At 48.5% G+C, this 57,671-nt stretch carries 47 protein-coding genes and 1 tRNA gene (1 of these 48 running past the window's edge); 37 read left to right on the forward strand and 11 right to left on the reverse strand.

Translation table 11 applies throughout. The annotated features are described in order from the left end of the window. Positions 1-374: 374 nt before the first annotated feature. The 8 genes from pcrA (at position 375) to rlmD (ending at position 11,801) form a co-directional block, all read left to right on the forward strand. On the forward strand, positions 375-2,627 hold the full coding sequence (gene pcrA / locus EKM87_RS08145; RefSeq protein ID WP_125683650.1) for a DNA helicase PcrA: 2,253 nt from the start codon (positions 375-377) through the stop codon (positions 2,625-2,627). A gap of 23 nt (positions 2,628-2,650) precedes the next feature. After that, complete coding sequence (gene ligA, locus EKM87_RS08150) at positions 2,651-4,684, forward strand: NAD-dependent DNA ligase LigA (protein WP_125683652.1); 2,034 nt, start codon at positions 2,651-2,653, stop codon at positions 4,682-4,684. A gap of 22 nt (positions 4,685-4,706) precedes the next feature. Next, the gene (locus EKM87_RS08155; RefSeq protein ID WP_125683654.1) at positions 4,707-5,852 is read left to right on the forward strand and encodes a CamS family sex pheromone protein; all 1,146 of its coding nucleotides are present in this window, start codon (positions 4,707-4,709) and stop codon (positions 5,850-5,852) included. Positions 5,853-6,125: 273 nt separating this feature from the next. Further along, positions 6,126-6,434 carry an Asp-tRNA(Asn)/Glu-tRNA(Gln) amidotransferase subunit GatC gene (gatC, locus tag EKM87_RS08160; protein WP_125683656.1) on the forward strand — a complete coding sequence of 103 codons (309 nt, stop codon included), beginning with the start codon at positions 6,126-6,128 and terminating at the stop codon, positions 6,432-6,434. Between the two features lie 3 nt (positions 6,435-6,437). Further along, positions 6,438-7,907: an Asp-tRNA(Asn)/Glu-tRNA(Gln) amidotransferase subunit GatA gene (gatA, locus tag EKM87_RS08165; RefSeq protein ID WP_125683658.1), complete on the forward strand. Its 1,470-nt coding sequence runs from the start codon at positions 6,438-6,440 to the stop codon at positions 7,905-7,907. After that, positions 7,907-9,328, forward strand: coding sequence for an Asp-tRNA(Asn)/Glu-tRNA(Gln) amidotransferase subunit GatB (gatB, locus tag EKM87_RS08170; protein ID WP_125683660.1), 1,422 nt, complete (start codon positions 7,907-7,909; stop codon positions 9,326-9,328). Before gatA ends, gatB begins: the two co-directional genes overlap by 1 nt. 17 nt (positions 9,329-9,345) lie before the next feature. Then, positions 9,346-10,362 carry a diacylglycerol kinase gene (locus tag EKM87_RS08175; RefSeq protein WP_125683663.1) on the forward strand — a complete coding sequence of 339 codons (1,017 nt, stop codon included), beginning with the start codon at positions 9,346-9,348 and terminating at the stop codon, positions 10,360-10,362. A gap of 71 nt (positions 10,363-10,433) precedes the next feature. Next, entirely contained in the window at positions 10,434-11,801 is a 1,368-nt protein-coding gene (rlmD, locus tag EKM87_RS08180) for a 23S rRNA (uracil(1939)-C(5))-methyltransferase RlmD (protein WP_125683665.1), read from the forward strand. Positions 11,802-12,103: 302 nt separating this feature from the next. Here rlmD and EKM87_RS08185 read toward each other — a convergent pair whose 3' ends face one another. Further along, positions 12,104-12,463: a helix-turn-helix domain-containing protein gene (locus EKM87_RS08185; protein WP_125683667.1), complete on the reverse strand. Its 360-nt coding sequence runs from the start codon at positions 12,461-12,463 to the stop codon at positions 12,104-12,106. A gap of 163 nt (positions 12,464-12,626) precedes the next feature. On the opposite strand from EKM87_RS08185, the gene EKM87_RS08190 reads away from it, so the two are divergent. The 7 genes from EKM87_RS08190 to EKM87_RS08220 all read left to right on the forward strand — a co-directional run bounded on the left by EKM87_RS08190 (position 12,627) and on the right by EKM87_RS08220 (position 20,338). Continuing rightward, positions 12,627-12,872 carry a helix-turn-helix transcriptional regulator gene (locus EKM87_RS08190; RefSeq protein ID WP_125683669.1) on the forward strand — a complete coding sequence of 82 codons (246 nt, stop codon included), beginning with the start codon at positions 12,627-12,629 and terminating at the stop codon, positions 12,870-12,872. Positions 12,873-13,427: 555 nt separating this feature from the next. Beyond that, positions 13,428-14,117, forward strand: coding sequence for a deoxyribose-phosphate aldolase (gene deoC, locus EKM87_RS08195; RefSeq protein WP_125683671.1), 690 nt, complete (start codon positions 13,428-13,430; stop codon positions 14,115-14,117). Between the two features lie 30 nt (positions 14,118-14,147). After that, positions 14,148-15,335 carry a phosphopentomutase gene (locus EKM87_RS08200; protein ID WP_125683673.1) on the forward strand — a complete coding sequence of 396 codons (1,188 nt, stop codon included), beginning with the start codon at positions 14,148-14,150 and terminating at the stop codon, positions 15,333-15,335. Between the two features lie 30 nt (positions 15,336-15,365). Next, positions 15,366-16,073, forward strand: coding sequence for a purine-nucleoside phosphorylase (deoD, locus tag EKM87_RS08205; protein ID WP_125683675.1), 708 nt, complete (start codon positions 15,366-15,368; stop codon positions 16,071-16,073). 21 nt (positions 16,074-16,094) lie between these two features. After that, a complete protein-coding gene (locus EKM87_RS08210) occupies positions 16,095-17,075 on the forward strand; it encodes a sugar-binding transcriptional regulator (RefSeq protein ID WP_125683677.1) in 981 nt (326 codons plus the stop codon). 18 nt (positions 17,076-17,093) lie between these two features. Then, a complete protein-coding gene (locus EKM87_RS08215) occupies positions 17,094-18,392 on the forward strand; it encodes a pyrimidine-nucleoside phosphorylase (protein ID WP_125683679.1) in 1,299 nt (432 codons plus the stop codon). Between the two features lie 428 nt (positions 18,393-18,820). Then, entirely contained in the window at positions 18,821-20,338 is a 1,518-nt protein-coding gene (locus tag EKM87_RS08220) for a gamma-glutamylcysteine synthetase (protein ID WP_125683681.1), read from the forward strand. 112 nt (positions 20,339-20,450) lie between these two features. On the opposite strand, the gene EKM87_RS08225 is transcribed toward EKM87_RS08220, so the two are convergent. The 4 genes from EKM87_RS08225 to gnd all read right to left on the reverse strand — a co-directional run bounded on the left by EKM87_RS08225 (position 20,451) and on the right by gnd (position 26,552). After that, a complete protein-coding gene (locus EKM87_RS08225) occupies positions 20,451-21,770 on the reverse strand; it encodes an APC family permease (RefSeq protein WP_125683683.1) in 1,320 nt (439 codons plus the stop codon). A gap of 765 nt (positions 21,771-22,535) precedes the next feature. Then, positions 22,536-23,894, reverse strand: a complete 1,359-nt coding sequence (locus EKM87_RS08230) for a gluconate:H+ symporter (protein WP_125683685.1) — start codon at positions 23,892-23,894, stop codon at positions 22,536-22,538. Positions 23,895-24,062: 168 nt separating this feature from the next. Further along, positions 24,063-25,613 carry a gluconokinase gene (gntK, locus tag EKM87_RS08235; RefSeq protein WP_125683687.1) on the reverse strand — a complete coding sequence of 517 codons (1,551 nt, stop codon included), beginning with the start codon at positions 25,611-25,613 and terminating at the stop codon, positions 24,063-24,065. Positions 25,614-25,646: 33 nt separating this feature from the next. After that, complete coding sequence (gnd, locus tag EKM87_RS08240) at positions 25,647-26,552, reverse strand: phosphogluconate dehydrogenase (NAD(+)-dependent, decarboxylating) (protein WP_125683690.1); 906 nt, start codon at positions 26,550-26,552, stop codon at positions 25,647-25,649. A 141-nt stretch (positions 26,553-26,693) separates the two neighbouring features. On the opposite strand from gnd, the gene EKM87_RS08245 reads away from it, so the two are divergent. Both EKM87_RS08245 and EKM87_RS08250 read left to right on the forward strand, forming a co-directional pair. After that, positions 26,694-27,557 (forward strand): MurR/RpiR family transcriptional regulator, encoded by an 864-nt coding sequence (locus EKM87_RS08245; RefSeq protein ID WP_225428423.1) that lies wholly within the window; start codon positions 26,694-26,696, stop codon positions 27,555-27,557. 57 nt (positions 27,558-27,614) lie between these two features. Continuing rightward, a complete protein-coding gene (locus EKM87_RS08250) occupies positions 27,615-28,379 on the forward strand; it encodes a GH25 family lysozyme (RefSeq protein ID WP_125683692.1) in 765 nt (254 codons plus the stop codon). Positions 28,380-28,469: 90 nt separating this feature from the next. Here EKM87_RS08250 and EKM87_RS08255 read toward each other — a convergent pair whose 3' ends face one another. Then, entirely contained in the window at positions 28,470-28,838 is a 369-nt protein-coding gene (locus tag EKM87_RS08255; protein ID WP_125683694.1) for a DUF4828 domain-containing protein, read from the reverse strand. 218 nt (positions 28,839-29,056) lie between these two features. On the opposite strand from EKM87_RS08255, the gene EKM87_RS08260 reads away from it, so the two are divergent. The 6 genes from EKM87_RS08260 to EKM87_RS08285 all read left to right on the forward strand — a co-directional run bounded on the left by EKM87_RS08260 (position 29,057) and on the right by EKM87_RS08285 (position 34,566). Then, positions 29,057-30,058, forward strand: coding sequence for a Gfo/Idh/MocA family protein (locus EKM87_RS08260; protein WP_125683760.1), 1,002 nt, complete (start codon positions 29,057-29,059; stop codon positions 30,056-30,058). A 15-nt stretch (positions 30,059-30,073) separates the two neighbouring features. Beyond that, positions 30,074-31,429: a DEAD/DEAH box helicase gene (locus EKM87_RS08265; RefSeq protein ID WP_125683696.1), complete on the forward strand. Its 1,356-nt coding sequence runs from the start codon at positions 30,074-30,076 to the stop codon at positions 31,427-31,429. A gap of 50 nt (positions 31,430-31,479) precedes the next feature. Continuing rightward, a tRNA-Arg gene (locus EKM87_RS08270) sits at positions 31,480-31,552 on the forward strand. A 397-nt stretch (positions 31,553-31,949) separates the two neighbouring features. Then, complete coding sequence (locus EKM87_RS08275; protein ID WP_125683698.1) at positions 31,950-32,213, forward strand: hypothetical protein; 264 nt, start codon at positions 31,950-31,952, stop codon at positions 32,211-32,213. A gap of 386 nt (positions 32,214-32,599) precedes the next feature. Then, a complete protein-coding gene (locus EKM87_RS08280; protein ID WP_125683700.1) occupies positions 32,600-33,052 on the forward strand; it encodes a universal stress protein in 453 nt (150 codons plus the stop codon). Between the two features lie 158 nt (positions 33,053-33,210). Next, positions 33,211-34,566 (forward strand): gluconate:H+ symporter, encoded by a 1,356-nt coding sequence (locus EKM87_RS08285; RefSeq protein ID WP_125683702.1) that lies wholly within the window; start codon positions 33,211-33,213, stop codon positions 34,564-34,566. A gap of 144 nt (positions 34,567-34,710) precedes the next feature. Here the strand turns inward: EKM87_RS08285 and EKM87_RS08290 are convergent, their stop codons facing one another. After that, positions 34,711-35,652 carry a glycosyltransferase family 2 protein gene (locus EKM87_RS08290; RefSeq protein WP_125683704.1) on the reverse strand — a complete coding sequence of 314 codons (942 nt, stop codon included), beginning with the start codon at positions 35,650-35,652 and terminating at the stop codon, positions 34,711-34,713. A 703-nt stretch (positions 35,653-36,355) separates the two neighbouring features. Here EKM87_RS08290 and wecB point away from each other — a divergent pair. From wecB to EKM87_RS08305, 3 genes are read left to right on the forward strand one after another with little or no spacing between them, the layout of a single operon-like run. After that, positions 36,356-37,489: a non-hydrolyzing UDP-N-acetylglucosamine 2-epimerase gene (gene wecB, locus EKM87_RS08295; RefSeq protein ID WP_125683706.1), complete on the forward strand. Its 1,134-nt coding sequence runs from the start codon at positions 36,356-36,358 to the stop codon at positions 37,487-37,489. Next, positions 37,482-38,339, forward strand: coding sequence for a nuclease-related domain-containing protein (locus EKM87_RS08300; RefSeq protein WP_125683708.1), 858 nt, complete (start codon positions 37,482-37,484; stop codon positions 38,337-38,339). Before wecB ends, EKM87_RS08300 begins: the two co-directional genes overlap by 8 nt. Before the next feature lie 21 nt (positions 38,340-38,360). Next, positions 38,361-39,299: a YihY/virulence factor BrkB family protein gene (locus EKM87_RS08305; protein ID WP_125683710.1), complete on the forward strand. Its 939-nt coding sequence runs from the start codon at positions 38,361-38,363 to the stop codon at positions 39,297-39,299. 84 nt (positions 39,300-39,383) lie between these two features. On the opposite strand, the gene EKM87_RS08310 is transcribed toward EKM87_RS08305, so the two are convergent. After that, positions 39,384-39,845 (reverse strand): flavodoxin, encoded by a 462-nt coding sequence (locus EKM87_RS08310; RefSeq protein ID WP_125683712.1) that lies wholly within the window; start codon positions 39,843-39,845, stop codon positions 39,384-39,386. A 180-nt stretch (positions 39,846-40,025) separates the two neighbouring features. Between EKM87_RS08310 and recX the strand changes: the two genes are divergently transcribed. Both recX and EKM87_RS08320 read left to right on the forward strand, forming a co-directional pair. After that, positions 40,026-40,826: a recombination regulator RecX gene (gene recX / locus EKM87_RS08315; RefSeq protein WP_125683714.1), complete on the forward strand. Its 801-nt coding sequence runs from the start codon at positions 40,026-40,028 to the stop codon at positions 40,824-40,826. Between the two features lie 29 nt (positions 40,827-40,855). Beyond that, positions 40,856-42,037 (forward strand): serine hydrolase domain-containing protein, encoded by a 1,182-nt coding sequence (locus EKM87_RS08320; RefSeq protein WP_125683716.1) that lies wholly within the window; start codon positions 40,856-40,858, stop codon positions 42,035-42,037. 904 nt (positions 42,038-42,941) lie between these two features. On the opposite strand, the gene EKM87_RS08325 is transcribed toward EKM87_RS08320, so the two are convergent. Continuing rightward, positions 42,942-43,187 carry a YdeI/OmpD-associated family protein gene (locus EKM87_RS08325; RefSeq protein ID WP_125683718.1) on the reverse strand — a complete coding sequence of 82 codons (246 nt, stop codon included), beginning with the start codon at positions 43,185-43,187 and terminating at the stop codon, positions 42,942-42,944. Positions 43,188-43,353: 166 nt separating this feature from the next. On the opposite strand from EKM87_RS08325, the gene ntdP reads away from it, so the two are divergent. The 5 genes from ntdP (at position 43,354) to EKM87_RS08350 (ending at position 48,753) form a co-directional block, all read left to right on the forward strand. Continuing rightward, entirely contained in the window at positions 43,354-43,911 is a 558-nt protein-coding gene (gene ntdP, locus EKM87_RS08330; RefSeq protein ID WP_125683720.1) for a nucleoside tri-diphosphate phosphatase, read from the forward strand. A 167-nt stretch (positions 43,912-44,078) separates the two neighbouring features. Next, positions 44,079-45,221, forward strand: a complete 1,143-nt coding sequence (locus tag EKM87_RS08335) for an AI-2E family transporter (RefSeq protein WP_125683722.1) — start codon at positions 44,079-44,081, stop codon at positions 45,219-45,221. A gap of 125 nt (positions 45,222-45,346) precedes the next feature. Further along, complete coding sequence (gene tagD / locus EKM87_RS08340) at positions 45,347-45,763, forward strand: glycerol-3-phosphate cytidylyltransferase (RefSeq protein WP_125683723.1); 417 nt, start codon at positions 45,347-45,349, stop codon at positions 45,761-45,763. A gap of 66 nt (positions 45,764-45,829) precedes the next feature. Next, a complete protein-coding gene (locus EKM87_RS08345) occupies positions 45,830-46,714 on the forward strand; it encodes a hypothetical protein (RefSeq protein WP_125683726.1) in 885 nt (294 codons plus the stop codon). A 14-nt stretch (positions 46,715-46,728) separates the two neighbouring features. Then, positions 46,729-48,753, forward strand: coding sequence for a CDP-glycerol glycerophosphotransferase family protein (locus EKM87_RS08350; RefSeq protein WP_125683728.1), 2,025 nt, complete (start codon positions 46,729-46,731; stop codon positions 48,751-48,753). A 285-nt stretch (positions 48,754-49,038) separates the two neighbouring features. Here the strand turns inward: EKM87_RS08350 and EKM87_RS08355 are convergent, their stop codons facing one another. Beyond that, a complete protein-coding gene (locus EKM87_RS08355) occupies positions 49,039-49,590 on the reverse strand; it encodes a hypothetical protein (protein WP_125683730.1) in 552 nt (183 codons plus the stop codon). A gap of 171 nt (positions 49,591-49,761) precedes the next feature. Between EKM87_RS08355 and EKM87_RS08360 the strand changes: the two genes are divergently transcribed. Both EKM87_RS08360 and EKM87_RS08365 read left to right on the forward strand, forming a co-directional pair. Then, entirely contained in the window at positions 49,762-51,339 is a 1,578-nt protein-coding gene (locus tag EKM87_RS08360; protein WP_125683732.1) for a peptide chain release factor 3, read from the forward strand. 319 nt (positions 51,340-51,658) lie between these two features. After that, a complete protein-coding gene (locus tag EKM87_RS08365) occupies positions 51,659-53,785 on the forward strand; it encodes a lectin-like domain-containing protein (RefSeq protein ID WP_125683734.1) in 2,127 nt (708 codons plus the stop codon). Between the two features lie 84 nt (positions 53,786-53,869). Here EKM87_RS08365 and EKM87_RS08370 read toward each other — a convergent pair whose 3' ends face one another. Next, positions 53,870-55,225, reverse strand: coding sequence for an FAD-dependent oxidoreductase (locus tag EKM87_RS08370; protein ID WP_125683736.1), 1,356 nt, complete (start codon positions 55,223-55,225; stop codon positions 53,870-53,872). Positions 55,226-55,463: 238 nt separating this feature from the next. On the opposite strand from EKM87_RS08370, the gene EKM87_RS08375 reads away from it, so the two are divergent. Together EKM87_RS08375 and EKM87_RS08380 are read left to right on the forward strand one after the other, a co-directional pair. Further along, on the forward strand, positions 55,464-56,897 hold the full coding sequence (locus tag EKM87_RS08375) for a C69 family dipeptidase (protein WP_125683738.1): 1,434 nt from the start codon (positions 55,464-55,466) through the stop codon (positions 56,895-56,897). A gap of 619 nt (positions 56,898-57,516) precedes the next feature. After that, positions 57,517-57,671: the start of a cation-translocating P-type ATPase gene (locus EKM87_RS08380; protein ID WP_125683740.1), read on the forward strand. Its footprint extends 2,452 nt past the window's final position; the window shows 155 of its 2,607 coding nt (coding positions 1-155); its start codon is at positions 57,517-57,519; the stop codon falls past the right edge of the window.

Genomic DNA, 57,671 nt, shown 5'->3' on the forward strand with positions numbered 1-57,671 from the left:
AGCTCCATATACCTACTGTAATTCAAAAAGCTCTGCAAAACCTAAATCGGTTTTACAGAGCTAATCTTAGTATGTTTATTTGGTTAGTGTTCGCTGCCAGCGGTAGTCAAAAATTTTGTCCACTGTGGGGATTGGGTAAAGCCACATAGCAGGGTGGTTGAAGGGATGTTAATGAAACCATCCTAAGCATTGTTTTTGTCTGAAATAACAGGTGTTAGCAGTGATTAAGTCACCAATTGTTTACGCTGGATGACAAGTCAATTTATCGCAGGTACAAGGTAAATAAATTTGAAAGAATCAGCCCGACAACCAGCGGAACGTATGTTTTTTTGGTATACTATTCAAGACTAATTACAGAGAGGATTGTGTTCACGGTGGCAGGAGAAGAATTGTTAACTGGCATGAACGATAAGCAAACGGAGGCCGTCCTTCAAACGGAGGGACCACTGTTAGTATTGGCGGGTGCCGGTAGTGGAAAGACCCGGGTCTTAACGCACCGGGTAGCTTACTTGATTGAACACGAAAATGTGATGCCGTGGCGGATCTTGGCCATTACCTTTACCAACAAGGCGGCCAAAGAAATGCGTGAACGGGTCATCAAGCTTTTAGGGCCTGATGGCAGTGACGTGTGGGTCTCCACGTTCCATGCGTTGTGTGTCCGAATCTTACGGCGAGATGCCGATAAGTTGGGCTACAACCGGGCTTTCACCATTGCGGATACAGGTGAACAACGGACGCTGATCAAGCGGGTCTTGCAACAACTCAATTTGGACGTTAAGAAGTTCGACCCCCGTTCGGTCTTAGGGGCTATTTCCAACGCAAAGAACGCTCTTCAGACGCCGGCAATGATGCGTGAGGCCGCTGGCAATCCGTTTGAGGAAACGGTGTCCAACGTTTATGAAAACTATCAACGGGAGCTTCAAGCGAACCAAGCAATGGACTTTGATGATTTGATCATGCTGACAATCAAACTGTTTAAGCAGGATCAAGAAGTCTTGGGCTACTATCAGGATAAATTCCGTTACATTCACGTTGATGAATACCAAGATACCAACGATGCTCAGTACATGTTGGTCAACATGTTAGCTAAAAAACACGGCAACCTTTGTGTTGTTGGGGATGGTGACCAGAGTATTTATGGTTGGCGGGGTGCCAACATGGAAAATATTTTGAACTTTGAGCACGACTATCCAGATGCTCACGTGACGTTACTGGAGCAGAATTACCGGTCAACCAAGACGATTTTGCAGGCAGCTAACGATGTGATTCAGCAAAATGTAAACCGGAAGAAGAAGGATCTTTGGACGGAAAATCCTGAAGGAGATAAAATCTCCTATTACCGTGGACAAAATGAAAACGATGAGGCCCATTACGTGGTGGCCAAGATTCAGGAAGAACGCGAGCAGAACCACCATGATTATGGGGACTTTGCGATTCTGTATCGGACCAACGCGCAATCCCGGGTCATTGAAGAAACGCTGGTCAAGGCCAACATTCCTTATACCATGGTTGGCGGTCATAAGTTCTACGACCGTAAGGAAATTCGGGACGTTTTGGCTTACCTGACGTTAATTGCCAACCCAGCTGATTCCATGAGTTTGGAACGAATTATCAACGAACCTAAGCGGGGAATTGGGGCAACTAGCCTCGAAAAGTTACGTGACTTTGCGGAAATGAACGACTGGACCGAGTTGGAAGCTACGCGTAACGTCAGCCTGGCCAATAATCTCGGTGCGCGTATTCGGAATGCCATGGAGAAATTTGGCCTGACTATCAAAGCGATTCAAGATGATGCGGCGACGATGAGTGTGTCCGACATCACCAACGCTATTTTGGATCAGACCGGGTATATGGCGGCTTTAAAGGCCTCGAAGAACTTGGAAGCTGAGACGCGTATCGAAAACATCGAAGAATTTCTGTCCGTGACGCAAAAATTTGATACGGATTGGGATCAGGCAGATCACGATGAAGACGAAGAGCGGTTGGTCGAATTCCTGGCTGATTTGGCCCTGGTATCCGCGCAGGACGATGTTGAGGAAGAACCCGCTGAAGTTACCCTGATGACGCTCCATGCAGCTAAGGGCCTGGAATTTCCCGTTATTTTCTTAATGGGGTTGGAAGAGGGAATCTTCCCGTTGTCCCGAGCATTGTTAGAGGACGACGAACTGGAAGAAGAACGGCGGCTGGCGTACGTGGGAATCACGCGGGCTCAGGAGAAGCTCTATCTGACCAACGCTTACTCACGGATGTTGTATGGTCGGCGGCAAAACAACCCGCAGTCCCGGTTTATTACGGAAATTGCGCCAGAACTGCTACACTTGGATTACAGTGAAACCAAGTCAGGGCTCGCGCCGAGCCGGCAAGATGTGCCATTTGCTCGGCGGACGGCCAGTGCTGTTGCGACCCCTTATCACGGGAAGACCGGTCGAGTCAGTGAACCGGCTGGTACCGGTGCGGGCAAGCTCAGCTGGTCCGTGGGTGACAAGGCGAGCCACAAGAAGTGGGGCATTGGGACCGTGGTTAAGGTGAACGGTACCGGTGAAGATGCCGAGCTCGATATTGCCTTTCCAGAACAAGGTGTGAAGCGGCTATTAGCGGCATTTGCACCAATCAAACGAGTTGAATAATAAGTTAACGTGGGAGGATTAAGATGACTGATAAGCCCATTAATACCTTAACCGAAGAGCAGGCTGCCGCTGAAGCAGCCGAGTTACGGCCACAACTGATCAAGTGGGGCCAACAGTATTACAGCGCCGATGCACCAACCGTTGAAGATGACGTTTATGACCGGGTGTACGCACGGTTAGTCGCCTTGGAAACGGCTTTCCCTAAAATTGTGACGCCGGAGTCGCCGACTCAAAACGTTGGTGGCACCACGCGGGGGGACTTACCCAAGGTCACACATGATATTCCCATGCTGTCTTTGGGGGATGTCTTTTCCATTGACGAGCTAAAAGAATTTGACGAACGGCTTCGGGGTAACGTGGATGAAGACTTTGATTATAACTGTGAATTAAAGATCGATGGCTTAGCCATTTCCTTACGTTACGAGAATGGTAAGTTTGTCCAGGGATCTACGCGTGGGAATGGTCAAATCGGTGAGGACATTACTGCCAATCTGAAAACCATTCCGTCGATTCCACAAACGTTGAGTCGGCCCCTGACAATTGACGTTCGTGGGGAGTGTTACATGCCTAAGGCCGCTTTCTTGGCGCTTAACGAGCGACGTGAAGCGGCTGGTAAGGCACCGTTTGCCAATCCACGTAACGCTGCTGCTGGGAGCTTACGTCAGTTAGATACGCAGGTCACTGCGGACCGCCAATTAGCCACGTTTATGTACAACATCGCTGACTATGAGCCGCTAAACACACGGACTCAGAGTGGGCTGCTGGACGAGTTAGCGGAATTAGGTTTTACCACCAACTCGACTTACCAGGTCGCCCACAATATGGCTGAGGTTGCGGCATTCATCGATGAGTATCAGGGACAACGTTCTGATTTAGCCTATGGTATCGATGGTATTGTGATCAAAGCCAATTCATTACCTCTGCAACGGGAATTGGGGGCAACGGTCAAGGTTCCTCGGTGGGCAATTGCCTTTAAATTTTCACCAGAAGAGGTCCAAACAAAAATTTTGGACATTGAATGGACGGTGGGCCGGACAGGTATCGTGACGCCAACCGCCGTCATGGAACCCGTTCCTTTGGCAGGAAGCACGGTTGCGCGTGCCTCCTTGCACAATCCAGATTATTTGGAAGCTAAGGAAATTCGCTTGGGCGATACGGTTTTATTACACAAGGCAGGCGACATCATTCCAGAGATTTCTCAATTTGTGGCGGCCAAACGACCGGCAGATGCAGAACCGTACCCAATTCCGACGCATTGTCCGTCCTGTGGGGCAGAGTTGGTTCACTTGGATGAGGAAGTCGCTTTGCGGTGCATTAATCCGCGGTGTCCAGCACAACTGGCAGAAGGCATGAATCACTTTGCTTCCCGAAATGCCATGAACATCGCTGGCTTGGGACCACAGATTGTCAGTCAATTATTTGATCGCAATTTAGTGGACGATGTGGCCAGTCTTTACCGACTGACGGCCGACCAATTATTAACTTTAGATAAATTTGGGGAGAAGTCCGCCCAAAACCTCTTGACAGCCATTGATAATAGTCGCAATAATTCATTAGAGCGATTGCTATTTGGTTTGGGAATTCGTCACGTGGGCGCTAAGGCTGCACGGTCGATTGCCGCCGAGTTTGGCGACATGGCTCACGTGCAGGCCGCAGATAGTGAAGCAATTTCTGCCATCGATACGGTGGGGGAGACGATTGCGGACAGTGTCGTGACCTACTTCTCAAGTGATCAAGTACAACAATTGATTCAAGAGTTGGGAGCTGTGGGGGTCAATTTGACCTATACGAGTGGCCCAACAACGCCAGTAGCAAGTGATAGTGAGTTTGCAGACAAACGGGTCGTCTTGACCGGTAAGCTCCAGGAGCTAACCCGACCGGAAGCCACTGAGTGGTTGGAACGGCAGGGTGCTAAGGTCACGGGGAGCGTCTCCAAGAAGACGGACCTCTTGATTGCGGGAGAAGCTGCTGGTAGCAAGCTAACCAAGGCACAGTCGTTGGATGTTCCAATCTGGAACGAAGCCCAACTTCGCGCTGCCATGGACGAAACGAAATGATGACTTTAGGAGGAAACAAGTCGTGAAACGGTTACGAACATTTATTGCATTGGCGGCAGTTCCATTATTTTTAGCCGCGTGTGGTAATTTAAGTAGTTCCAGTATGTCGGGAACTTCCGGAGGTAGTAAGTCCGGTGGTACCCAACTGACGGGGCAAAGCAACGATGGGGATTACGAAGGGGTCATTAAGAGTGGCCACTATCAGACGAGTAAGTCGCGGGGTGTGACGAATAGTCAAGATTCCGGGAACACTTACAACCTGAAGAGCTTTGAAAACGGGATGTTGACGGTCTCAAAGAAGACCTTCTCAACGAAGAAATACGTCTTTGAAGAAGGCCAACACCTAAGTACCTCGACCGTTCAGAATTGGCTGGATCGGCAGTCTAAGTCGAACACCACGGGCTTGAACCCTAAGAGCAACGGGTCGACTTCACCAACTAAGCGGAATCCAATCTACATTCAGGCACTTGAAGAACAAGATTACATGACGCAAAAGAATAGCAAATTGACGTTGAGCGGGATGACCATCGGGATTGCCGTGAACTCCGTTGATTACTACAAGAAGACCCAGTACGGGGCTACATTTGAGACGAAGATCACCAAGGCTGAAGGTGAAGCTTATGCCAAGAAAGCGGCGGATACGGTCTTAGCGCGGATGCGTAAAAAGTCTGGCTTGAAGAATATTCCAATCGTAATTGCCATTTACCGTCAGGCTTCTAACGATAGCCTGGTTGGGGGGAACTTCATTTCCTATTCCGAAAACAAGGCTGGCACCACCAAGGTCAGCAAGTGGAACGCTTTGGGTGAGAAGAGCGTAACCTTCCCAGTTGAAAGTGGTTCTAGCAGCCCGAACAGTAACGATGCTAGTTCGTTCTCCAACTTTAAGAGTGAGGTTGAAAACTTCTTCCCTAACTTGAGTGGTGTGACTGCTCAGGCGCATTATAGTGGGAACACGTTGACTGGCATGCACGTCAATATTACGACGCAATTCTACAGTCAAACGGAAATCATCAGCTTCACGCAGTACTTGCAGACTACTGCACAAAAGTATCTGCCATCGAGTGTGCCAATCGACATTACGGTTTCTTCCACCGATGGGGTGCAAAGCTTCTTGAACCGTGCCAGTGGCGAAAAGAAATTTAGTAGTCACGTATTTAACAGTTATTAAACTTTAGGAAAGTGAAAACGCGTGGTTTTTGCTTGCTAAAGGGGAGTCGGGGGCGCTTGCTCCGGGCTCCTTTTCTGTTCTAACTAGCTAGTTGGTCGAAGAAAAGAGAAAGTGGCACGAGTAGTCACCACGTCAGGGCTAAAATGCCGGTAGCTTATTTTGTCAGAATCTTTGGCCTGACACGGATATATGGTAAAATGGCAATGTATGTTTATTCTGCAATACGTGTGGAATAAATCGAGAATCGCGGATAAATCAGAAAGAGGGATATTGATGGCTAATCGAATTAATCGAGAACAAGTTCAACACGTTGCCGGTCTGGCAAAACTTGAATTTACGGATGCCCAGTTGGACGCTTTTACGCCCCAACTTGACGACATTATTGGCCTGTTTGAAACGTTGAGTGAAGTGGATACAGAGGGCGTTGAAGCAACTAGTAGCGTCTCTGATCAACTGAACGTCATGCGTGAAGACGTAGCGGATAACTGGGGGCAGAGTCAAGCATTACTGAAGAACGCTCCGGATGCCGCACGTGGCTTTATCAAAGTGCCGGCCATCATTGATGAAAGCGAGGACAACTAACAGATGAATTATTTCAAAACAGATCTCGCCAGTCTCCACGCCGACTTGGTGGCCAAGAAGATCAGCTCTAAGGAACTGACGCAAGCCACTCTCGACAACATTAAGGCGACCGACCCTAAGGTCGATGCCTTCTTAAATCTTAACGAAGAAGCTGCCCTCAAACAGGCGGCTGAAATTGATGCCCAAGGAATTTCCGCTGACCAACCCTTGGCTGGGATTCCAGTGGCTTTAAAGGACAACATTGTCACCAAAGGTATGAAGACGACGGCCGCTTCCAAAATGCTGGAAAACTTTACGCCAGTCTATGATGCTACGGTGACTGAAAAATTAGCCCAAGCACAGATGATTACGGTTGGGAAGACCAACATGGATGAATTTGCCATGGGTGGTTCAACCGAAAACTCTGCGTTCAAAACGACTAAGAACGCTTGGGACCAAACCAAGGTTCCTGGTGGCTCTTCAGGTGGTTCCGCCACTGCTGTTGCCTCTGGTCAAGTGCCCGCAGCTTTGGGTTCTGATACCGGTGGTTCCATTCGGCAACCGGCTTCCTTTAACGGTATCGTTGGGATCAAGCCAACGTACGGCCGAGTTTCTCGGTGGGGTCTGATTGCCTTTGGGTCTAGCTTGGATCAAATTGGTCCGTTGACTCACGGCGTGAAGGATAATGCCTCAGTACTGAGCGCAATTTCTGGTCACGATGACCATGACTTAACGAGTTCAACGCAGGCCGTTCCGGACTTTGCTGCTGAATTGAACGAAGCAACTAGCGTTAAGGGTATGCGTATTGGGCTGCCTAAGGAATTCTTGGCTGAAGGGGTCAGTGACGACGTTAAGGCGGCTATCTTAGCCGCTGCCGACACTTACCGGAAGCTGGGCGCTACGGTGGACGAAGTTTCCTTGCCACATAACAAGTATGGGGTAGCAGCTTACTACATCATCGCTTCCTCCGAAGCTTCATCTAACCTGCAACGGTTCGATGGTATTCGCTACGGTTACCGGGCACAGGACGTACAAAACTTGGAAGATGTTTACGTGAAGTCCCGTTCTGAAGGCTTCGGCGACGAAGTTAAGCGGCGGATCATGTTAGGGACGTTCTCCTTATCGGCTGGATTCTATGACGCTTACTTCTTGAAGGCTGCCAAGGTTCGGACCGTTATCATGAATGACTTCAAGGCCGTTTTAAAGGATCACGACTTCATCATGGGGCCAGTTGCCCCAACACCTGCCTTTGGTATCGGTGCTGAAATTAAGGATCCACTGACCATGTACATGAACGATGTCTTGACGATTCCAGTGAACTTAGCTGGGTTACCAGGGTTATCATTGCCAGCCGGGTTCAGTAACAACCTACCAGTCGGCATGCAACTGATTGGCCGGCCATTTGACGAAAGCACTTTGTACAAAGCAGGGTACGCCTTCGAACAAAACACTGACTTTCATTTACAAGTACCTACGTTAGGAGGCCAAAACTAATGAACTTTGAAACAACCATTGGACTAGAAGTCCACGTGGAGTTGAAGACGCATTCGAAGATCTTTAGCCCATCACCCGTTGAATTCGGGGTTGACCCTAACGCTAACACCAACGTTATCGATTGGGGATATCCTGGGGTTTTGCCAACGACCAACAAGGGCGTTGTTGCCGACGGTATTATTGCCGCTCTGGCATTACACGCTGAGGTTGAACAACACACGCACTTTGACCGGAAGAACTACTTCTATCCCGATAATCCCAAGGCTTACCAAATCACGCAGGCTGACAAGCCCATTGCTCATGATGGCTGGGTGGAAGTTGACGTTGACGGCGTGAAGAAAAAAATCGGTATCTCTGAAATGCATATTGAAGAAGATGCCGGGAAAAACACGCATGAACGGGACTACTCCTACGTCGATTTGAACCGGCAAGGGACGCCGTTGATTGAAATCGTGTCTAAGCCAGACATTGCTTCGCCTGCTGAAGCATATGCCTATCTGGAAGCTCTTCGTCAACGAATCCAATTTACTGGGATCTCCGATGTGAAGATGGAAGAAGGTTCCATGCGGGTCGACGTTAACATTTCCGTTCGTCCCGTTGGCCAAGAAAAGTTTGGGACCAAGACTGAGTTGAAGAACTTGAACTCGTTCAACTACGTGCAACGTGGGTTGGAATACGAAGAAAAGCGTCAACAACAAGTCTTGATGTCCGGCGGCTCCGTGCGTCAGGAAACGCGGCGGTTTGATGAAAAGACTGGCGAAACGATTCTGATGCGGGTCAAGGAAGGCTCAGACGATTACCGTTACTTCCCAGAACCAGACTTACCAGCCTTAAACATCAGTGACGACTGGATCAAGGAACTCGGCGATGCCATGCCAGAAATGCCAACCAAGCGGCGTGAACGTTACGTGAACGACCTGGGGTTGACGGATTACGATGCCATGGTTATCACGCAGACCAAGGAAATGTCTGACTTCTTTGACGCAACAGTCGCGCTGAAGGCTGATCCTAAGATGGCAGCTAACTACCTGCAAGGGGACGTTAACGCCTACCTGAACGACAACCACGTGGACTTACAAGCTACGAAACTGACGCCGGTTAATCTGGCTGGGATGATCAACCTGATTTCTGACGGGACGATTTCTAGCAAGATGGCCAAGAAGGTCTTCAAGGCCATCACGGCTGGTGAAGAACCTAAGGCTTATGTGGAAGCTCACGGATTAGTTCAACTGTCAGACCCAGCTAAGCTGCAACCAATTATCGACGATGTTTTGCAGGCTAACCCGCAATCCATCGAAGACTTTAACAATGGGAAAAAGCGGGCCGTTGGTTTCTTGGTTGGTCAAATCATGAAGCAGACACACGGACAAGCTAACCCGCAAGTTGTCAATAAATTATTGATGGCTGCATTACAGCACTAGGACAATGGAGGCACATCATGCGTAAACGGGCACGGGTCATTTATAATCCAACTTCAGGTCGCGAGGCCTTGAAGAAGGACTTGATCGATATTCTAGCGGTGTTCGAGCAGGCGGGGTACGAAACGAGTGCTTACGCCACGACACCGGCTCCCAATTCTGCTCAAAATGAGGCGACACGGGCCGCTAAGGCTGGCTTCGAACTCATCGTGGCTGCTGGGGGCGACGGCACCATTAACCAAGTGGTTAACGGAATTGCCGGCCTACCGCATCGGCCAAAGATGGCGATCATTCCTGCCGGGACCACGAATGATTATGCCCGGGCGCTTCACATTCCCCGTGAAGACCCGTTGGCGGCGGCCAAGGTGGTTCTGAAGGATCAGACCATCAAGATGGATATTGGGGAAGCTGGGTCGACGTACTTCATCAACATTGCTGGTGGGGGACTCCTGACCGAGCTGACCTATGACGTTCCATCTAATTTGAAATCAATTTTTGGTTACTTGGCTTACCTGATGAAGGGGGCCGAGTTGCTGCCACGTATCAAACCCATTGATATGGATCTGACTTACGATGACGGACATTTCCGAGGAAAGGCGTCAATGTTTCTGTTGGCCCTGACCAATTCGATTGGCGGTTTTGAGCAAATCGTGCCGGATGCGGCGTTGGATGATGGGAAATTTACCATGATCATCGTCAAGACGGCCAGCATGCCGGAAATCTTACGGTTGATGGGCTTGGTCCTTAACGGGGGCAAGCATATCAACGATCCTCATATCATTTACAAGAAGACCAGTAAGGTGATTGCTCGGCCGGTAGACGACCGGATGATGATCAATCTGGATGGGGAGTATGGTGGTGATGCACCGATGAAGTTCCGGAACCTGCGGCAACACATTGAAATGTATGCCAACCTAGACGCTATTCCAGATTCTGCGGTGACTCATGAAACCGAAGAATTTTTGGAAGCTGAGCAGAATTTCGTGAAACAGGTTGAAGAATTGCCTGAGATAGCGGATAATGCAAAGGAAGATTAAGAAACTGGAGGGATTTTGCGCGAACTGATTTCGGCAAAATCCCTTTCTCATTAAAGGAAATTGAGGTAGTTATGAAAATTAAAGCACCAGTAACAAAGAATGATCGCATTGACGTTACCATTACCGACCTGACTTATCAGGGGATGGGTGTGGCTAAAGTCGATGACTTCCCACTGTTCATCGAAAACGCCTTACCAGGCGAAGAGATTACGATCTTAGTAACCAAGGTTGCCAAGAGCTACGGGTTTGCCCGGGCCCTTTCATGGCAGAGCGAATCTGCTGACCGGGTTACAGACGTTGACAAGACGTACCGTCAGACCGGGATTGCGCCATTACAACACTTGGCTTACCCAGCCCAATTGAAGTTCAAGCAACATCAAATTGCAGAGCTCTTTAAGAAGAATCATCAGGAAGTAGAAGTTGCGCCAACACTGGGGATGGACAATCCTACGCAGTACCGGAACAAGGCACAGGTTCCCGTGCGGATGATCAAGGGGCAACTGGAAACTGGTTTTTACCGGCAACACAGTCACGACCTTATTCCATTGACGGACTTTTACATTCAGGACCCCGCTATCGATGAAGCCATCGTTAAGGTTCGTGACTTACTTCGTCAATTTGAAATTCCTGCCTACAATGAAATTAGTGACAAGGGTGTTATCCGGAACATCATGGTTCGTCGCGGCTACTACAGCCACGAAATGATGATTGTCCTGATTAGTCGTACCCAAAAGCTGCCTAGTCAGGAACAATTGGTCGACCAAATCCAAAAGGCTTTACCTGAGGTCAAGAGTATCGTCTTAAACGTTAACGCTAAGAAGACGAACGTGATCATGGGTAACGTGACCCGGACCTTGTACGGTAAGCCAACGATTGAAGATACCTTGATGGGCTTAACGTTTGCCATTTCGGCACGTTCCTTCTACCAAGTTAATCCACAACAGACTGAAAAGCTGTACCAGATGGCCATTGATAAGGCTGGCCTGACTGGTGAAGAGACTGTCATCGATGCTTACTGTGGTATCGGGACGATTTCCCTGGCTTTGGCTAAGCATGCCAAGCAAGTGCTGGGGGTCGATGTGGTTGCTGAAGCGATTGAAGATGCTAAGGTCAACGCCCAGAAGAATCACTTGGCTAACGTTACCTTTGCTGTGGCTAAGGCGGAAACGCAAATGGCCCAATGGCAAGAGGATGGCGTGAAGCCGGACGTTGTCGTTGTTGACCCACCACGTAAAGGTCTGGCCGAAAGCTTGATTGATTCCACCGCTGAGATGGGACCTAAGAAGGTTGTTTACGTGAGCTGTAACCCAGCCACGCTGGTCCGCGATGTGGCACGGTTCGAAGAACTGGGCTACGCTATCGATGGTCCAATCCAACCGGTTGACCAATTCCCACAAACGCCACACGTTGAAAGTGTGACTGTTTTAGTAAAGAAATAGCGTCATGTTCACTGGAGAGTGGGACAGAAGGCGGTTAGTCAATGAGCATTAACGTCGATAGACGAATAATCCCGGTTTTGGATTGTTTGTCTATCGAGGTTAAGCGGAGTTGACTGCCTTTTGTCGCACGTTTCCGCAATATACGTTCGAAGCACACGAAGGGTCTGAGACTTTTGTCCTAGACCTTTTTTTTGTTGCTTCGGCAAACGGGGGCCACCCCGAAAACTGAAGGTGGGTGTTTCAACCTGACAATAATTTTAGTAAAAAAACCTGTAGGCATCAGTAAACGATGCGTACAGGTTTTAATGGCGTTGCGTATTTTGCTCAGTCAATTGGGCTTGAGCGAATTTGAGAACGGTGGCTTGCCTAGCCGAAGAAAGCTGAATAAAAACGGCTTGAAAACAGGCATCACTATGTAAGAAGGCGTCATTGAAACGCGGGTCGATTGCGGATTTGTTGCAGTCGAGGGCGTCAGCAATGCGTTGCACGTTTCCGGGGCTAGGGGTGGAGCGCTGGGCAAAATAACCTGAAAGCGTGGAGGTTGGAATACCCGTCTTGGCGGCCAGGTCGTTTTGCGTCATTCCCTGGCTGACCTTCTTTAAGTTCTGCGCGATGATTTGGCGAAGACTTCTCTCAAATGTCGTTAATTTGTGACGGGGCACCGCAGTCACTCCTTAGTAAAATTTCTTAGTAAAAACCTTTCATTCGTCATTATAACGAATACGTTGTCCACAATCAAACAAAAGTATTGGGTGTACCATTTGGCAATTGACAAAACGAATAAAACCATTTATGATATGAAAGTGTTTCTAAGGAGGGTGCGTGATGGAGAACCTACAAATCACACTAGAAGCCGCCCGTCATAACGCTGGATACTCTCAGAAAGAGGCTGCGGCACAGCTGGGAGTTCACTACCAAACCTTAGCCGCTTGGGAACGAGACAGTTCGAACATGGGGATTACGACCATTGATCGTCTGTCCGACTTGTACCAGATTCCCAAGGATTACCTTTTTTTTGGAAACAAAAACGATTTTATTCGTTCTTTGCGCCAGCGCGCGGCCAAGAAGTAAGGCAACACTTCCGTGGGGGAGTACCGGGCTGGTCCGGTAAATAAAACAGAAGAAGTTAACCAATCGTCTGAGACTGTTCTCGGACGATTTTTTCTTGTCATGATTTTTCGGGTGGTAATAGTTCAGGGGGACAAAGTTATAACCGCTTAGATGACCCATTCAGGGACCTTAGGGTAGTCGTTTAGGAATCCCTGGAAAAGTATGGATAAGGGTCTGTCGAGGCCTCATAGTGGGCTTGGGGCAGGTGTCAATGAGCATATCGTGGTGACGACTAATTGTCTAAATGACTTAACGGAAAAAATATTCAAAAGAATTTTTAACAACAAAAGCGCCCACTTGAACGTCATGCCCATGAACCAAGTCAATTTTTTTTGAGTTTATGAAAGCTTGGTATCACAATGATATTTATAGTAAAACGATAAACCCAATTTCCACTAAATGAAAGATAACTATTTCACAATATACTGTTGGGATGAACATTGGTGCAGCGGAGGGGTTTACAAATGTGCAGGATTCCGGTATTCTATGATAGACAAATGAAAGGGGTTTCATACTATGACATTAACGACTGAAGAACTCGCAAAGTACATGGATCACACTAACTTAAAGGCGGATGCCACTGAGGCAAGTATCAAGCAAACTTGTGACGAAGCTGCCAAATATAACACGGCTTCCGTCTGTGTTAACTCCTACTGGATTCCGTTCGTTACTGAGCAATTAAAGAACACGGATGTAAATCCAATCGCCGTTGTTGGTTTCCCATTAGGCGCTATGGCAACACCTAGTGAAGTCTTTGAAGCAACGCAAGCTATTGAAGATGGCGCTGAAGAAATCGATATGGTAATCAACGTTGGTGAATTAAAGTCTGGCAACAACGAGGTCGTTGAAGCGGACATCAAAGCTTTGGCAACTGCCGTGCACGATAAGGGTAAGTTATTGAAGGTTATCTTAGAAACTTGCTTGTTAAACAATGAAGAAATCGTTCGTGGTTGCCAGCTGAGTGAAAAGGCTGGTGCTGACTTCGTGAAGACTTCTACTGGTTTCTCAACTGCTGGCGCTAAGCTGGAAGACGTTAAATTGATGCGGGAAACTGTTGGCGACCGCTTAGGCGTTAAGGCTTCTGGTGGGATTCACAGTAAGGATGAAGCTTTAGCCATGATCGATGCTGGTGCTAGCCGGTTAGGGGTCAGTGCGACGGTTGCTATCTTAACGGGTGAATCAGCACAGGCAAAGTCAGGCTACTAGAAGTTAATTTGTGAAAGCGGGGTTATCAGAATGAAGTACAAACGTATTTTTGGGTTAGTCATGGACTCAGTTGGTGCGGGAGCTGCACCAGATGCCGATAAATTTGGCGATGTTGGCTCCGACACACTGGGGCACGTGGGTCATCATTTCGGTGGTAAGCTGGCCTTACCAAACTTAGCAAAACTGGGATTGTCTAATTTGCACGAAACACCAATCGAGGGTGTTCCCGTGGCTGAAGCACCTAAGGCTTACTACGGTAAGATGCGGGAAATCTCAGCCGGCAAGGATTCCATGGATGGTCACTGGGAAATGATGGGGTTACCTGTGCGTCAGGCACTGGATACGTTCCCTAACGGATTCCCCGCTGATATCATCGAAAAATTGGAAGCGTTCTCAGGACGGAAAGTCATTGGTAATCGTCCTGAATCTGGAACGAAGATCATCGCAGAACTGGGCGAACAACAGATGGCCAAGGGTGACCTGATTGTCTACACCTCTGGTGATTCAGTTCTCCAGATTGCGGCGCACGAGGACGTCATTCCTTTGGCTGAGCTTTACAAGATTTGTGAATACGCGCGGTCCTTGGTCAATGGTCCCGACTACTTGGTTGGGCGGATCATTGCCCGGCCATACGTTGGACCAGATGCTGATCACTTTACGCGGACTGCTAACCGGCGGGACTTTACGTTGGAACCAACTGGTGAAACGGACTTGGATCGTTTGCAAAAGGCAGGCGTTCACGTGGTGGCGGTTGGTAAGACGAATGACATCTTCTCTGGCCATGGTATCGATGAAGGTTATCATAACGAAAGTAACATGGACGGGATGGACCACGTCGACCACGTCATGACGGAAGACTTTACTGGTTTTTGCTTCATTAACTTGGTCGACTTTGACGCTATGTATGGTCATCGGCGGAACCCAGATGGATTTGGCCAAGCATTGATGGACTTCGATGCCCGGTTAGGGACTGTCTTAGATAACATGCATGACGACGACCTCTTGTTGATTACGGCCGACCATGGGAATGACCCAACCTTTAGAGGAACCGATCATACCCGTGAACAGGTACCACTATTGGCCTACTCACCAAGCTTCAAACAGGGTGGGAGTCTCGGTGTTCGGTCACCATTCTCTGACTTTGGGGCGACTGTGTTGGATAACTTTGGCGTGGCTGGTAATGAAGAAGGCCACAGTTTCTTAGCAGACTTGAAATAGTTGCGACAACCATTTTAGGAGGAACTAATCATGAGTAATCATTTGGAAGCAAAGATGGGCGAAATTGCAGATACTGTTTTACTGCCAGGTGACCCGTTACGGGCGAAGTACATTGCTGAAACGTTCTTAGAAAATCCAGTTTGCTATAACCGGGTTCGAAACGCCTTTGGCTACACCGGGACTTACAAAGGTAAAAAAGTTTCCGTGCAGGGTACTGGGATGGGAATTCCGTCCATCTCCATCTATGCGCATGAATTAATCAACGACTATGGTGTTAAGAAGTTGTTCCGGGTAGGTACATCTGGTGGGATGAGTCCCGATGTTCACGTTCGTGACGTGGTGCTGGCTCAGGCTGCCACGACCGATTCTTCCATTATTCACAACACGTTTGGCGGTGGAATCTACTACGCACCAATCAGTGACTTTGGTCTGTTAGACACGGCCTATCACGCTGCTCAAGACCTGAATATTCCAGTACGGGTTGGGAACGTGTTGGCTGAAGACCGGTTCTACAACGACGAAATGGATCGTCAAAAGCTGGTGGATTATGGCGTCATTGCGACTGAAATGGAATCGGCAGCGCTCTTCATGTTAGCTGCCAAGTTCAACGTCCGGGCACTTTCCGTCCTGACTATCAGTAACCACTTGATGACGGGCGAATCAACGTCGGCTGAAGAACGGGAAAAATCCTTCAACGACATGATCAAGGTTGCCTTGGAGGCGGCCGTTAAAGGGTAAGACAGATGAGGAGGCAATCTAATGACGGAGACGACGGAACAGCGATTGGCTCAAGGGCTAACTGTTGCTAAGATGTACTATCAAGCTGATCAAAGTCAAAGTCAGATTGCTGCCAAGTTAGGGATTTCCCGACCAACCGTGTCCCGCCTACTACAGTTTGCACGGGAACAGGGGTTGGTACGTATTCAAATCGTGGATCCCGTGCAGGACGTGCAAACGCTGGAACAGGCGTTGACCACGGCCTACCACGTCGACGTTCACGTCGTGCCAAGTCGTTCGACTGGTGCAGATGAACTCTTAAACGCGGTGGGACAATACGCCGCGCGATACTTAGAAACAATTGTGAAAGAGCATGATGTGATCGGCATTGGGTGGGGCAAGACCATTTATGCAATTGGGTCAAACCTGCAACCTGATACCCTGACCGGGGTAGAAGTCATTCAACTCAAGGGAAGTGTTAGCTATTCAACGGAGCACACCTACGCTTACGAAAGCATTGACGCCTTTGCCAACGCTTTTCACGCGGTACCCCAGTATTTGCCGCTACCAGTGATTTTTGACCACCAACAAACTAAGGAATTGGTGGAAGCGGAGCGGCATATTCAATACTTACTTGAGTTAGGACGTAAAGCCAACATCGCAATCTATTCAGTTGGTACCGTCCGTAGCAACGCATTGGTCTTTCAGTTGGGCTACCTGCACACGAATGAACAAGCGTTTTTGCAGGAGCACGCAGTGGGGGATATCTTCTCGCGCTACATCGATGAAAATGGTGAAATCGTTGCCCCAACGTTAAACCAACGGACCATTGGCATTGATCTCGATAACCTGCGGCAAAAGGATCATTCGATTCTAGTGGCTGCTGGTGACGCGAAGGTGCCGGCGGTACGAGCGGCGCTACTAGGTGGCTATCCAAACTGCCTCATTATTGATCAACACGCAGCAGCACAACTATTGAAGCTGGCGCCCGCTACCAATGCGGTCAAGCCGGCAGTCGATTAGAAATGGAGTGGCTGAATTATGAGAATGGTAGACATTATTGATAAGAAACGTAATGGTGGCGAACTGACTAAGGAAGAAATTCAAACCTTCGTTGACGGTGTCGTTTCCGGTGAAATTCCAGATTACCAAACCAGTGCCTTTTTAATGGCGACTTACTTCAAGGACATGACAGATGAGGAACGTTCCGAACTCACCATGGCGATGATGAAATCCGGGGACCATTTGGACTTATCTAGTATTCCTGGGATGAAGGTCGATAAGCATTCGACGGGTGGTGTTGGTGATAAGACTAGTATCCCACTGGCCCCAATCGTTGCTGCACTTGGCATTCCCGTACCCATGATCTCTGGGCGAGGACTGGGACACACCGGTGGAACCTTGGATAAATTGGAAGCGATTCCAGGATACCAAGTGGAGATCAGTGAATCAGATTTTCTGCAACAGGTAAAGGATCAGGGGCTCGCCATCGTTGGTGCCACTGGTAATATTGCCCCAGCTGATAAGAAGATTTACGCTCTCCGTGATGTGACGGATACAGTGGACTCAATTCCGTTGATTGCTAGCTCCATTATGAGTAAAAAGATTGCCTCCGGCACCGACGCGTTGGTCATTGATGTGAAGACGGGTGCTGGTGCTTTCATGAAGACGCTGGATGATTCTCGTGAATTGGCGAAGGCCTTGGTGGGTATTGGTAAAGGTGTAGGCATGGACTGCATGGCCATCATTTCGGACATGAACCAACCCTTGGGAAACGCTATTGGGAATGCCTTGGAAATCAAGGAATCCATTGATCTCCTGAAGGGCGAAGCCCCAGCTGACATTACTGATTTAGTCCTGACGTTAGGGTCCCACATGGTCGTTATGTCTGGTAAGGCGAAGGACTTAGATGAAGCCCGGGCAATGTGTGAGAAGACCATTGAAGATGGGTCCGCACTGAAGAAGTTCGGCGACATGGTTGCGGCCCAGGGTGGCGACAGAAACGTGATCGATCATCCCGAAATTATGCCACAAGCGAAGTTCAAGATTCCATTGCTTGCTAAGAGTAGTGGGGTTGTTAGCCAGGTTGAGGCTGATGAAATGGGGATTGCCAGCATGTTATTGGGTGGCGGTCGCCAGAAGGCCGATGACCAACTCGATTACGCCGTTGGTATCATGATGAATAAGAAGGTCGGGGATGCCGTCAAAGAAGGCGACACGTTGCTGACCATTTACAGTAATCGTGAAGACGTTGCTGATATTGAGGATCGGCTATACGCGAACATTGAAATCAGTGACAGCGCTAAGCCATTCACTTTGATTCACGAAACGGTTCGGTAAGCGTACCACTAGCTGTGTTACGAGACACGTTCTAGCTGAATAAGCAGGGGGTCTGGGGCTTAGGTTCCAGACCTTTTTTGCCGTGTTAAATTTATGAACGAAATTCAGCGAGCAAATGTCACCCCTAAATGATAGGGTGCGTCAGAATACGTAGAATTCGCTACGAAATCTGGTTAACAGGAAGATTGGCAAGTGGTCGAACTGGCCGTGTTGGCTTAGCTGACGTAAACTTGTCAAACGGCGAGCGAAGTGAACTGGCCGTGCTCCTAGTGATTCAACCAAAGGTCCGCTAAATAACGGATGACACAGGAGTGTGAGGACCTCATATTTTTTGTAAAATATTACACAATAAGAGTGACAGGGGCATCAATATTGTTTACACTTTAGGGTAAAGTTAACCAAACTGAAGGTCAGGGGATGTTACCGCCATGCTGGACAATTTATTAGCGGTTATTCGTGAAGAAAACTTATCGGAACAACTTTATCACAGTCTTGTCGGGTTAGAGATTGAAGAACAGCGCATTGATAAACACGGCCGGTTAAGTCGACAGCCACATCCTAGTAAGCTGGGATCCCGGACATTTCATCCGTACATCCAAACTGACTTTACCGAGACGCAACTTGAAATCATTACGGATCCAAACCCCAACATTGGTGGGACGCTAGACCAACTGGATACGCTCCAGACTGTTGCCTATCGCTCACTTGAGGGCCCAGACCGAATCTGGCCGTTAAGTATGCCACCGGTCATGGATCACGACGACTTGCAGTTTGTGGCAGACCACTTTGAACGGCCAGCTATGCGGCCTTACCGGGAATACCTGGTCAAAAAGTATGGGCTGCAACATGGGTGTCTCACTGGCGTTCACGTAAATTACAACCTACCAGATCCCGTTATCCATCGGCTGTACAGTCATTACACCTCGGAGTTTAGCTCGTTAGTTGCTTTCAAGAACGCGCTGTACTTCCGAATTGCCCAAAACTTTGTGCGACATCAGTGGCTGTTGACGTATCTCTTTGGGGCTAGTCCCATTGCTGAGAAGGGGTTCTTTGACCTGAAGCCGGAAGCTCTGCATAATCCGGTACGGAGTATTCGCAACAGTCGGTATGGCTTTGTGAACCTGCCACAGGAACAAGTAACCTACACGTCGCTGCCGGCCCATCTGACCCAGTTACAGCGGTTGATTGATGACGGCACCTACTTCTCCGCCCATGAATTCTATGGACCAGTCCGGTTGAAGGGGCAGGCCAATGAGCGGGACTTTCTGACGGGTGGTATTCAGTACCTGGAGCTGCGGGACTTTGACAACACGCCGTTCACCGGGAATGGCGTTAGTCGTCACGCCCTATACTTCATTAAAATGTTTATGATTTACCTGCTGACGGAACAGTTGCCGGACAATCTGGCGGATGAACTGACGATTGCGCGGGCTAAGAACCAGGAAGTGGCGCTGGAAAATCCGTTAACACCAACGAAGTTTCAGGACGAGGGTGAGCGAATTTTCGCTGACCTCCGGGAAATGGCCGATCAAATTGGCGCGCATACCGAGCACTGGGGAGTCATCGATGACCTGGAAGAAGTGTTGATGCACCCTGAGTTGACACCGGCGGCTAAGATGCTGACACACATTGAGGACGATAGTTTGATGGCATTTGGGCAGTCGGTGGCGCGGCGCTGGTATCAAGAGCGGACTGCCACCAAGGACCTGTTACCGCAACTGCGGCGGCTGAATCCGCAATCTCAGCGCTTTATTCTGGCGGCCTTACAGGCGGGAATTCGGTTTTATCAAGTTCGGGATGAAGATGGTGCGGATCTCTTAATGTTTACTTTTGATGGTGTGACGCAGGTTCTCGGTGAACGCGAGACCAAAGTCGACAATCCAGTGGCGCAACTGCGGCGGTTGTTCCCAGACCTGCCACCTTTACCGGGACAGCCAGCGAAATAAACTGATTTCTGCAAAGTAAACAGCACTTTTAATTCTAAAATAAACGGCTACACAGGTTTTCCGCTCAGGAAAGCTTGTGTAGCCGTTTTTGATGACACAGAGAAACGTAAAGCTATTTTAGTGTTTGTCGCTGGTGCCAATAGTAAACGGGCAGTCCCAGTAAGGTGAGCGCCAACCCAGTGATGGCGAGGCCTGGTTCAGTCACGAGGGTCGTGATGAGGATGAAAATCCCACCAAGTAGGGCAATCAACGGGATGACGGGATACCAGGGGACACGATAAGGTCGTTTCAGTTCTGGTTCCCGTTTGCGCAAGCGGAAGACGGCAATGAAGATGAAACAGTTGAAGACCCACATGACAAAGACCAACATGTCGGTCAATAGGTCAAAACTACCGAGCAGCATCATAATTAGGGCAATAGCAAACTGAACGGTACCGGCGAAGTAGGGCACGTAGGTATGACGTGATAGACGACGGAAGTATGCTGAAAATGGCAGGCTGTCCTCTTCGGCCATGGCAAACGGCACCCGCATCCCGGTCAGCGTATAACCGTTGATAGCCCCGTAAACGGAAATCAAAATACCAATGGTCACGAGGCGACCGCCAAACTGTCCGAAGAGGCGGATGCTAGCTTCGGCCGCTGCGTTTTGATTGCCAGCAATTTGGTCAATAGGTAGGGTTTTGAGAAAGACTAAGTTGATCAACGTGTAGATGACCGTAATCAGGGTTAGCCCGAGAATGATGGCTCGTGGTAGGTCTTTTTCAGGACGTTTCATTTCACCGGCAATGTTTCCGATACCAATCCAGCCATCGTAGGCAAACATGGTGGCAACGAGGCTTGCTGAGAAGGCGTTCCCCCAGCCCAAATGATGGCCAGCTGAAATTGGCCAGAAACTGAGCGTCACATTGGCGGGGGCAAACAGGCCAACCCCGACGATGACGGCAATGGGCAGTAATTTAAAAATTAAGGCGATCGATTGAACGGTCCCACCAACCCGAGCGCCCAGAAAGTTAAGGGCCGTAATACTGCCACCGCAGAGGATGGCTACGGGTAGTTGCCACGCGCTGCTGAGGTGGAAGAGGGCCAACCACTGCGTACTAAAAACGATGGACAAAGCGGCAATGTTAGCCGGATAGTAGACCAGTAGTTGCGCCCAACCCATCAAGAATCCTAGTGGTTTGCCGTAAGCGTATTCCAGGTAGCGCATGGCCCCACCGGTCCGAGGAATGGCGGCAGCGAGCTCCGCACTGGTCAAACCAGCACATAGCGTTAACAGGCCACCGACCACCCAGGCGAGGAGGGTCATATTGGCCGAATGGTTTGCCGCGACGACACTAGCCGTTTTGAAGAAGACGCCGCCCCCAATCACGGTGCCCATGACAGTCGCTAGGGCGGTAAAGGTGCCGATCTCTCGGCGTAGTTCTTTTGCCAAGGTAAGTGAAACTCCTCTCTCTTTGTGCGTGATTTAACCATTATAGCACTTACCTTTTATTGGGTGGATGAGAATTTTACTGTAATTGGGGGTTCCAGTAGCTGGTGTTTCCAGTGGACAGGCGTGAGCTAAAGAACGGGCTTATTTCTCGACTAGCAGCTTTGGAAAGTTGTTGAGACTGCTAGCTCGTCCCACGGTGTAACCAGGCTTAAAACGTCTGATAACACCGTTGAGAGGCGGTCTTCCGTCCTTGGCCGCCAGAGGCTGTATTTCGCCTGTTCAGTTTGTTAGTAATTCTCAAGTTGCGTGTTTGTGGATAACCTGACCTGATTGGTTGTTTTTAAGAATAAGAATTGGTTCAATAGCAGGATTCATTCGCTATAGAAACGCATGAAAGAATGGTTGATCCTATTAAGGAGTAGAAAAATCGATACAACATTGTTTGATAGCATGACTATTCAGAGCCGAAGGATGCCAGGGGCCGCGCAGTATCGATGTTCTTAGTGGCGGGTTGGGCCGCTTAGAACATGGGACGTGTTTAGAAACTCGTGGGCTAGGCGAGGTTCTAAAACGCCCTGAAGACCCGTGGGCTCTCGGGCCTTCAGGGTTGCCCCACAGCGTGGCCCCTGGCAGCCGCAGGCGGCTAACTGTCCACCATTTGTTTTTAACATATCGATGCAGCTAAACAAAAAAGGCTTCCAGGAAGATTACCCGGAAGCCCAAAGCAGATTAATTTGTCAGAAAAAATCAGTTAAAAATCAATTATTAGTGGAAACCAAGGTTCAGAAGCAGCACAATCAACAGACCAACCACGGCAATGATTGTTTCCAGCACCGTCCAGATACTCAGCGTTTGCTTAACAGTTAAGTCGAAGTATTCGCGGAACATCCAGAACCCGGCATCGTTCACGTGAGAAGCGGCTAAGGAACCAGCACCAATGGCCAGAACCATGAGGGCAGGGTCAACACCAGATTGGGCCATCAATGGGGCCACAATTCCGGCAGCAGTCAGTGCGGAAACCGTTGCGGAACCCAGAGCAATCCGGAGAACGACAGCGACTAACCAACCCAGAACCAATGGGGACATGTTAGAGTCGATGAACAGTTTGGCAACTTCCTTACCGACACCACCGTCAATCAGGACTTGTTTGAAGGCACCACCACCACCGATAACTAACAGCAGCATTGCGATGGACTTTACAGCATTTTCTAGAGTGGCCATGATATCAGCGGTTTTACGCTTACGGCCCCAACCCATTGTGAACATTGCAACCATTAAGGAAATTAACATTGCAATCGCTGGGTCACCAATCAAGGCAACGATTTGGTCCAGCAGGGTGGCATTTTTGGCAGGCGTTGTCCCACCGTCGACCGTCATCTTGTAGATGGTCGTGATGGCCATCAGGATAACAGGGAAGAGGGAAGTCAGAACGGATAAACCAAAGCTAGGTGCTTCGGAAGGCTTAAACGTCTTGATGGCACCCAATGAAGACAAGTTCCCTTTTTGCTTGAAGGCAGCTGGGGCAAACTTTTGGGCTAACTTCGTAAACATAGGACCGGCAATAATTGCACAAGGAATTGCAACAACTAAACCGAATAAGAGAACCTTACCATCGTTGGCACCTAACACTTGCGCAATGGCAACTGGTGCGGGGTGAGGTGGCAGGAATCCGTGGGTAACGGAAAGGGCAGCTGCCATAGAAATACCGAGGTAGAGAATAGGAACTTCTGCTTCAACGGCAATGGCAAAGACGATAGGAATCAAGAGGACCATTCCGACTTCGAAGAAGAGGGCAATACCGAGAATAAATGAAGCGAGCATAATGGCCATTTGCAGCCGCTGCTTCCCGAATTTGTCGATTAAGGTCGTGGCGATAACGTAGGCCCCACCGGCGTCGGCAACTAACCGACCCAGCATGGCACCAAACCCAAAGACCAAGGAGAGTTCGCCTAATTGGCTCCCAATCCCGGACTCGATTGTCATGGCAATTTTGGTTAAGTCCATTCCTAAGAGAATCGCAGTAAGGACGGAGGTAAGAATCAGGGAAACGAAAGTATTGATCTTAAATTTAATAATGAGGACCAATAAGAAGATGACCCCGATGAGCAAAGCTATAAGTTCCATTGGAAGTAAGCCCTTTCATTTTCAAAATTTTGAAAAGCCAACGGTGTAAGCGCTGGCTTCTCAATCAAGTAAACATATTGTACTTGATAAATTCTCGTTTGTACATAAGAAACTTTCAAAAAAGTTAATTAATTCAGTTGGTTTTCTGAAATTACTAAAGTCATCAAACTACTTGGTGTCTGATTGGTGAACATGAGTACGTTGATACTCAGCGATGTTCTTGTATTCTGATTGTAATTGCCGACTAAGGCGAATGTAAATCGGAACCAAGGCACGGTAAGCATCGTAGGTTTCTGGGTTAGGGTGATGGACGTTTGACACACCGATGAAGTTCTTTACGGCAGCCAGGTCATCAATCATGCCTAAGGCGTACATCCCTAACGTAGCAGCCCCTAAGGCCGTTCCTTCAGGACTTTCAGGAATCGTGACGTCTTGTTCAAAGATGTCGGCTAACATTTGCCGCCAGAGTTCAGAACGGGCGAAACCACCCGTAGCTTGAATACTAGAAGGCTTGCCAACGACTTCTTCCAAGGCGAGCATCACGGTGTAAAGGTTGTAAACGATTCCTTCCAGCGCAGCACGAACCATGTGAGCTCGTGAGTGCGTCCGGGTTAATCCGAAGAAGGAACCGCGGGCGTTGGCATCCCAGATAGGTGCCCGTTCCCCACCTAAGAATGGGTGGAAAATCAGCCCGTCTGAACCAGCAGGGACCTTAGCAGCAATCTCAGTTAAGAGGTCGTAAGAGTCCACGTGCATTTGTTCAGCCGTAATTTTTTCTGGTGCGAAGAGTTGATCTCTGACCCAACGGAAGACGATTCCCCCGTTGTTTACTGGCCCACCAACGACCCAGTGGTCTTTGGATAGGTAGTAACAGAAGACCCGGCCCTTAGGGTCGATCTTCGGCTTGTCAGTGACGACCCGAACGGCACCAGAGGTTCCAATGGTCACAGCGACAACTCCAGGGTTGATTGCATCAACCCCCAGGTTAGCCAGGGGACCGTCGGAAGCGCCCATGATGAATGGGGTTTGTGGATCGATACCAATTACACCCGCATAGTCGCTCTTCATGCCGGAGATTTGGGCGGTCGTGTCAACCAACTTAGGAAGTTGATCACGCGTCACACCAGCAACTTCTAAGGCCTGGTCATCCCAGTCCATCTTGAAGATGTTGAACATCCCGGTAGCGTTAGCGATGGAGTAGTCTTCTTGTAAGACGCCAAATAACTTGTAAATGACGTATTCCTTGATACCGACGAACCAGTGAGCTTGGTTGAAGAGGTCAGGTTGTTCATTACGCAACCAAATCAATTTGCTCAGAGGGGTCATCGGGTGAATTGGTGTCCCAGTCTTTTCGTAGAGTTGTTTACCCACACCATTTTCCCGTAATTCATCCGCATACTTCACGGAACGGTTGTCGGCCCAAGTGATGGCCCGAGTTAATGGCTTGTGGTTTTCGTCTAACAAGATGAGACTGTGCATGGCAGCTGAGAAAGAAACGCCATGTAATTGGCCGTTCTTTAAATCTGCCTTACGCAGGACGGTCGTTAAACCGTCAATGATAGCGGAGAAGATTTCTTCTGGATCTTCTTCAGCCATATCTGGAACATCTTGATAGAGGGGATACAGGTTGTTTGAATAACCCTGCATCTTACCCGTGGTATCGTACAATACGGTCTTGACACTGGTAGTTCCAATATCGACCCCAATCATGTAGTCCATAGTGCTCTTCCTTTCGTGTTGCTAATTTAAAGCTTATTTGTCAGCCTTGTCCATGGCGTGACCACCGAAACCGTTACGTAAAGCTGAAACAACTTTACCAGTAAAGGTGTCATCTTGCATTGACCGGTAACGCATCATCAATGACAAAGCGATAACTGGCGTTGGGACGTGGCTGTCCAAACCTTCTTGAACAGTCCATTGGCCTTCACCAGATGCATGCATCCGACCAGCAATCTTTTCCAACTCTGGATCTTCGGAAAAGGCTTCTTCAGCAAGTTCCATGAGCCAGCCCCGGATAACAGAACCGTGGCTCCATACCTTGGCAACGGCTTCGTTGTCGTAGTCAAAGTCGGAAGCTTCGAGAACTTCGAAACCTTCGGCGATGGCTTGCATTTCACCATATTCGATTCCGTTGTGGACCATCTTCAAGTAGTGACCTGAAGCGGCACGGCCGGTGTAAAGGTAGCCGTCTTCTTCGGAAATGGATTCGTAAAGTGGGCGGATCGTTTCAAAGGCTTCTTTGTTGTCGCCACCGATCATGAAGTTCCCGTGTGAACGAGCGCCTTCCATACCACCTGAAGTACCGCAATCGAAGAAGTCGATGCCCTTGGCCTTCAAGATGTCGTTGTGACGAAGTGAATCCTTGTAGTAGGAGTTCCCACCATCAATCAAGATGTCACCCTTGCCGAGTAACGTGCTCAATGATTCGATTGTGGAGTCCGTAGGCTTACCAGCTGGAACCATGACCCAAACGATCTTAGGTGATGGTAACTTGGCAACCATGTCTTCCAAACTGTCGGCACCTTCAGCACCAGCAGCAACAGCCTTGTCGACAAAATCCTTGTTTAAATCAAAACCAACGATTTCGTGGTTGTGATCCATTGCGTTCATAGCCAAGCTAAGACCCATCTTACCTAAACCAATTAATCCGAGTTTCATGAAATTAATCTCCTTTACAAGATACGAAATTTTTCTGACAATGAGTATTATATGTAAAAAAGTTTCACATTTCAAGAGAAATGATGTAAAATGTTTACAAAAATAAAATTAAATCAAAATTCGTAACTTTGAAAGGGGACGGTGACCATCGCTCGTTCTACTATTGGCAAGATTCGGGGAACCTATGACCAATTATCTCGAACTGAAAAAAAAGTGGCACAATTGGCGTTGGACAGTCCAGCAGTCGTCAGTGAAATGACGATCAAGGAATTGTCGAGCGCCGCTGGTGTGTCTACGGCCACTATTTCCCGCTTTGTGAAGCGCATGAACTACGCCAACTACCGGGAGTTTACCATGGCGCTGATGCACACGTCTATTGAAGACACTTCGCATCCTAGTTCCTTTCCAGAACTGGCCGAGGGTGATTCACTTGCTACCATTGCAAGTAAGACGTTTCACTTTTCAATGAATTCTTTAGAGGCAACTAATGAGGCTCTGAATGAGCAGGATCTCGCGCGGGCTGTTTTAAAATTGATCAACTCGAAGACGATTAGTTTCTTTGGGTTAGGGGGGTCCTCAATTGCCGCGCTGGATGGTTATCACAAGTTCATGCGAACCTCACTCAATGTAACGTACTATCCGGACTATGATATTCAGCTGATGCAGGCCGCTCGGATGGGTGAGGACGACTGTGCGGTCATTATTTCCCACTCGGGGCGGAACCACGAAACGTTAAAAATCGTGGACGAACTCAAACGAAATGATGTGACCATCATCGCAATCACCAGCTACAGTGGGTCACCGTTGGCGCAACGTGCGGATGTGGCTTTTCTTTCATTAACAGACGAAGTAAACTATCGCTCTGAGGGGATGTATTCATTAATTTCTCAACTCGCGATTTTGGACAGTCTGTTTATGATGACAGTCTTGCGGATTTCCTCAAGAACCGATCATATTTTAACGAAGGTTCGCGATGTGATTGAACAGACCCGCCACGAATCCTAAGCAACATGGTATAATAGTTAGTAATCTTTCCAGGCTATGGAGAAACGGTGACTGACGGTGAAACGACGAGACTATCAACCTATATACGACAACACGTTTCGCCGCCACCATCGGTTCCGGCGTTGGTTAGTCGTGCTTATCTTGCTAGTACTTGCCGGGGCTGGTTATTTTGGCTGGTATCAATGGCAGGCGCACCAGCGCGAACAACTCGCCAACTATCCGGTGCGCGGGGTGACGCTTAGTCAGGACAGCGGTTATCTGGATTTTCAGCAGCTGGCCAATCACGTGACCTTTGTCTACCTCCAGGCAACCTCTGGGGCGACTTATACCGATGATGATTTTAGCGACAATTACTCACGCTCACAGGGGGCGTCACTCAAGGTGGGGGTCATTCACACCTTCAGTTTCACTACGTCTGCCAAACGCCAGTACCACCACTTTAAAGCGACGGTTGGGAACAACTCCGGAACCTTGCCGATTATGGTGGCCGTCAATTACTATGGTAAATATAATAGTAATAGTCAGGACATGGCGCTTCAGGGCCAGAAACTGAAACATCTGGTTGAAAAGTTGCGGAGTCACTATCAACAGGGCGTTATTGTATTTGCCAATAAACAAGTGCTTACGCAATTTGTGAAGCCAGTCTTGCCCAGCCAAGATTACTGGATTGCTGGTGGTAAACTGAGCGCGAACTCGAAACAAGTTAAGTTCATCGAATATGATGCTGATGGTTCGGTCACCCAGAACGGGCAAGAACAGACCGTGGCGCGTTCCGTATTCAACGGTACTAAGCATGACTGGCAGAACTTTACCCAGGGATAAACGTTTAAATTTAAACAAAGACAAAAAGACTCACCCGTTAGCTTTGATTGTGTCAAAGTTAGCGGGTGAGTTCGTTAGTCTGTCTGAATTTTAGGCGTCGCCATCAAGCGGGTGCATGGCGTAAGTACAATCGTCAGCTTCATCGAAGAATGAGATGGGTTGACGCTCATTGGCGTGAATCGTTAAGTGATAGCCAAACTTGTCCTGAAAAGTGAGCTGTTGCTCGTTAAGGTCCTTGACCCGGACTTGAAGCTGGTGATTATCAATTTGCACGTCAAGATTAGGACTAATTTCTAACCGGTGTTGTCGTTGGTTATGGGGGTCAACAAACTGCCAGGTGCCAACGTAAAACAACGGTGAGTCACTGGGTTGCGTCTGTTGTTTCTTACGCAACGAAAAGCCACCGGTTAATCCGGCAACTAGTGAAATACCAAAAAGTGCGATCTCACGACCCTTCACCGGTAATCCCTCCCTTGAATGAATTTACGAAAAGCTTGAAAGCCGATTGCTAAGGTGCTTTCAATACCGTATTTGATTACCTCTTAAATATAACATTTTTGACTGAGAATGCCGCAACAATTCCCTCCTTTTTGGGGAAAATTAATCCTTATGCTATCGCAGAGAGAGTCCGACTGTTAGAATGAGTTTATCAACTAAAACATGCTGGAGGGATCATGATGATTCGAATGGGAACGGTAGGTACTAACTGGATTACACAGCAGCTAGTCGAGGCGCTGGCGTTGAGCAAGTCTTACGAATTAGCGGCTGTTTATTCTCGCCACGCTGATACGGGGGCGGCCTTTGCTGCCAAGAACCACGCCCAGGCGAGCTACACGGATTACGAGGAAATGTTGACGCAGGCTAATTTGGACGCCGTTTACATTGCTTCACCTAACAGTTTGCACTTTGAGCAGGCCATGACGGCCATTCAACACGATGTCTCAATCGTTGTGGAAAAGCCAGCCTTCAGTAACCGCCAGGAAATGACGGCCATTCTTGCGGCCCTCAAACAGCACCCACAGGTCAAGTTCTTCGAGGCCGCTCGGCACGTGCATACGCCAAACTTCCAACAGATTGAGCAGGCCATGACCGGGTTACCTACGGTTCAGGGGGCAGCTCTGACCTTTATGAAGTATTCGTCTCGGTATGATCAAGTCCTTGATGGGGAGGCGCCTAACGTCTTTACCAAAGAATTCTCCGCCGGCGCTTTACAAGACCTCGGCGTTTATCCCGTTTACTTGGCTATCGCTTTGTTTGGCCAACCCGAGAACGTCTCCCTGTTTCCGACATTGATTGCGACCGGTGGGGATGGCAAAGGGCTAGCGGTCTTACGGTACACGGACTATGACGTGACCGTTGCCTATGGCAAGACCAGCAACTCCTATGCTTCTTCCGAAATCTACGGTCTCAAGGAAACAATTGAAATCGATAGTGCTGGTGAACTGACAAAAGTTGGTCTACGGGATGATCACGGGGCATTGACGGACCTAAGTCAACCTGCGTTGGAAAACCCCATGTTGCCAGAAGTTATCGATTTTGCTCGCGTCCTATTGGCACCAGAAGAAATGCAAAATGAAAAAGATTATCAACGGTGGCTCAAATGGAGTATCACCGTTAACGACGTGCTTTACAGCTTACGGGTAGCGGGGAACCTTCGCTTTCCAGCTGACGAGCACTAGCAGAAAGGAAACAGTATGTTAAAACAATTTGAGGCGCATTTTAAAGATTTAGGATATACAGAACCCACCGCTATCCAGACGGCCGTCTATGATGCAATGGTCGGGGATAAGAATGTGTTGGGGCTTGCGCCAACCGGTTCGGGGAAGACGGTGGCGTTTACGTTGCCAGCCCTGGCTAACCTGTTACCGGGAGATGGGATTCAGCTGATTGTCTTAGAACCTTCTCAAGAGTTGGCTATCCAGACCAGCCGCGTTATTCGGGACTGGGCTAAACTATTGGATTTGAAGGTCGCAGCCTTAACGGGTGGCGCTAATGTGAAACGGCAAACGGAACGGTTGAAGAAACGGCCAGAAATCATTGTGGGGACTCCTGGTCGGGTGTTGAACCTGGTCAGTGACCGGAAACTGAAGTTACATTTGGTTTCCCTCATGATTGTTGATGAAGCGGATGACTTGTTAACGGGTGATACGTTGGATACGGTCCGTTCAATTGCTCAGGCTGCGCCAGCGGACGTTCAACTTGGCTTCTTCTCCGCAACCGATACACCAATTCTTCACGAACTGGACCAATGGTTTGGCCAGACCGTTGAACGAATTGATGTGCGGGACCAAGACGATACACAGGGACAAGTTCACCATGGCATGTTAGAAGTGGGAATGGGCAAGCGTGATCAGATGCTCAAGCGGCTGTTGGCAATGCCTAATTTCCGGGCGCTGGTCTTCTTCAAACAGGCGAACACTTTACGGAAAACGGCAACGCGGTTTTACCATGACCACGTGTCTGCAGCCAGTCTGACGAGTGATTTACGTCAGGTCCAACGGGAAAAAGCCTTACAGGACTTTCGACTGGGGCGTATCAAGTTGTTGTTGACGACCGATGTGGCGGCACGGGGATTAGACATTCCGAAACTGCCAGCCGTTATTAACTACGATCTCCCAACTTCGGTCAACGAATACGTCCACCGAGTCGGCCGGACTGGCCGGATGGGTGAACCAGGCCAAGTAATTAGTCTGGGGGATGACCATGATTTACGGGATTTAAAGAAGCTCTTGAAAGAAACTGATTATGAGTTAGAACCCGTTTACTTCAGTGGGCGGACATTGACCACTGAACGCCCAGTAGCAACGGCGAAACCGGTGGAAGAAACCCCAGTAGCGACAACTTCTACGGAGGCTAAGCAGGCAACCACGGTTGAGACGACAGCGACGACAACTGGTCAAGCACAGCCGGCCAAGCGAAAACCCCGTAAGGCAGCTGCGGCCAAGGTGGAAACACCGAACCCAACTAAGAAAAAGAAACACAAGAACCGGCATACCAAGAACAAAGGGATGCGGAAAAAGTGGCGTGATCAAGACGCCCAAGATAAGTAGTCCTTTACAATTAAAAAGATCCGTGTCAGAATAAATTACGGATCTTTTATGGCCCTATAGCACAACTGGATAGGGCACTCGCCTCCTAAGCGAATGATCCCGGTTCGAGTCCGGGTGGGGCCAATTAATATACAGAGTGCGACTGCGGGCGGTTAGCTGGCGAGCATTAACGTCGTTAGCGTAGCGACCCCGAACTTGGGTCGTTGGGCTAACGGGGTTAAGCGGAACCAGCTGCCCACAGGTGCACGTTTCAGCAACGGTCACGGGAAAATTCCCGTGACCGTTTTTGCATACCGCCAATTAACAACCCCACCACCGGTTTACCAACATAATAAGTTGGAACCTATTGTGAGATTATTATTAATAGGAAGAGATTTACCAAATAGGTGACTTACGCAAGGTTGTGAATAGTCTGAGATTGCTATTTAAGGAGAATTTTCTTCATAAATTCAATCACTCACAAGAGTAGCTTGGCAAGTCACCTAATCTCCCGTATCCTAGACTTAGAGGAGGGGAGCTAATGTTTCGAAAATCGATGCGGGATGCCTGGGGATTGTTTGGCCTGGGTATCGGACTTGAAATTGTCTTCTTACCGCTAACACTCTTGTTTCACCGTAAGATTCAGGCCTGGGAGTTACTTAAAGATTGGTGGCAGGGGCCGGATAAACTGGCAACGTTGGCCTTGATAGTGGCAGTCGTTTTGGGGTGCTGGTTAGTCACAACGCTGGTAATTTATGGATTTCGCTGGTTGAACGCTAAGTTACGTGAACATGATGTTTATTAACAGGTACCAGTACAGGTAAGTTGGCCTCCTCCGGCCTTGATTATGTTTAATATTGTAATCACTGCAGGGGTCCTATGAACATATTTTTAGGGCATCTAAGTTAGCGTTGGAAAGATATATAAGCCGAGAGGTCGCCAGCTATGGGCTCAGGCGCGTCGTTCTGCTTAGTCAGTAGGGGGGTTCCCTACTGGCTTAGCAGAAGACCAAGCTTGTAGACTCGAGCCTTTCGAGGCTTCAAGTTGCGTCCGCACCGTTCCAGCCCATAGCTGGCGACCGGTAAGGCGAAAAGATAGGCCAATGTTTAAAAGCTTTCAGCCGCTCAGACTCCCCATAGGGACCGTTTTCATCTATAATGGAGGTAGTCAAACAAGGAGGATGATTTTTCGATGGATAACGTTGAATCAATGAACCCTAAGAAATTTACGCGCATCTTGGTCGGGGTCGATGACTCTCCTGATGCGCAGTTGGCTTTCCGGTACGCAATGAACCGAGCCAAGTTTGATGATGCTGAACTGGTCATTTGTTCTGTGTTGGAATCGGATAACATGAATATCTACCAGGCATTGAGCAAGGATTACGTTCACGGTCAACGTTCGGATTTACAAAAGCATTTACAACAGTATCAAAACTTGGCAGAACGCTTTGGTATCACCAAGGTAAAATTTGTGATCGGTGAAGGGGACCCCGGTGAAACCATTGTTAAAAAGATCATTCCCGAGGTACAACCAGACCTGTTAGTCATTGGGTCGCTGTCCCAATCCGGCGTTCGCAAGTACTTTGGGAGTCAGGCTGCCTACATGGCAAAATATTCTCCAATCTCCGTGATGATTGTCAGATAGCGTTTTCACGACTGTTTTCACGCATGAATTGTAAATAACATTCAATTGCCCCCTTGCAAGTTGAAAATATTTTTCATACAATGGTTCTTATGCGAAAGAGTTGAAGCGACTGCGGCAGGTCGTTCATCAGAAATAAGCATAAGAAAAGAGAGAGAAAAATGCAGTTCGTGATTTTGTTATTAGGTATTTTACTGTTACTCTTCTTGATTATTCGAGTAAAGTTAAACACCTTCGTATCACTGATCGTTACCTCAATTTTGGTAGCGCTTGGATTAGGCATGAACCCCGCAAATATTGCGGAGTCAATCAAAAACGGTATTGGGAGCTCCATGGGCGAACTGATTATCGTTTTTGGTTTTGGTGCCATGATTGGTCGGTTGGTGTCCGATGCTGGTGGATCTTACCGGATTGCCCGGACACTGATTAAGATTTTTGGGAAGCGTCGTCTCCAAGTTGCCATTGTGGTGGCTTCCTTCCTGATTGGGATTTCCCTGCTATTTGAAGTTGGGCTGGTACTGGTTACGCCAATCGTCTTTGCGGTTGCGCTAGAAGCTGACGTACCGTTCCTTTATCTAGGGATTTCAATGGCCGCCGCGTTATCCGCTACCCAAGGTTTCTTACCACCACAACCATCACCAACTGCCGTTGCGACCGCTTTGGGCGCCAACGTTGGTGAAATGTTGATGGTCGGGGTCATCGTGGCTATTCCGTGTGTGATTGTCGCTGGTCCTATTTGGACACGTGTCATTCGTCGGTTCAATCCCGGTTTGTTCGTCGTTAAGAAGTCCTTACCCGCCTTTGGTGAAGTGAAGGAATTTGATTTGAAGGAAACACCAGGCTTTGGTCTGTCCGTCTTCACGTCACTGTTCCCAGTTGTCTTCATGATTTTGGCAACGATTTATCAAATGGTTGTTAACGGGGGGGCTGCGCCGAAAAATCCGCACGGCCTAGACGCTGTCATCACGATGCTTGGGAATCCAGTGATCGCCATGGTGATTGCATTACTCTTTGCTATTTGGTCCATGGGTTTCCATCGTGGTCGTACCATGAAGGAAATCAGCGGGACCTTGGAAGACGCCATCAAGTCGATTGCCATGTTACTGATGGTTATCGCCGGTGGGTCTGCCTTTAAGCAAGTCCTAATCGACGGTGGTGTGGGGAAGGCTGTGCAACAGCTAATGATGCACTCCAGCTTCTCACCAATCCTATTAGCCTGGTTAATTACCGTTATCTTACGGATCTCATTGGGTTCTGCTACGGTATCTGGGATGACGGCCTCTGGGTTGATCACGCCACTGATGCACACGTTGGGTGCTGACCCCGTCATGATTGCCTTGGCAATCGGTGCCGGTTCGTTAGCTGCTTCTCACGTGAACGATGCTGGTTTCTGGATGTTCTCTGAATACTTTGACCTGAGCGTTAAGCAAACGTTCCAGGTTTGGACAACCTTGGAAACGGTCATCTCTGTGGTTGGACTGTTGATGGTCTTACTGATGAATCTCATTATTCACTAAATCATTTAAATCACGGGTTCGAGACAATTGTCTCGGACTTTTTTATTTGGATTATGTGCCAGTGGCATAAGATTTATTTGACCACCGATTTCGAAATAAAAAAGGACCCGCAACGCTCTGTGAGCATTCGGGTCCAAGTGAGTCTTATTTTTCTTCGCGAACAATGTATTGTGGGCGGTGTTTTGTTTCTAGGTAAATTTTACTGATGTATTGGCCTAATATCCCCAGGCAGAATAATTGAATCCCACCGACTAATAAGAGGATAACGACGAGTGATGGCCAGCCAGCGACTGAACCCCCAACGGTGAGGGCGCGGACAATGACAAAAATTAAGCCAATGATCGACAAGATAAATGAAATACTGCCGACCCAGGTGGCCAAGCGAAGAGGCGCATTAGAAAAATCAATGATCCCTTCAATTGAGTATGAGAATAATTGCTTCAAACTCCAATGAGTCGTCCCAGCGGCACGTGGTTGGCTTTCATAGGCCAAATAAGTCGTCTTGTAGCCGACCCAGCTGAAGATTCCTTTTGAGAAACGATTGAACTCGGGCAATGAGAGCACCGTGTCGACAAATTGGCGGGTCATCAAGCGGTAGTCTCGGGCGTTTGGTTCGATCCGTACGTCTGAAATCTTGTTGATGACACTGTAGAAACTTGTGGACAGGAAGGCCCGTAGCTTACTTTGACCACGACGTTCCTTTTGAATGGTTCCAACACAGTCGTACCCATCGTTTTCAATTAACGCGAGCATCTTTGGCAATAACTCAGGTGGATCTTGTAAGTCGACATCCATGACTGCCACCACGTCCCCGGTCGTGGCTTGAAGTCCGGCAGCGAGAGCCGACTCTTTCCCAAAGTTGCGAGAGAACGATCGAAAGTGGACCGTCTCAGGATACTTTTGGTGTAACTCTTTCATTTCGTTTAAGGTGTGGTCACTCGACCCATCATCCACAAAAATGTATTCCGGCGTTACCGTCGGTGTAGGGGTGTTCATTGAATCGATCACCTTGCTAACGGTTCGGTAAAATAAGGGAATTGACTCCTCCTCGTTATAGCAAGGAACGACCAGACTAAGCTTTTTCATCACAGACATTCCTTTCACACAACGTTACTATCTTACCTCAATTATGGGGGGCTTACCATGACAATTCCTTTAAATTTATGCGACGATTAGCTGCATGCCTAACCAGCTGAAAGCATTGATACCAATAGCGGCGGCCTTGTAAGCGGAAACGTCCTACCCGGCAAATTACTCGCGCTGCGAATAAATATTTGGACTTCGCAAATGGTTGCGGAATTAAAGCGATGATGAAGCGATGGTTGTCTCGATTTACTGGTTAGCAGACTGCGGGTTAGTTTATGAATATTGCTACGGTACTGGAAAAATAGTGTAATTATTATCCGATTGGTTGACTTACAGTTGATACTAGTTGTTAGGAAGCGTCGTAAGAGGTTGTACTTTAGGCTAGAGGCGGTCAAGGGTGGGGCCAGCCGTGAAAATAGCGTTAGCTAGCGTTCCTTGCTAGCTTAGGGTATGGGCGAATTTGAAGACACATGATTTTTGTGGCTTCAAATTGAGCGAGAAGCCCGTTCTTTGGCTGAAGCGTCCCCACGGCAGGCCCCACCCTTGACCGCCGTAACACGAGTAACCTAAACAATTAGCCGCTTGTATTAAAGCTAAAAATTTTCTTCAGTTTAGCACATTTGCCAGCAAAATTCGTATTTAATATCATGAAGGCAGGGCTTCTGCTATAATTGACCTAATCAACACCACTGGAGGAAGAATTGTGACGAAACCAATTAAAGTTATGACGGTGTTTGGTACCCGTCCGGAAGCCATTAAGATGGCACCAATCATCCTAGAAATGCAACAACGTCCCGCCGATTTCACCCCGATTACGGCCGTTACGGCGCAACACCGGGAGATGCTGGACCAGGTGCTTGATATCTTTAAAATTAAACCGGATTATGATTTAAATATCATGCGGCCTAAGCAGTCGTTGAGCCAAATCACGACGCGGGTACTCACCAAGTTGGATGCGATCATCGAGGACGCACAACCTGATATCGTCTTAGTCCACGGGGACACGACAACGACCTTTGCGGCCAGTGTTAGTGCCTTCTACCATCAAACCATGTTAGGCCACGTTGAGGCGGGATTACGGACTTGGGATAAGTATTCACCGTATCCTGAAGAAATGAACCGGCAACTAACGGATGTGTTGAGTGATCTGTACTTTGCACCCACCCAGCTGTCCCGGCAGAACCTGTTAAAACAGGCCCACGCTGACGATCACATCTTTGTCACGGGGAATACTGCCATTGACGCGCTCAAACAGACGGTCGATGCGGACTATCACCATGCCGTTTTGGATCAAGTCGATCCTAACCGCCGGCTGATTTTATTGACGATGCATCGACGGGAAAATCAAGGGGCACCTATGCACGCGGTGCTAAAGGCTGTTCGCCGCGTGGTCGAGGCGCATCCTGACGTTGAAGTGATTTATCCAGTTCACTTGAGTCCTGCCGTTCAGAGCGTGGCCCACGAGGAACTGGACGGGATGGATCGAATTCATTTGATTGATCCGCTGGACGTGATTGATTTCCACAACATTGCCGCCCGGAGTTTCCTGATTATGACCGATTCAGGTGGGGTTCAGGAAGAAGCGCCTTCCTTGAATAAACCGGTATTGGTCCTTAGAGACAGTACGGAACGGCCAGAGGGCGTTGAGAACGGGACATTGAAGTTGGTAGGTACCGACCCAGAACGGGTCACAACGGCTATGGAAAGTCTGTTGTCCGACCAAGCAGCTTATGATCGAATGGCCAAAGCCGAGAATCCATACGGCGACGGTCACGCTTCAGAACGGATTTTGGCAGCCATCCAAGCTGCCATCAATGGAGGCAATGCGAATGGCTGAGACGGCGTACGACCGGGCCGAAATTAAGACCACTGAGCAATTATCTGAAATTATGCGGGATATTCATCAGGCCGCAAAAAAGAAGAATGAACGCTTTGACTACAAAATTTTAAGAAACGTTCACTTTGCCAATAAGGTCAAAAATCCTGTAACGCAGGAAATGAACGAGGGTGATTCCTGGCGGGTCATGCAGATCGATAATTTGCTGGTGACGTCTTTTGGGGTCATTAACGTGGAAAGCAAGTATTGGCGCGGCATGATTTTCCATGACTTGTCGGAAGAAATCTTTTCGTCCAGTCTGGATGATTTTTCGGCGGTCAATTTATCCAGTCGCGAAAAGGAAAAAGAGACAACGAAGATGTTGACTGGTCGACTCGACCGGTTCTTCTTGCCTAATTTGTCGGAAGAAAATGAATCCCTGACGCAGGGCTACACGATGAGTCTGGAGCAGGAGGGACGAGGGCAACGGTCTATTACGTTGCATACGGGAATCAGTAACCCAGCTACCCAATCAGAACTTTCTTCAAAGCTGTTGGTGCGCTATATTAACAGTGAAATCACGATGCATAAGAAACTGGAAAACAAGAATGAACGAATTATCGACTTTGTTAAGCCATTAGTGTATTACAACTACTACGACCGGTATGATCACAGCAACTCACTGGTCGTCGGCAATAAGACGAAGCTCAATCCCAATGATGCGTACAATTGTACGGCCGTCGGTAACTATCAAGACCTGGCGACCTTCATCGAATCTTTCCGGCAGGCCAAGCGTGTTCGCTTTAGTCGCAAGACGCTGGAAAAAATGATCAGCACACTTAAGTTCGCTGAGGATTACGGGTCATTCTAAAGCGAAAGGGGGCCGAAAACAGTGGCCATTCAATGGCGCAAGCGCGCGACACAAGTTACGCACGTGATTAAAACCATCAGCAAGCACTACACAATGGCTAACGTTTCCGACTCAGCTGTCGTGTTGGCTTACTATACCCTCTTGTCGTTGTTCCCAGCGTTACTGGTCTTAGCGAGCCTGCTGCCGTACCTCAATATTCAGACGGATACGGTCCTAAATAGTATTGAACCACTGATGCCGGAGAGAATCTTCGACATGATGGAACCGATTATTCACTCCTTCCTCAACAATCGAAGTGGTGGAGTGTTGTCCATTGGGGTGATCATCTCTATTTGGTCCTCCTCACGGGCAGTAGCAGCGTTTCAACGAACAGTTAACAGTGCCTACGGAGTCGCCAAAAATCAAAACGGAATCGTTAATCGAATCGTGGCGTTTTTCTGGATGGTTGTTTTGATTGCGTTAATGTTTGTGTTAATGATCTTCTTTAGTTTTGGCCAGATTGTTTTGGAACAATTGACGCCATTACTACACTTGCCAACGGCAATCTTAGATTACGTCAACGGCTTGAAGTGGCCACTGACCTTTTTCGTGGTGTTTGTGGTCCTCATGATTTTATTTTACTTTGTGCCTAGTGCTAAATTAAAGTGGCGGTTCGTGTGGCCGGGAGCCTTAGTGGCGACGGTGGGTTGGTTATTGCTATCGCAAGCCTTCTCACTTTACGTTAAGTACTTCGTCCATAATATTGATAGCTACAAAACGATTGGAACGTTTATTTTCTTGATGTTTTGGCTGGATTTTACGGGCCTGATTTTGATGTTCGGGGCGGTATTGAATGCTGCCATTCAAGAACTCATCGTTGGGGCGATTCAGGAACAAAAGGCGTTAGCATTGCCCAATCTACTTAAGTATCGGCGGTACCGGTTGAAGAAGAATGGCGTGCGACCCAAGGTTAAAAAATAGGAACTTTAAACGACTTAAATAAAACGACTCACAGTGTCCTGTATTAAAGCAGGCCGCTGTGAGTCGTTTTGTGGGTTAGGTGATTTAATCCGGGTGACCCTGCCGGTAGGTGTTGACCAGCTGGGTTGCAAATAGATCGAGTTGATCAATGGCTGCCTGATCAGGTTCCAGGTTGATTTTGACGCCGGTGGCACCGCTACTGGCATGGGTCTGTTGAAAGGCCGCTTCAAAGTGGTCAACAGTGGTGTTGTAGTATTTGCCATAGAAAGTATCCCCTGACCCAGCAACGCCGTAAATTTTGCCCTTGAGGTCTAACGTTTGCAGGTCCTCATAGAAGTCGACCCCTTCATCGGGCAGGGAGCCCTCGTCGTAGGTGTAGGCACAAACGACACAGATGTCAGCTTGTTTGAACTCTGCGGCATCAGTCTGAGAGATTTCGGTTTCTTTGACCTGACAGCCGAGGTCCTCTAACTTTTCCGTGACGATGTCTGCCACGTCTTCATTGTTTCCGGTGATGGTGGCAAAGACCACGTGTGCTGTTACCAAATCAGACCACTCCTTCAAGTTGCTTAGTTGTGCTAATTATAGCAGGACATCGTCAACGCGAAAAGTTAATTGGCTAACTAATCTGGCTGTTCGCTTTCCCCGAGCACCTGAGAACTGGTAAAATAATTGCAAGAACAGCCACAAGTTGTTCGGCGAAATTTCTAAAAGGATGTGACATTAATGGCCGTCATTACCATGATTGAAGCTCAAAAACGTAGCGGCCGTTATAACGTCTACGTTGACGGAGAATATGCTTTTCCAGTGAGTGAGAGCGTATTGATTGATTTCAGTCTATTTAAAGGCATGGAAGTCGATAAGGATTTAGAAGCACAACTAGTTGATGCTGATAACGTTGCGAAGGCCTACAATCGGGCGTTAGATTACCTCTCAAAACAGTTACGGACGGAAAAGGAGGTCAGGGATAAGCTGGCCGATTTGGAAGTGCCACCAGAAACGATTGATTTAACCCTGCAGAAGTTACGGGAATTGGTTTTGGTCGATGATGCCCATTACGCCGCTAGCTACGTGCGGACCGTGATGAACACCGGAGACAAGGGCCCACGGGTGATTCGCCAGCATCTACGTCAAAAAGGGGTGGGTGAAAAAGGCATTGACGATGCGTTGACCCTTTATACGCCAGAAGAACGCCTTGCCGTGGGGACGGTAGTGGCTGAGAAGCTGGCCAAACGGTATCATCGTCAGGCATTTGGCACCCAGCAACAAAAGATTCGTCAGGGATTGCTGACGCGAGGGTTTGACAACGATGATGCCAGCAAAATGCTGGCCACGTTAGACTTGACACCCGACGTTGATCAGCAACACGATCTACTGGTGAAGCAGGGAGAAAAATTGTGGCATCGTTACCGCACATTGAGTCATTCTGAACGTCAATATAAGACCAAGCAGGCACTGTACCGAAAGGGATTCAACCTGGATGACATTAGCGCTTGGCTTGCTGATTTAGGGGAATCGGCTGACTAGTTGAGAATAAGAGTAAGGGGGAGCTTGCAATGAGGAGACAAACGATGGGGGCAGTTATCGCGTTGGGGCTGGTGTTAGGACTTGGTGGGGGCCTCGCATGGTGGTTTAGTGGTCAAACCAATTCGGATGCACAGCCAGAGTCATCTAGTAGCTCGATCGTGCAACCGGTCAAGCCTAAACCACAACCGAAGAAGGTCGTTCCTCAAAAGAAAGTCGCGCCTAAGCAGACGGCGGCAAGTCGGGAAATTGACACTATCTTGCGTGCTAATCGATTTGTGGGGACGGCGTTGGTGATGCACCAGAACAAGGTGATTTATCAAAAAGGATTTGGCTATGCTGACGCCAATCAGCGAAAGAAAAATGGTGTTAACAGCATTTATCAGTTGGCCTCCGTACAGAAATCCTTCACGGCTGGGTTGATCATGAAGTTGGCCGCTGCCAACAAATTGTCACTTAATGATAATTTGGCCAAATACTACCCACAAATTAGGGGCGCCAATCTGATTACGCTACGGGATATGTTGGATATGAAGAGTGGCCTGACGTTGACTGCCTTTCCAGACAGTTTGAACTCAGAACGGGGGATGGTCCGCTTTATCCTCCGAAACGTTCTCAGCAATCCTAAAGCAATCGGCAAGTGGGACTACTCACCGGTCAACTTCATGCTGTTGGCAGGGATTATTGAAAAGGTCACCGGGCAGAGCTACCGGCAATACTTCACGGAAAACATCATTCAGCCGTGGCATCTGACCCATACGGGATTTGTTTTTCAGATGGACCAACGGCGGACATATTCACAGGGGTATCAGAATAACAATGCAGCGGACGTGGGGACCAACTACGACTCAGCTTATCCAGAATCGCGGGCGTCCATGTTCTATCAGTTTGGGACTGGGCAGGTCTACATGTCGGCCCATGACTTATTTGTTGGCGAACGGAATATGTTGCTAGGTAAGCTATATCCCCAAAATGATGTCAGCACGCTGCTGGCACCGGGGTCTTCCTCTATGTATGGTGGTGGGGCTTACGTGTACCCCAACTATATTCGGGTGCACGGGTTGGCTTACGGGTATGAAGCGGCCGGGTTGGTCAGCAAGGATGGACAGGACGGTGTGATTCTTCTGACTAATTACTACCGGGCCAACCAACTGGCCCAAACGTCTGCTATTTCCATCTGGAACCTGCTTGAAGCGGGACAATTGAACAGTTAACGGTTGATATAACAATGATATTCGCATGCAATCTGGTGTGGTTTTCCGCCTTACCGGTCGCCAGATATGGGCTGGAACGGTGCGGGCACAACTTGAAGCCTCGAAAAGGCCGAGTCTCCAAGCTTGGCCTTCTGCTAAGCTAGCGGGGGAATCACCCACTAACTAAGCAGAACGACGCGCCTGAGCCCATATCTGGCGACTTCTCGGCTGACACAATATCTTACCCAACTAGACTGTTACCAGTTAGTCATTATTGGTGGCGCGTGTAAGGCATTTAGCGGTTATTATGTTAAACATGGCCAGAACCGCAGGCGGAATCTTTGGCCTCTGGGGTCCGACTGGTTTATATTAGGTTTTTTTCCAAGTTTCAAAAAATAATGAACACAAAAAGCCTCGCCGGTTAGCTAGTGATTTGCTAACCGGCGAGGTTTTTGAGCGTTACCTAAAGGTTGAAAGTACTGAAACACCCACTGTGTTTGATAAAACCTGAAGTGGGTCAGACATAGTGAAAAATTGCCGCCTTACCGTTCGCCAAATTTAGACTCGCGCTCGGCTACCAAGTGGCGCGTCAATAATATTGAGTAACTGTCTCATCCAGGTATTTAAATTAGCTTAGTTTCCAAGAACCCGTTTAACCGGAGGGGGTCAGAGGTGGAGCTTGCTGTGTCGACGGTGTTAGCCGATTTTCGGCTTACACCGTGGGACATGTTTGAAGACTGGTGACTTTCCCAGGTTTCAAACCGAACCGAAGGACCGCTTTTCAGGCCGTAGGCTTTCCCCACAGCAGGCGGAATCTCTGACCGCCGCAGGTGGCTGGGTGAGACTAGCTTTAAGCCTATAACGCCTGACTATTCTTGGTTTGATAACAGTTTTCAACCTTTAGGCGTTAATCCGAAGGTATTCCTTATTTATTTGGTCGACTGCCGTAAGCCCGTTTTGACTTATAACCGGCAGTCAAAATCAGCCGCATGTCAGCGATGTGGCGTTGCTGGGTAGCTGCTGCCTTAGCACTAAATACGTAGCGGGCCCATTCACGTTGGTAGCCAGTCGTGAGGCTATTGAAGAAGGCGGTTAACTGATCATCATCCGCTAAAAGTTTGGCAACCTGGGGGATCATTGGTTCAAAACTACTGAGTGGTGCTTGTGCCATGATTGATTCACCTCATTTGATTCGCTTAAGTTTACCGTAAGTTCGGTTATTCCCCAAGGAATTTGTCTGTCAGAATCGGTCTGAACCTATTCAAAGGGGCCTGAATCTGGTATAATGTTGAGTGAATTTTTATAGTTACCCGTTACTTAGAAAGTAGGGTTTATACATGACGCGCGAAGCTAGAGGACCTAAGGAAGGCGACTTCATTACGATCAAAAGCTACAAGCACGACGGAAGTTTGCATCGAACTTGGCGCGACACTATGGTACTCAAAACAAGCGAGAACGCCCTCATCGGCGTCAACGACCACACGTTGGTCACTGAAGACGATGGTCGGCGGTGGGTGACACGTGAGCCCGCAATCGTTTATTTTCATAAGCATTATTGGTTCAACATTGTTGCGATGATTCGAGACAATGGGGTGTCTTATTACTGCAATTTGGCTTCCCCGTATGTTTTGGATAAAGAGGCACTTAAATACATTGATTATGATCTCGACGTGAAGGTCTTTCCAGATGGTGAAAAACGCCTGCTCGACGTTGACGAGTATGAGGATTTTAGCCAACGGTGGAACTACGGTGAAGAGACGGACCGCATCTTAAAGTCCAATGTCTTGACGCTTGTCGATTGGATTAATCATCATAAGGGGCCTTTTTCTCAAGCCTACGTCGACCTCTGGTATCAACGGTATCAGGAGCTTCTACGGCGCTCGAATGATCAGTAAGAGTTGTCTTCCGTACCACCAGGAGCAAGTCCATTCGTGGCTCGCTCCTTTTTTTAAAAATAATGCCAGTGTTGGTCAGTGACCACACTGCTAAATACCATGATTGATACATAAGAAATAGCCTAGCTGTTTGACCGTTAGCATCTATGCCTGAAAGGACTTTGCCCATGAAGTGGTTTGCCAACTCGCGTTTAATGTTTTGGTCCGTTGAATTACTGATTGTCGCGGCATTGATTTGGGTCTGTACCCAAATCAGTTTTCTCTTTTCACCAATTGGGGTCTTTCTCTCAACGATTTTTGCACCAATGCTGTTATCCGGCGTGTTGTTCTATCTCCTGAATCCAATCGTTCGGCTCCTGGAGAAAGTTCGCTGGCGGCGATTTCACATTAATCGAACCGGTGCGGTAGCCATCGTCTTTTTACTATTAGTGGCGGTACTCGTTGCGGGTGGGATGTGGATTGTACCCCGTTTGGTTAATCAGGTAACTAACCTGATTGGCAACATTCCTGACTTTGCCAAATCTAGCGAGGCGGTTTTCTCAAATTTGATGAAACAACCGCTATTCAAGGATGTTGATTTCTCCAAATACTTGACCCAGTTGCAGAGCGCGTTGTCTAAGTACGCTGAGAGCTTCATGAGCGGCTTAACGACTGGTATTGGGACAATCATTGGAACTGTGACGACAGTGACCGTCACGGCCGTTACAGTGCCCGTGATGCTGTTCTACATGTTGAAGGATGGTGAACGGTTCATGCCAGCGGTTCGCCGGTGGCTGCCAGCCAAACACGCGGATCAGACGGCAGAGCTATTGAGCCGGATGAATGCGACGATTGCCCGGTACGTGGGTGGGCAGATCCTTGAATGCCTATTCGTCGGGACCTTTACGGCGATTGGCTATATGTTGATCGGTGAACGGTACGCTCTGTTGTTGGGCGTATTCGGCGGACTCTGTAACTTGATTCCGTACGTGGGACCATACATTGGCATCCTACCGGCACTCATCGTGGCTTTTACAATCAGTACGAACATGGTTCTGTACGTGATCATTGTGGTGATTGTGGTGCAACAGATCGATGGCAATCTGGTTTATCCGAACATTATTGGTCGGTCCCTCCAGATTCACCCACTAACCATTATTATCATCTTGCTAGCGGCTGGGAACATCGCTGGGTTGCTAGGAATGATTCTAGCGGTGCCACTGTATGCGGTAGTTAAGACGGTCGTTCAGTACATTTACAGTATTTGGCGGTTGGAACATCCCGATAAACCAGCGGCAGAATTACCGGTCAACTTCTCAAGAAAAGACTAACGTTTGTGGTTTGAAGTTGACGTCACGGCTCAATATGCTACTATTTAGTTTGTTATTGGAATTTTAGCGAAAACCTCCGACGAGAGCGTTCGGAGAGATTAACCAGATAAAGTAGGAGATTCTACATGAAAAAAGTAATTACTTATGGAACGTTCGACTTATTACACAAAGGTCATATCCGGCTGCTCAAACGGGCCAAAGCCTTAGGTGACGACTTAACCGTTTGCGTTTCTTCCGACGAGTTCAACGCCGAGAAGGGTAAGCGCGCTTACACGTCTTACGAAGACCGTAAGTATATCTTGGAAGCCATCAAGTACGTTGACCACGTGATTCCTGAAACCACGTGGGACCAAAAGATTCGCGACGTGCAAGAAAATGATATTGATATCTTCGTCATGGGTGACGACTGGAAAGGGAAGTTCGACTTCTTGAAGGATTACTGTGAAGTTGTTTACTTACCACGGACGGAAGGCATCTCCACGACTAAAATTAAGCACGACCTTGGCCTGACAGAAGAAGAAGACTGGCAGGAAAAGGAATAGTGTTGGTGATAATCCTTAGTCGTAGACTAGGGATTTTTTCTTGGAGCGCGTAATGGAGGCAAACGAATGCAACAGATTATTTTTCTAGTGACGTCCTTGAACGGGATGCACAAACCTAATTTCTCAAAGCAACTTTTGCAGGCCTTAGCTCGCGGAGCGCGGGTGAGTGTGCTGGTCGCGTTGATTGATTTTGACGCTTCCTGGTTGGTTCGCGAATACTTGAATCGGTTGGCCAAGAAGCATCGGCAGGTGGCGGACGTTGAATTGGTGACGTTAGCAGATATGTTCCGTCAAGAATCGGGCCTCAAGCTGACCAGCGATGAACGGAACGCACCTGATTTAACCAGTTTCGATGAACGCCTATTTGCGGATGATCAACAACAGGTCAAACGTTACTTAAATGAAGGGCACTTGGTTGCCGAGCTTCGTCAACTGGATGATGAGACCCCAATGGTTTTGCGTCAGTATAAGGCCGATCAGTTAGTTCAGACGGATACATATGGTTTGGACGGTCAAGTTGTGGCCATCGAAAAAATCGTTGACGAGGTTGCTCAGACGAGTTACGTCCTGAATGAACAGGGAGAAGCAGTCCTGCGTTTTGTACGTCACGAACGGCCAGTTGAACAGGTTTATAATTTGAGTACGAACTCCGTCATGACGGCCGTTGAATTTTCTGGCGCCAAGCAGAACGCGGAACAGGCTAACATGACGCAACGCCAGAAGGAAAAAGCGGCGGCTGAAGCCATCGATCACACGTCGATCATCAGTACGACTGAAACGTACTACGGTGTCTTGGCTTACTCCAACTATCGTCGATTTGATGACGTTTATGCCTTTTACCAGGCGGTCTTGAGTCGTTTGTTGACGTCAGACACGCAATTGTACGTGGACCTTGCTGCCAACGCAGCGTTCTCTCCACAGATGCCGAACCAGTTGATTTTTAATTACTAAGGAGTTTTTCCATCGTGCGTGCGATTTTATCTGGATTACATCATAAGAAAAATAAACAAGAACTCGAACTTGAATTGATCGACGTCCCAGAACCATTCGATGACTTAGCGGTCACCTTCTTAGAAAAGCAGACACAGGCTTCCATCACGTTCCCCATCAGCAAGGTCGTCAGTGCTGAAGTGGTTCGAATTCGCGTGGATGCCAACGACTTGCAGTTTTCCCAGGAAGGCCAAAGTGAGTTTAGCTGGGAGTTGTACCTTAATCTACAGCAACAACATACTCGGGGCCTTATTCAGGTGGAAAGTGAATACCTGAGTGACCGTCATCAACTATCCTTGACGAGTTTCTATCAAGTGAACAGTGATGCCAACGGGATGGCGTTATTCAACATGCACACGCAACAGGCCAAATCTGACTTCACCATCAATGCAATCAACTTGCAAAATGATCAGTTGCAGGTCATTGGCCGCAGTCGCTTGAACAACCAACCCATTGAAAATCAACGGTTGGTTTTGAAGAATACGCAGCAGGATAGTTCCGCAGAGTGGCCCATCACGAAGATGGGGATTCATGGACTGTTCACTGCTGCTATTCCGTTATCTGATTTAGCGGCAAACACGACGCAGCAACTGTTTATCCGGTCGACCGTTGACGGTGAGGACTTGGAACAGCGGGTCGTATTGGCTAAGTCACTTGCTGGTCAGGTCACGCAAGCCATTACGGGCAGTCACCGCTTAGTAATCTTAGAGAAGCGGTATGACAACGGGATTCGGGTGCAGGAAACAGCTGCCCCTACGTTACCACAGCGTTTGGCTAACATCCCCGGTAAAGTGGGGGGCGCTACTCGGCTGTTGTCGATGTTGATGGATAAGGTGAACTTATTCCGGATGCGGCGGCTGTTCAAGCGTGGTCACCGACCATACGACCAACCAACGATTATCTTTGAAAGTTTTGGTGGGCGTCAGGTCAGTGACTCACCATACGCAATCTACCAATTGTTTACGCAACTCTATCCTGGATTTAACTTTGTCTGGTCGATCGACCGGGTGCAGAAGAAATTCTGTAAGGAAAATGGGATTCCGTTCGTTATTCGTCGGACCTCGAAGTGGGTAAGAACGCTGGAAAAGTCCAGTTTTTGGATTAGTAATGCCCGTTTTCCATCCTGGGTACGGAAGCCCAATTATGTGACGTACATTCAGACTTGGCACGGAACGCCGTTGAAAAAATTGGGACTGGATATTGAGAACGTGTCGATGCCTGGAACCACCACGGCCAAGTATCACGCCAACTTTGTACGTGAGGCCAACCGGTGGGATGCCTTGGTCTCGCCTAACGACTATTCCACGAAGATCTTTCGGTCGGCCTTTGGATTCAACAACCAGATTCTTAAGGTTGGTTATCCACGGAACGACGAACTGATCAACAGTACGCCAGACGATGTGGTGGCTTTGAAGGAGCAACTGGGAATTCCACTGGATAAGAAGGTCGTGCTCTACGCACCAACTTATCGGGATAACCAGTTTGCTGAGAAGGGGAAATACACGTTTGAACTGCCATTCTCCTTGGATGAATTCCGGGAACGATTTGGTCAGGATGCGGTCTTGGTTCTGCGGATGCACTACTTGATCAGTAATGCGTTGGATATCAGTGGGTACGAAGGGGTCGTCTTTGACTTCTCCAACCATCCCAACATTTCTGACCTTTACTTAGTCAGTGACATGTTGATCACCGACTACTCGTCCGTGTTCTTCGACTTCGCTTACCTCAAGCGACCAATCCTGTTCTACCCGTACGACTATCACATGTACAAAGATGAACTGCGGGGCTTCTACCTCGACTACGAGAAGGACTTGCCGGGTGAAATTGCACACGACGAAAACCAGTTGCTCGACTTGGTAGCTGCCAAGCTGCAGACACCAGACATGAGTGGGGATACCAAATTCATGGACTTCTACCGTCGTTTCTGTGCTATCGATGATGGGTTAAGTTCCTTGAAGATTGTGAACTACGTAGTTCAACAGATTGAAAAGAATAGCTAAACTTGTTTATACGAAATGAGAGTGGGACCAAAGGCGATTAGTCAGTGAGCATTAACGTCGATAGGCGAATAATCCTGGTCTTGGATTGTTTGTCTATCGGGGTTAAGCGGAGCTGACTGCCTTTGGTCGCACGTTTCAGCTATATACGTTCGGAGCGCAAAATGGGTCAAGGACTTTTGTCCTTGACCCATTTCTTATCTTTCGGTTTACTTTGCTGAAGAGGTGCTTACTGGTTGATTGTCTTTAGTCTCACGCTACTTCTTCAGATGCCATTGGTCGCAGACCTTAGTGGTAGGTTACAACTTTATCGTAGGCGTGCTTAGTGAGCCGTTGTTGGGTGCTGGCGGAATCCGTCAATTGCGCAAAATAGTGGTGCAAAATCTGCCGATAATTGTGACGAACGAGCTGGACGTCAGGGTGCTTGTCCTGCGTCAGTTGCTGCTGGGCAGTTTCGGCTAGTTTGACGGAAGACTTGGGTTGCTTTAAATTTTTGATCAGGTAGGTCACATTTTTGCTGGCCTTCTTGGCTTGGGGACTGACCGGTTGGTTGGTCGTCCGGCTGCTGGCCAAGGAAGCGTGCATGTTATTGGTCAGGCTGGTAATCTCGTAGTATTGATCCTTCTTGACCTGAAAGTTGTCATAGCTCTTGAAGAGGAGTGTGCTGAGCAGTGCGGCAATGACCACTAATCCCGCACCACAGAGAATAACACTCATCATTGGTCGCAGGGGCTTTCGTTGGCTTCTAGCAACTAGGAGTCCAATCAGGGCACCCACCACTACGATGGCGCCTAGAATAAAGAGTGCTTGTATTAAAAAGGCTTCGGTACTCGCCGACATAGTTTCACCCGTTTCTAAATAAACTTCATTGTATTATCATACCACGAAAAGTGGCTCGGCCCAACAAACAGTGAATTGTGCCGCTAAATGTGTTAAAATCAAAGCGCTGTGTAAATTTGAAAATCACTGGATAAACTTAAAAACGAAAATAAAATTTTGTGAGGAAAAAATATGAACGAAAAAGAATTAGCATCAGCGGTCGATAAGCGCCGAACTTTTGCCATCATCTCTCACCCCGATGCCGGGAAGACGACGATTACTGAACAACTCCTGCTGTTCGGGGGTGTTGTTCGTGAAGCCGGTACCGTTAAGGCCCGGAAGAGTGGGAACTTCGCCAAGTCTGACTGGATGGAAATTGAACAGAAGCGGGGAATCTCTGTGACGAGTTCCGTGATGCAGTTCAACTACCAAGGCAAGCGTATTAACATTTTGGACACCCCAGGACATGAGGATTTTTCTGAAGATACGTACCGGACGTTGATGGCGGTTGACTCCGCCGTCATGGTGATTGACTCCGCTAAAGGGATCGAACCACAGACTAAGAAACTGTTCCAAATCTGTAAGATGCGGGGCATTCCGATTTTTACTTTCATGAACAAGCTGGACCGGGATGGTCGGGATCCAATGGACCTGATTGCTGAACTGGAAGATGTCTTGGGCATTGAAGGGTATCCCATGAACTGGCCAATCGGAATGGGGCGTGAATTGAAGGGTCTCTATGACCGTTACCACCAACGTGTGGCTTTATTCCGTCCGGACGATGAGGACCATCAATACTTGCCATTAAATGACGAGGGCGACCTCGTTGAACCAAATGACTTACAGGATGACGGGTGGTACCAAGATGCGCGTGATAACATGGAATTGATCGGTGAAGCTGGCAATCAATTCGATGAAGCCAAAATTGCCAGTGGGGATCAAACCCCCGTCTTCTTTGGTTCAGCGTTGGCTAACTTTGGGGTTAAGACGTTCCTAGAAACTTATCTCCAGTACGCGCCACAACCAGCTTCCCACCACACGGAAGAGGATACGGATGTTGCACCAACGGATTCAGAGTTCTCTGGGTTTGTCTTCAAGATTCAAGCGAACATGAACCCGAATCACCGTGACCGGATTGCTTTCGTCCGGGTATGTTCCGGAGAATTTGACCGTGGTATGGACGTTATGCAAGAACGAACTGGAAAAAAGTTGCGGCTTTCCAACGTGACCGAGTTTATGGCGGATACCCGTGAAAACGTGGAGAAGGCCGTTGCCGGGGATATCATTGGCCTCTACGATACGGGGAATTTCCAAATTGGGGACGCTATTTATACTGGTAAGAATAAGATCAAGTTTGAAAAACTGCCACAGTTTACGCCTGAACTCTTCGTGCGGGTTGCAGCTAAGAACGTGATGAAGCAGAAGTCCTTCCACAAGGGAATCAATCAACTGGTGCAAGAGGGGGCCGTACAACTGTACACGTCTTACTCAACCGGTGATTATATCTTGGGTGCCGTGGGTCAGCTGCAGTTTGAAGTCTTCCAATTCCGGATGCAAAATGAGTACAACTCAGAAGTTATCATGGAACCAATGGGCAAGAAGACGGCCCGGTGGATCAACCCTGACCAACTGGATGAACGGATGTCTTCATCCCGGAACCTGTTGGTGAAGGATAACAATGGTGAGCCACTGTTCCTCTTTGAAAACCAATTTGCTGAACGTTGGTTCAAGGATAAGTATCCTGACGTTGAATTGACAGCTAAGCTTTAATTAGGACTTAAGCGTCTAAAATGACGCAATTTAAAAGAATGTCACCTAAAATGGTTCTGGAAATCTGATGAAGATTTCCGGAACCATTTTTGGATATTGTGGCGAAGCTGCTCAAGTGACCGCGTTGGAAGGGGAAGTTACTTTTTCTCGACAAGGGCGTTACGAATTATTTACCTAGCAGGTCAAATTTCGAATAGCCGTCTACGAAATTTGGCAAAAAAGCTTGCTATAAATAAAATCGTGCTAAACTATTTGCAGAATCATTATGGGGGCACACCATTGGCGCCCACAACTTCAGGGGTAGAGAGGAGCGATGACGATGGCAGTCAAGAAATGGTGGGGACTGTTAATTGGTATTGGGGTACTGGCAACTATGGGTGTGGTGGCACAAGCGGATGCAGATTATGATCAAGCGCTACGAAGCGCCCCTCAGGGAATCTCTTTAGATAATATCTTCACACCGGGGACGACCAGCAATAATCAGGCCGCGGTGGTGGGAACCACTAACCCGGCGATTACTGGAACCCAAGCGGCCAAGGTCACGAACGGCAAGAAGCAATTTGGGGCCCTCTGGTCGACCGCGGATAATTTCTTCCAGCTAGATAAAAATCAATCGGCCTCAATGTGGCTCTACTTCGGAAATACTGGGAAGAAGGCAGCCGATGGGATGGCGCTGGTCTTTCAAAATGATAGCCGCGACTTAGCCGCGACACCCAGCTTTGGTAAGACGGTCTCCGGGGAAACACTGGGTGTTTGGGGCGTTGATACGGATAAAAGGCAAACAACCTCAGAGAAGGTAGCCCAGTCAGCCATTCAAAATAGCTGGGCGTTGGAGTTTGATACCCATTTGAACACGTCGACCAATTACGGCAACGCTGGGGATGCTGATTCATTTGACGTTGGGCTGAAGGGGCCCCACATTGCCAGCAACTATCCGGGTGATCAGGATACCTATGAGATGCAACGGACTTCGACACTGTTGCCGTTTTATAGTGTTGGTTATTACGCCACTCAGACTCATAATGGCGTGATCAACGGTGATTACACGTTGTTGGCCAACGGTTCTTGGCATCATTTAAGCTTGGACTGGCGGGCAAACACGCAGCAGATGACCTACACGTTCGACGACAAGAATCCCATTACCGGGACGGACCAAGTCGGTCATTCCGCCACCGTGCAACTGGATCGTAAAAAGATTGATCCTGACGACAGCGGTCAGATTCGTTGGGGATTTACCGGTGCCACGGGAGACAGTTATGAGAATAACCTGGTGGTGTTTGAAGAGGTTCCTGGACTCGTTGATGCCGAAGCAACGGCCACCCTAACGAATATGACAACTGGTAAAACACTGACGGATGGTGATGTCTTAAAGAGTCGGGATGCATTCAAACTGGCGTATCAGTTATCCTACGTTGCGGGTAAACAGTCCTGGAAGGATGTTATTGCAGAGCTGAATTTACCGCAAAACCTCACGTATGAGCGGGCGACTATCACCTATGCTGACGGTTCTAGTAATCAGATTTCATTGGCCGGGCTGAACGAGCAGGCACTCAGCTATCAATTAACGAAAGCCTTGTCAGATGAAAATGCAACCGCTACCATTTCTCTGACCGGGGTGGCAGCGGATGTTGATACACCGACGCCTGTACCGGCTGTTAGCAGTGCCTTTAAAGCAGTCAACGGTGTCGTTACGACGGCTACACCAGCGGTAACTGTTAATCCAAAATTCGACCTGCATTTGCTATCGCTCTCTGGTAATACCCAGACGGTGAAACCAGGGGTTGACGGTCTGGTAAAGGCACAGGTGGTCATCCCGGATGGCGCTCACTTGGAGAACACAGATATTACGGTTCATCCGCAACTTAACGGAACTGCGCTACCAGACTTTCAGATGCCTGCTGGCGCGGACAATTCAAGCGGTCAGTTTACGATGACGGTCCCAGCCAAATTGTTAAAGGCAGGAGACAATCAGCTGACTCTCACGGTAGAGGATCCTTATGGCAATGTCTCTAACGCGTTGACCCATACCCTGACAGTGTCTCGTCAGCTGGTCTTTCGGTCCGTTGCGGAAGCCAGCACTTTTCGCAACGTCACGCTGACGGGTGAAAGTCAACGGGTCAAGCGGTCCGGAGACTGGCGGGTTCAGGTCTTGGATACCCGCGAAGCTGGTGCTAAGTGGACGGTCCAGGTGACGAGTACACCATTTCAAACGGCCAGGGGTAGGCGTTTGGCTGGGACGCTGTCCTACTACGATGCCAATGGACCAACTGTCATCAATGAGGTGCCAGTCACCGTGGGTCAAGGAACGGCAGCCGATACGGACGTGGTGACTGACGTTGCTGCTGATTGGAATGAAGATCAGGGCCTGTTACTAGAAATCAATAGCGGGGCAGCAGAGGGAACTTATGAGGGAACCATGACGTGGACGTTAAATGATGTCCCGTAGACTAGGGCAAACGAAGTGATCGGCTAAAATCAAGTAAAAATGGCGCCACCCTTAACGTTGGGTGGCGCCATTTTTGTTTAATTATTATTTAGCGGTTGCGAGTTCAGCAACCTTCGCCTGGGCAGCTTGCGCCAGGATATTCAGGTAGTTGAACGGCCGGTCAAAGTTTGGCTGGAACAGCATGTCGACCATGGCCAGGTCATCAATCGTATTTTCGTTTTGGATGCAGACGGAGAGGGTGTTAGCAGACTGTGAAACGTCGTACTTACTCATCAAGGCACCGCCGAGAATCCGCTTGGAATCTGGATCAAATACCAGTGACATCATAACTGGTTCGGTCGTTGGCATGAACTCTGGCCGGTAGTTATCGGTAATCAGGACTTGCTCCGCGTTGATACCTTGCATCTTAGCAGCGGCTAAGGTCAACCCCGTCGAGACAATTGTCCGACCGTAAAGGGCTAGGCCAGATGAGGATTGGGTGCCCATGTACTTCACCGTTGGCTTCACTAAGTTTTTCCCGACCAAAATTCCTTGCCGAACTGCGTTGGTGGCCAATGGGATGTAGGCGTTTTGGTGGGTTGGATTGTAGTGAACAGCGGCACTGTCACCGGCTGCGAAAATATCTGGGTTGGATGACCGCATGTAGTCATCGGTAATAATGGCGCCATTCTTGGCCATGTCGACCTTGCCCTTTAGGAGACCTGTGTTTGGCCGGAAACCAATGCAGAGGATAGCCAGGTTGGTGTCGTAGCTGCCTTTATCGGTCTTGATAGTCACAGTATCCCCATTGTCCGTGAAACTTTGCACGGTTTCACCCATGGCAAGTTGGACGCCGTTATCTTGGTAATCTTTTTCAATAACATCAGTGAATTCTTGATCGAAATATTTAGGCATAACGCGGTCCATGGCATCGATCAGGGTGACGTCGTGACCAGTGGTCGAGTATGCTTCAGCCAGTTCGGCACCAATGTAGCCGGCACCAATAACGGTGATGTGCTTAGCACTCTTGGCGTCTTCGATTAATTGTTGTGCGTGGCCCCAGTTCTTGCAAAGCTTGACCTTGTCGCTGTCAATGCCGGGAATCTTAGGGATGATGGGCCATGAACCAGAGGTCATGACTAATTTGTCGTAATTTTCAGTGGTTTGTTCGTGTGAAGTTAAGTCTTCAACCGTTACCGTCTTTTGGTTAGGGTCGACGTCTAAGACGTTATGGTTCATTTGAACGTTGGCGCCTAAGCTCTTCAGTTCTTCAGGACTGGAGTAGAATAAGCCTTGTGGATCGGCGACCTGGCCGCCCAAGTAAAGGGCGATACCGCAGGACAAGAAGGAGATGTTATCGTTTCTTTCGTACACGGTAACTTCTGCGTCTGGATGTTCTGCTAAAATCTGCTTGATGGCAAAGGTACCCGCATGTGTACAACCTACAACTGTAACTTTCATGAATGTTGCCTCCCAAAACAAGTTTTTCCCAATTGAGACGGTCTTCACAAGTGATTGATTGTGAAATGAATCTCAATTGATTACAACTCTATTTTAGACAACTTATCGGCAATGTCAACACTTTTTTGAAAGTGTTACCATTTCGGTGATACCTGGACAAAAAGGGGAAGCTAGTCTTGCTGCCAGAAAAGGGGTACACTATTGCTTGTAGAACTTTTAAAGGAGTTGGATATTTAACATGAAAGCAGCAAAGCATCTTTCCGCATGTACAACAGTGTTGGTGGGGAAGCTCGCCACGGTGGATGGGTCAACGATGATCGCCCGGAACGACGACACCTTCCTACCACTGACACCACAACGATTCTATGTTCACCCGGCCGAACATGACCAACCAGAACGGACCTGGGTCTCGAACCAAAATGGGTTCACCGCCCCAATTCCTAGCGATGGTTACCGGTATTTGGCAACGCCAAACGTTGAGGTCGATAAAGAAGGGGTTTACGCCGAAAGCGGGTTTAACGAGAAGAACGTGGCCATGAGTGCCACTGAAAGTGTGTACGGTAATCCACAAGCACTAGCCTTCGATCCACTCGTTGCCGATGGACTTGCCGAAGATTCCTTGCAGACGATGGTTCTTCCTTACATCAACTCTGCGCGGGATGGCGTGCGTTACCTGGGTAACTTGATCAAGCAGTATGGTTCACCTGAAGGTAATGGGGTGTTATTCTCTGATCACGATGAAGTTTGGTACATGGAAATCGTTACCGGGCATCACTGGGTTGCGCAACGGATTCCCGACGATGCGTACGCTGTGGCCGCCAACCAGGTTGCTATTCAACAAGTTACGTTTGATGATCCCGATAACTTCATGTTCTCCGACGGAATTCAGGAATTTGTCACAACGAACCACCTGAACCCGGACCAAAGTGGCTGGAACTTCCGGCATATCTTTGGGACGAGTACGGAAAAGGATCGACACTACAACACACCACGGGTCTGGTTTGGCCAACACGTGTTGAATCCAGAAATTGAACAGGATCCAGAATCCAGCGAATTACCATTTATTTGCCGGACCAGTCACAAAATCAGTGTAGAAGACGTGGAATACATTTTGAGTTCGCACTACAACGAAACCAAGTATGATCCACTGGGTCAGGGACCAGAAGCTGATCGGAAGAAGTTCCGGCCAATTTCTATGAACCGGACGCAAAATTCTCACGTTCTACAACTGAGAAATGACGTTCCAGCTGAAAGTTCAGCCATCTTCTGGTTGTGCTTTGGGGTGCCCGCTTTCAGCCCTTACGTGCCATTCTTTGCGAACGCTACTGATACGGATCCTTCCTACAGTGAGACACCAGTTCATCTGGACGACCAGAGTGCCTACTGGATGTACCGGAAGTTGTCGATGATCGTTGAATCACACTACCGGAACTTCATTGAACAAGACACGGATTACGTTACGGCAGCCAAGCAGGACTTGCGGACGCACGTGGCGAACACTTTGGCCGGCAGTCAGAACTTGAGCGGAGACGAACTTACCGCTTACTTGACTGAACAAAACCACCAGGTGGTCGCAGCGATGCGCGCAACTACGACGAAGTTTACCAATGATTTAATTGAAAAGGGACTGACCCTGTCGAAGCTGACCTTCAACATGGACAAGAACCTATAGGATTCAGCGATAGCATAGAGGACTGGCAGCTTGCCAGTCCTTTTTTTATCTACCGAAGCGTTGAATACTGTGAATGATACTTAAAGTGTGCGACATCAATGATATTAGCGTGTAATTTAGTGTGGCTTTCCGCCTTACCGGCCGCCAGATATGGGCTGGAACGGTGCGGACGCAACTTGAAGCCTCGAAAGACCCGAGTCTCCAAGCTTGGTCTTACCTACTGACCAAGCAGAACGACGCGCCTGAGCCCATATCTGGCTGCCTCTCGGCTTACATGGAATTTTGTTGCCAACCAAAGACTATGAGCTCCGTTATAAATAGCTCGTTAGAATGGTTCAAGAAAGACCTTCAGCAGCCTACTACGCTAAAACGTAATCCCTGGCTTCCGGAGTGCGACCAGCGTACGCCAATTTATCTTTCAACCGATTGGTTAGCGAATAGCCAGGTGAGCGCGTAGGTTAGTAGCGACGTTATCATGAAATTGACGCGTGGTTTCACAGGCTTTTTTCGAATTTCTAGGAATCTTCACAATTCGTCCATACTGTATACAAAACTTTTCGTTTTAATAAGTATATAGTAATTAACCGGATAATCCATTTATATAACGGAGGAAAATGGTATGAAGAGAAAAGAGATGAACAACGTAGAATTGACGGGCCAAGATGGGCTGACAACGCAACAAGCACAGACGCAATTGGCTCAGGTTGGCGCTAACGAATTGGTGGCAGCACGGAAACCCCACTGGTGGCAACAGGTCGCCCACCATTTAAGTGA

The organism is Levilactobacillus yonginensis (genome assembly GCF_003946265.1).
Taxonomy (GTDB): domain Bacteria; phylum Bacillota; class Bacilli; order Lactobacillales; family Lactobacillaceae; genus Levilactobacillus; species Levilactobacillus yonginensis.

Coding starts and splice junctions, on each gene's coding strand:
- ligA (WP_125683652.1), top strand. CDS start 2,651: ATGACTGATAAGCCCATTAATACCTTAACCGAAGAGCAGGCTGCCGCT.
- EKM87_RS08220 (WP_125683681.1), top strand. CDS start 18,821: ATGCTGGACAATTTATTAGCGGTTATTCGTGAAGAAAACTTATCGGAA.
- EKM87_RS08365 (WP_125683734.1), top strand. CDS start 51,659: ATGGCAGTCAAGAAATGGTGGGGACTGTTAATTGGTATTGGGGTACTG.
- EKM87_RS08265 (WP_125683696.1), top strand. CDS start 30,074: ATGTTAAAACAATTTGAGGCGCATTTTAAAGATTTAGGATATACAGAA.
- EKM87_RS08215 (WP_125683679.1), top strand. CDS start 17,094: ATGAGAATGGTAGACATTATTGATAAGAAACGTAATGGTGGCGAACTG.
- EKM87_RS08190 (WP_125683669.1), top strand. CDS start 12,627: ATGGAGAACCTACAAATCACACTAGAAGCCGCCCGTCATAACGCTGGA.
- EKM87_RS08300 (WP_125683708.1), top strand. CDS start 37,482: ATGGCTGAGACGGCGTACGACCGGGCCGAAATTAAGACCACTGAGCAA.
- gatC (WP_125683656.1), top strand. CDS start 6,126: ATGGCTAATCGAATTAATCGAGAACAAGTTCAACACGTTGCCGGTCTG.
- EKM87_RS08275 (WP_125683698.1), top strand. CDS start 31,950: ATGTTTCGAAAATCGATGCGGGATGCCTGGGGATTGTTTGGCCTGGGT.
- EKM87_RS08320 (WP_125683716.1), top strand. CDS start 40,856: ATGAGGAGACAAACGATGGGGGCAGTTATCGCGTTGGGGCTGGTGTTA.
- EKM87_RS08290 (WP_125683704.1), bottom strand. CDS start 35,652: ATGAAAAAGCTTAGTCTGGTCGTTCCTTGCTATAACGAGGAGGAGTCA.
- EKM87_RS08210 (WP_125683677.1), top strand. CDS start 16,095: ATGACGGAGACGACGGAACAGCGATTGGCTCAAGGGCTAACTGTTGCT.
- EKM87_RS08200 (WP_125683673.1), top strand. CDS start 14,148: ATGAAGTACAAACGTATTTTTGGGTTAGTCATGGACTCAGTTGGTGCG.
- tagD (WP_125683723.1), top strand. CDS start 45,347: ATGAAAAAAGTAATTACTTATGGAACGTTCGACTTATTACACAAAGGT.
- deoD (WP_125683675.1), top strand. CDS start 15,366: ATGAGTAATCATTTGGAAGCAAAGATGGGCGAAATTGCAGATACTGTT.
- EKM87_RS08230 (WP_125683685.1), bottom strand. CDS start 23,894: ATGGAACTTATAGCTTTGCTCATCGGGGTCATCTTCTTATTGGTCCTC.
- EKM87_RS08375 (WP_125683738.1), top strand. CDS start 55,464: ATGAAAGCAGCAAAGCATCTTTCCGCATGTACAACAGTGTTGGTGGGG.
- EKM87_RS08325 (WP_125683718.1), bottom strand. CDS start 43,187: ATGGCACAAGCACCACTCAGTAGTTTTGAACCAATGATCCCCCAGGTT.
- EKM87_RS08260 (WP_125683760.1), top strand. CDS start 29,057: ATGATTCGAATGGGAACGGTAGGTACTAACTGGATTACACAGCAGCTA.
- EKM87_RS08280 (WP_125683700.1), top strand. CDS start 32,600: ATGGATAACGTTGAATCAATGAACCCTAAGAAATTTACGCGCATCTTG.
- rlmD (WP_125683665.1), top strand. CDS start 10,434: ATGAAAATTAAAGCACCAGTAACAAAGAATGATCGCATTGACGTTACC.
- EKM87_RS08360 (WP_125683732.1), top strand. CDS start 49,762: ATGAACGAAAAAGAATTAGCATCAGCGGTCGATAAGCGCCGAACTTTT.
- gatA (WP_125683658.1), top strand. CDS start 6,438: ATGAATTATTTCAAAACAGATCTCGCCAGTCTCCACGCCGACTTGGTG.
- EKM87_RS08355 (WP_125683730.1), bottom strand. CDS start 49,590: ATGTCGGCGAGTACCGAAGCCTTTTTAATACAAGCACTCTTTATTCTA.
- gnd (WP_125683690.1), bottom strand. CDS start 26,552: ATGAAACTCGGATTAATTGGTTTAGGTAAGATGGGTCTTAGCTTGGCT.
- gntK (WP_125683687.1), bottom strand. CDS start 25,613: ATGGACTACATGATTGGGGTCGATATTGGAACTACCAGTGTCAAGACC.
- EKM87_RS08285 (WP_125683702.1), top strand. CDS start 33,211: ATGCAGTTCGTGATTTTGTTATTAGGTATTTTACTGTTACTCTTCTTG.
- EKM87_RS08370 (WP_125683736.1), bottom strand. CDS start 55,225: ATGAAAGTTACAGTTGTAGGTTGTACACATGCGGGTACCTTTGCCATC.
- deoC (WP_125683671.1), top strand. CDS start 13,428: ATGACATTAACGACTGAAGAACTCGCAAAGTACATGGATCACACTAAC.
- EKM87_RS08335 (WP_125683722.1), top strand. CDS start 44,079: ATGAAGTGGTTTGCCAACTCGCGTTTAATGTTTTGGTCCGTTGAATTA.
- recX (WP_125683714.1), top strand. CDS start 40,026: ATGGCCGTCATTACCATGATTGAAGCTCAAAAACGTAGCGGCCGTTAT.
- EKM87_RS08175 (WP_125683663.1), top strand. CDS start 9,346: ATGCGTAAACGGGCACGGGTCATTTATAATCCAACTTCAGGTCGCGAG.
- EKM87_RS08345 (WP_125683726.1), top strand. CDS start 45,830: ATGCAACAGATTATTTTTCTAGTGACGTCCTTGAACGGGATGCACAAA.
- gatB (WP_125683660.1), top strand. CDS start 7,907: ATGAACTTTGAAACAACCATTGGACTAGAAGTCCACGTGGAGTTGAAG.
- ntdP (WP_125683720.1), top strand. CDS start 43,354: ATGACGCGCGAAGCTAGAGGACCTAAGGAAGGCGACTTCATTACGATC.